The organism is Flavonifractor sp. HCP28S3_F3 (assembly GCF_052065355.1).
Classification (GTDB): Bacteria; Bacillota; Clostridia; order Oscillospirales; family Oscillospiraceae; genus Flavonifractor.
The window spans coordinates 393839-449742 of the sequence record NZ_JBQHUF010000001.1; the positions used below are offsets into that span (position 1 = coordinate 393839).

The 55904-nt window shown below is 57.4% G+C and carries 59 protein-coding genes and 1 other annotated feature (2 of these 60 running past the window's edge); of the genes, 45 read left to right on the top strand and 14 right to left on the bottom strand.

The genetic code is table 11. The annotated features are described in order from the left end of the window. The 5 genes from ACTNB1_RS01985 to ACTNB1_RS02005 form a co-directional block, all read right to left on the bottom strand. On the bottom strand, positions 1–674 hold the 5' portion of the coding sequence (locus ACTNB1_RS01985) for an ABC transporter permease (RefSeq protein ID WP_441167596.1). Its footprint begins 664 nt before the window's first position; the window shows 674 of its 1338 coding nt (coding positions 1–674); its start codon is at positions 672–674; its stop codon lies off the left edge, out of view. A gap of 3 nt (positions 675–677) precedes the next feature. Further along, positions 678–3155, bottom strand: coding sequence for a hypothetical protein (locus ACTNB1_RS01990; RefSeq protein WP_441167597.1), 2478 nt, complete (start codon positions 3153–3155; stop codon positions 678–680). Next, on the bottom strand, positions 3145–3879 hold the full coding sequence (locus ACTNB1_RS01995) for an ABC transporter ATP-binding protein (RefSeq protein ID WP_441167598.1): 735 nt from the start codon (positions 3877–3879) through the stop codon (positions 3145–3147). The genes ACTNB1_RS01990 and ACTNB1_RS01995 overlap by 11 nt, the downstream gene beginning before the upstream one ends. A 128-nt stretch (positions 3880–4007) precedes the next feature. Continuing rightward, entirely contained in the window at positions 4008–5576 is a 1569-nt protein-coding gene (locus ACTNB1_RS02000; protein ID WP_441167599.1) for a HAMP domain-containing sensor histidine kinase, read from the bottom strand. Further along, on the bottom strand, positions 5566–6240 hold the full coding sequence (locus ACTNB1_RS02005) for a response regulator transcription factor (RefSeq protein WP_441167600.1): 675 nt from the start codon (positions 6238–6240) through the stop codon (positions 5566–5568). The genes ACTNB1_RS02000 and ACTNB1_RS02005 overlap by 11 nt, the downstream gene beginning before the upstream one ends. A 349-nt stretch (positions 6241–6589) precedes the next feature. On the opposite strand from ACTNB1_RS02005, the gene glnA reads away from it, so the two are divergent. From glnA to cls, 13 genes are all read left to right on the top strand, one after another. Next, positions 6590–7921: a type I glutamate--ammonia ligase gene (gene glnA / locus ACTNB1_RS02010; RefSeq protein WP_441167601.1), complete on the top strand. Its 1332-nt coding sequence runs from the start codon at positions 6590–6592 to the stop codon at positions 7919–7921. A gap of 120 nt (positions 7922–8041) precedes the next feature. Next, positions 8042–8488 (top strand): ANTAR domain-containing response regulator, encoded by a 447-nt coding sequence (locus tag ACTNB1_RS02015; RefSeq protein WP_441167602.1) that lies wholly within the window; start codon positions 8042–8044, stop codon positions 8486–8488. 89 nt (positions 8489–8577) lie between these two features. Beyond that, positions 8578–9351, top strand: a complete 774-nt coding sequence (dapF, locus tag ACTNB1_RS02020; protein ID WP_441167603.1) for a diaminopimelate epimerase — start codon at positions 8578–8580, stop codon at positions 9349–9351. A 23-nt stretch (positions 9352–9374) separates the two neighbouring features. Continuing rightward, positions 9375–10592 carry an LL-diaminopimelate aminotransferase gene (locus ACTNB1_RS02025; protein ID WP_441167604.1) on the top strand — a complete coding sequence of 406 codons (1218 nt, stop codon included), beginning with the start codon at positions 9375–9377 and terminating at the stop codon, positions 10590–10592. A 134-nt stretch (positions 10593–10726) separates the two neighbouring features. After that, positions 10727–11476, top strand: a complete 750-nt coding sequence (locus ACTNB1_RS02030) for a glycoside hydrolase family 25 protein (RefSeq protein ID WP_441167605.1) — start codon at positions 10727–10729, stop codon at positions 11474–11476. Between the two features lie 70 nt (positions 11477–11546). Next, positions 11547–12461 carry a UDP-N-acetylmuramate dehydrogenase gene (gene murB / locus ACTNB1_RS02035; protein WP_441167606.1) on the top strand — a complete coding sequence of 305 codons (915 nt, stop codon included), beginning with the start codon at positions 11547–11549 and terminating at the stop codon, positions 12459–12461. Positions 12462–12472: 11 nt separating this feature from the next. Then, a complete protein-coding gene (gene rapZ / locus ACTNB1_RS02040; RefSeq protein ID WP_441167607.1) occupies positions 12473–13333 on the top strand; it encodes an RNase adapter RapZ in 861 nt (286 codons plus the stop codon). Between the two features lie 11 nt (positions 13334–13344). Further along, positions 13345–14361: a gluconeogenesis factor YvcK family protein gene (locus ACTNB1_RS02045; protein ID WP_441167608.1), complete on the top strand. Its 1017-nt coding sequence runs from the start codon at positions 13345–13347 to the stop codon at positions 14359–14361. A gap of 37 nt (positions 14362–14398) precedes the next feature. Beyond that, positions 14399–15292, top strand: coding sequence for a DNA-binding protein WhiA (gene whiA / locus ACTNB1_RS02050; RefSeq protein WP_441167609.1), 894 nt, complete (start codon positions 14399–14401; stop codon positions 15290–15292). Further along, positions 15292–15747, top strand: coding sequence for a hypothetical protein (locus ACTNB1_RS02055; protein WP_441167610.1), 456 nt, complete (start codon positions 15292–15294; stop codon positions 15745–15747). Before whiA ends, ACTNB1_RS02055 begins: the two co-directional genes overlap by 1 nt. A 103-nt stretch (positions 15748–15850) precedes the next feature. Further along, entirely contained in the window at positions 15851–16132 is a 282-nt protein-coding gene (locus ACTNB1_RS02060; protein ID WP_441167611.1) for a hypothetical protein, read from the top strand. Positions 16133–16177: 45 nt separating this feature from the next. Next, a complete protein-coding gene (locus tag ACTNB1_RS02065; RefSeq protein WP_441167612.1) occupies positions 16178–19657 on the top strand; it encodes a DNA polymerase III subunit alpha in 3480 nt (1159 codons plus the stop codon). Between the two features lie 10 nt (positions 19658–19667). Next, positions 19668–21212, top strand: coding sequence for a cardiolipin synthase (cls, locus tag ACTNB1_RS02070; RefSeq protein ID WP_441167613.1), 1545 nt, complete (start codon positions 19668–19670; stop codon positions 21210–21212). 47 nt (positions 21213–21259) lie between these two features. Here cls and ypeB read toward each other — a convergent pair whose 3' ends face one another. Both ypeB and gltX read right to left on the bottom strand, forming a co-directional pair. Then, a complete protein-coding gene (ypeB, locus tag ACTNB1_RS02075) occupies positions 21260–22621 on the bottom strand; it encodes a germination protein YpeB (RefSeq protein WP_441167614.1) in 1362 nt (453 codons plus the stop codon). A gap of 56 nt (positions 22622–22677) precedes the next feature. After that, entirely contained in the window at positions 22678–24162 is a 1485-nt protein-coding gene (gene gltX, locus ACTNB1_RS02080) for a glutamate--tRNA ligase (protein WP_441167615.1), read from the bottom strand. A 155-nt stretch (positions 24163–24317) separates the two neighbouring features. On the opposite strand from gltX, the gene trpS reads away from it, so the two are divergent. Genes trpS through ACTNB1_RS02100 form a run of 4 tightly spaced genes read left to right on the top strand, consistent with a single transcriptional unit; the run spans position 24318 to position 28386 of the window. Beyond that, positions 24318–25319, top strand: coding sequence for a tryptophan--tRNA ligase (gene trpS, locus ACTNB1_RS02085; RefSeq protein ID WP_441167616.1), 1002 nt, complete (start codon positions 24318–24320; stop codon positions 25317–25319). A gap of 20 nt (positions 25320–25339) precedes the next feature. Continuing rightward, on the top strand, positions 25340–26443 hold the full coding sequence (locus tag ACTNB1_RS02090) for an MraY family glycosyltransferase (RefSeq protein WP_441167617.1): 1104 nt from the start codon (positions 25340–25342) through the stop codon (positions 26441–26443). After that, positions 26440–27588, top strand: a complete 1149-nt coding sequence (wecB, locus tag ACTNB1_RS02095) for a non-hydrolyzing UDP-N-acetylglucosamine 2-epimerase (RefSeq protein ID WP_441167618.1) — start codon at positions 26440–26442, stop codon at positions 27586–27588. Before ACTNB1_RS02090 ends, wecB begins: the two co-directional genes overlap by 4 nt. Before the next feature lie 36 nt (positions 27589–27624). Next, complete coding sequence (locus tag ACTNB1_RS02100; protein ID WP_441167619.1) at positions 27625–28386, top strand: hypothetical protein; 762 nt, start codon at positions 27625–27627, stop codon at positions 28384–28386. Position 28387: 1 nt separating this feature from the next. On the opposite strand, the gene ACTNB1_RS02105 is transcribed toward ACTNB1_RS02100, so the two are convergent. The 3 genes from ACTNB1_RS02105 to ACTNB1_RS02115 are packed head-to-tail and all read right to left on the bottom strand — an operon-like array spanning position 28388 to position 29363. Then, complete coding sequence (locus ACTNB1_RS02105) at positions 28388–28657, bottom strand: hypothetical protein (RefSeq protein WP_441167620.1); 270 nt, start codon at positions 28655–28657, stop codon at positions 28388–28390. Continuing rightward, positions 28650–29039 carry a hypothetical protein gene (locus ACTNB1_RS02110; protein WP_441167621.1) on the bottom strand — a complete coding sequence of 130 codons (390 nt, stop codon included), beginning with the start codon at positions 29037–29039 and terminating at the stop codon, positions 28650–28652. Before ACTNB1_RS02110 ends, ACTNB1_RS02105 begins: the two co-directional genes overlap by 8 nt. Before the next feature lie 36 nt (positions 29040–29075). Further along, the gene (locus ACTNB1_RS02115) at positions 29076–29363 is read right to left on the bottom strand and encodes a hypothetical protein (RefSeq protein WP_441167622.1); all 288 of its coding nucleotides are present in this window, start codon (positions 29361–29363) and stop codon (positions 29076–29078) included. Between the two features lie 73 nt (positions 29364–29436). Here ACTNB1_RS02115 and ACTNB1_RS02120 point away from each other — a divergent pair, with 73 nt between their 5' ends. Both ACTNB1_RS02120 and ACTNB1_RS02125 read left to right on the top strand, forming a co-directional pair. Further along, positions 29437–29904: a metallophosphoesterase gene (locus ACTNB1_RS02120; protein WP_441167623.1), complete on the top strand. Its 468-nt coding sequence runs from the start codon at positions 29437–29439 to the stop codon at positions 29902–29904. An 18-nt stretch (positions 29905–29922) separates the two neighbouring features. Next, the gene (locus ACTNB1_RS02125; RefSeq protein WP_441167624.1) at positions 29923–30699 is read left to right on the top strand and encodes a type III pantothenate kinase; all 777 of its coding nucleotides are present in this window, start codon (positions 29923–29925) and stop codon (positions 30697–30699) included. A 40-nt stretch (positions 30700–30739) separates the two neighbouring features. On the opposite strand, the gene ACTNB1_RS02130 is transcribed toward ACTNB1_RS02125, so the two are convergent. From ACTNB1_RS02130 to tsaE, 4 genes are all read right to left on the bottom strand, one after another. Beyond that, entirely contained in the window at positions 30740–31186 is a 447-nt protein-coding gene (locus ACTNB1_RS02130; protein WP_441167625.1) for a low molecular weight protein-tyrosine-phosphatase, read from the bottom strand. A gap of 75 nt (positions 31187–31261) precedes the next feature. Next, the gene (gene upp / locus ACTNB1_RS02135) at positions 31262–31891 is read right to left on the bottom strand and encodes a uracil phosphoribosyltransferase (RefSeq protein ID WP_441167737.1); all 630 of its coding nucleotides are present in this window, start codon (positions 31889–31891) and stop codon (positions 31262–31264) included. A 10-nt stretch (positions 31892–31901) separates the two neighbouring features. Further along, positions 31902–32612 carry a tRNA (adenosine(37)-N6)-threonylcarbamoyltransferase complex dimerization subunit type 1 TsaB gene (tsaB, locus tag ACTNB1_RS02140; RefSeq protein ID WP_441167626.1) on the bottom strand — a complete coding sequence of 237 codons (711 nt, stop codon included), beginning with the start codon at positions 32610–32612 and terminating at the stop codon, positions 31902–31904. Then, a complete protein-coding gene (gene tsaE / locus ACTNB1_RS02145) occupies positions 32609–33037 on the bottom strand; it encodes a tRNA (adenosine(37)-N6)-threonylcarbamoyltransferase complex ATPase subunit type 1 TsaE (RefSeq protein ID WP_441167627.1) in 429 nt (142 codons plus the stop codon). The genes tsaB and tsaE overlap by 4 nt, the downstream gene beginning before the upstream one ends. A 107-nt stretch (positions 33038–33144) precedes the next feature. On the opposite strand from tsaE, the gene ACTNB1_RS02150 reads away from it, so the two are divergent. The 26 genes from ACTNB1_RS02150 to ACTNB1_RS02275 all read left to right on the top strand — a co-directional run. After that, positions 33145–34341 (top strand): FtsW/RodA/SpoVE family cell cycle protein, encoded by a 1197-nt coding sequence (locus ACTNB1_RS02150; protein WP_441167628.1) that lies wholly within the window; start codon positions 33145–33147, stop codon positions 34339–34341. Between the two features lie 79 nt (positions 34342–34420). Further along, the gene (yfmF, locus tag ACTNB1_RS02155) at positions 34421–35695 is read left to right on the top strand and encodes an EF-P 5-aminopentanol modification-associated protein YfmF (RefSeq protein ID WP_441167629.1); all 1275 of its coding nucleotides are present in this window, start codon (positions 34421–34423) and stop codon (positions 35693–35695) included. Between the two features lie 4 nt (positions 35696–35699). Further along, complete coding sequence (yfmH, locus tag ACTNB1_RS02160; RefSeq protein ID WP_441167630.1) at positions 35700–36977, top strand: EF-P 5-aminopentanol modification-associated protein YfmH; 1278 nt, start codon at positions 35700–35702, stop codon at positions 36975–36977. Continuing rightward, positions 36977–38041: a prolipoprotein diacylglyceryl transferase gene (lgt, locus tag ACTNB1_RS02165; protein WP_441167631.1), complete on the top strand. Its 1065-nt coding sequence runs from the start codon at positions 36977–36979 to the stop codon at positions 38039–38041. Before yfmH ends, lgt begins: the two co-directional genes overlap by 1 nt. Positions 38042–38158: 117 nt before the next feature. Next, positions 38159–39073 (top strand): stage III sporulation protein AB, encoded by a 915-nt coding sequence (locus ACTNB1_RS02170; protein ID WP_441167632.1) that lies wholly within the window; start codon positions 38159–38161, stop codon positions 39071–39073. Then, the gene (locus ACTNB1_RS02175) at positions 39067–39579 is read left to right on the top strand and encodes a stage III sporulation protein AB (RefSeq protein ID WP_441167633.1); all 513 of its coding nucleotides are present in this window, start codon (positions 39067–39069) and stop codon (positions 39577–39579) included. The genes ACTNB1_RS02170 and ACTNB1_RS02175 overlap by 7 nt, the downstream gene beginning before the upstream one ends. 13 nt (positions 39580–39592) lie before the next feature. Further along, on the top strand, positions 39593–39787 hold the full coding sequence (gene spoIIIAC, locus ACTNB1_RS02180) for a stage III sporulation protein AC (protein WP_130868194.1): 195 nt from the start codon (positions 39593–39595) through the stop codon (positions 39785–39787). 5 nt (positions 39788–39792) lie between these two features. Further along, complete coding sequence (locus tag ACTNB1_RS02185) at positions 39793–40179, top strand: SpoIIIAC/SpoIIIAD family protein (RefSeq protein ID WP_441167738.1); 387 nt, start codon at positions 39793–39795, stop codon at positions 40177–40179. Positions 40180–40214: 35 nt separating this feature from the next. Next, a complete protein-coding gene (locus tag ACTNB1_RS02190) occupies positions 40215–41321 on the top strand; it encodes a stage III sporulation protein AE (protein ID WP_441167634.1) in 1107 nt (368 codons plus the stop codon). Between the two features lie 3 nt (positions 41322–41324). Beyond that, complete coding sequence (locus tag ACTNB1_RS02195; protein ID WP_441167635.1) at positions 41325–41816, top strand: stage III sporulation protein AF; 492 nt, start codon at positions 41325–41327, stop codon at positions 41814–41816. Beyond that, the gene (locus tag ACTNB1_RS02200; protein WP_441167636.1) at positions 41813–42352 is read left to right on the top strand and encodes a stage III sporulation protein AG; all 540 of its coding nucleotides are present in this window, start codon (positions 41813–41815) and stop codon (positions 42350–42352) included. Before ACTNB1_RS02195 ends, ACTNB1_RS02200 begins: the two co-directional genes overlap by 4 nt. Before the next feature lie 10 nt (positions 42353–42362). After that, complete coding sequence (locus ACTNB1_RS02205; RefSeq protein ID WP_441167637.1) at positions 42363–42947, top strand: SpoIIIAH-like family protein; 585 nt, start codon at positions 42363–42365, stop codon at positions 42945–42947. Positions 42948–43056: 109 nt separating this feature from the next. Then, positions 43057–43440: an Asp23/Gls24 family envelope stress response protein gene (locus ACTNB1_RS02210; protein ID WP_441167638.1), complete on the top strand. Its 384-nt coding sequence runs from the start codon at positions 43057–43059 to the stop codon at positions 43438–43440. Positions 43441–43626: 186 nt separating this feature from the next. After that, positions 43627–44118 (top strand): transcription antitermination factor NusB, encoded by a 492-nt coding sequence (gene nusB, locus ACTNB1_RS02215; protein WP_441167639.1) that lies wholly within the window; start codon positions 43627–43629, stop codon positions 44116–44118. Positions 44119–44120: 2 nt separating this feature from the next. Next, positions 44121–45056, top strand: a complete 936-nt coding sequence (locus ACTNB1_RS02220) for a DNA-binding protein (protein WP_441167640.1) — start codon at positions 44121–44123, stop codon at positions 45054–45056. Further along, on the top strand, positions 45053–46255 hold the full coding sequence (gene xseA, locus ACTNB1_RS02225) for an exodeoxyribonuclease VII large subunit (protein WP_441167641.1): 1203 nt from the start codon (positions 45053–45055) through the stop codon (positions 46253–46255). The genes ACTNB1_RS02220 and xseA overlap by 4 nt, the downstream gene beginning before the upstream one ends. A 17-nt stretch (positions 46256–46272) precedes the next feature. Beyond that, entirely contained in the window at positions 46273–46512 is a 240-nt protein-coding gene (gene xseB, locus ACTNB1_RS02230; RefSeq protein WP_441167642.1) for an exodeoxyribonuclease VII small subunit, read from the top strand. Continuing rightward, positions 46509–47393, top strand: coding sequence for a polyprenyl synthetase family protein (locus ACTNB1_RS02235; RefSeq protein ID WP_441167643.1), 885 nt, complete (start codon positions 46509–46511; stop codon positions 47391–47393). The genes xseB and ACTNB1_RS02235 overlap by 4 nt, the downstream gene beginning before the upstream one ends. Positions 47394–47400: 7 nt before the next feature. Beyond that, a complete protein-coding gene (locus tag ACTNB1_RS02240; RefSeq protein ID WP_441167644.1) occupies positions 47401–47862 on the top strand; it encodes a divergent PAP2 family protein in 462 nt (153 codons plus the stop codon). A gap of 59 nt (positions 47863–47921) precedes the next feature. Then, entirely contained in the window at positions 47922–49760 is a 1839-nt protein-coding gene (gene dxs, locus ACTNB1_RS02245) for a 1-deoxy-D-xylulose-5-phosphate synthase (protein ID WP_441167739.1), read from the top strand. Beyond that, entirely contained in the window at positions 49747–50565 is an 819-nt protein-coding gene (locus ACTNB1_RS02250; RefSeq protein WP_441167645.1) for a TlyA family RNA methyltransferase, read from the top strand. The genes dxs and ACTNB1_RS02250 overlap by 14 nt, the downstream gene beginning before the upstream one ends. Beyond that, entirely contained in the window at positions 50562–51425 is an 864-nt protein-coding gene (locus ACTNB1_RS02255) for an NAD(+)/NADH kinase (protein WP_441167646.1), read from the top strand. The genes ACTNB1_RS02250 and ACTNB1_RS02255 overlap by 4 nt, the downstream gene beginning before the upstream one ends. A 4-nt stretch (positions 51426–51429) precedes the next feature. After that, the gene (locus tag ACTNB1_RS02260; protein ID WP_441167647.1) at positions 51430–51882 is read left to right on the top strand and encodes an arginine repressor; all 453 of its coding nucleotides are present in this window, start codon (positions 51430–51432) and stop codon (positions 51880–51882) included. Positions 51883–51911: 29 nt separating this feature from the next. Next, on the top strand, positions 51912–53609 hold the full coding sequence (recN, locus tag ACTNB1_RS02265; protein WP_441167648.1) for a DNA repair protein RecN: 1698 nt from the start codon (positions 51912–51914) through the stop codon (positions 53607–53609). 66 nt (positions 53610–53675) lie between these two features. Beyond that, positions 53676–53919 (top strand) — a binding site (T-box leader). 64 nt (positions 53920–53983) lie between these two features. Next, positions 53984–55210 carry a tyrosine--tRNA ligase gene (gene tyrS, locus ACTNB1_RS02270; RefSeq protein ID WP_441167649.1) on the top strand — a complete coding sequence of 409 codons (1227 nt, stop codon included), beginning with the start codon at positions 53984–53986 and terminating at the stop codon, positions 55208–55210. A 118-nt stretch (positions 55211–55328) separates the two neighbouring features. Beyond that, positions 55329–55904: the start of an AI-2E family transporter gene (locus ACTNB1_RS02275; protein WP_441167650.1), read on the top strand. It continues 594 nt past the right edge of the window; only the first 576 of its 1170 coding nucleotides appear in the window; the start codon lies at positions 55329–55331; the stop codon falls past the right edge of the window.

Here is a 55904-nt window from a genome sequence, read left to right on the forward strand (position 1 = left end):
TTAGAGTAGTCTTCCTTTACCACACCAGAGGGGGTGACCGGAATCTTGATAGTGCCGGAGGAGGATGCGATCTCCAGGGTCAAGCTGCTTTTCATGGGATCAAAGTAGGGAGGCGGAATTTCCTTGGGCTGGCCGTTGTCATCCAGTTCTCCCGCCCAGCGGTCGATGATGTTCCGGCCTTCGGGCCGCAGGGTGTCCTTGAAGCTGTATGCCAGGAATTCCCCGATGACCACATCGCCGCTGCGTTTGGCGGCGGAGCCGCTGGTGATCTGGTATCCCAGTCGCTCCATCTCCTCGGTATCCATGCCCACGACAGAGGTCCAGTCGGCCACATAGCGATTGCCGGTACCGGCCAGGACGCGGATGGAGTCCACTTCCAGCCTCTGCTTGGGGGAGACGCCAACAACGCCGTTGAGATTGCGCAGACGCTTGACCAGCGCTTCGTCCAGCTTGACCTTACCCTTGCCATTCTGGGGGGCGGAGACGGTGATGATCGTCAGATCGCCCATCTCTGCCAGCAGCTTTTCCTGGGTCTCCTTCATGCCGATACCCAGGGAGACCATAATGACGATAGAACAGCAGCCGATCAGGACCCCCAACACCGTCAGAAAGGTACGGGAGCGGCGGCGCATGAGGTTTTGCAGGCAGATACGCAGCAGGTCTTTCTTCTGCATGGATCATTCCTCCCCGCTGCCGTTGTTGCCGTCATCCCAGTCGTCCCAACTTTCGCTATCAACGGCAGGAAGCTGGGAGGCTTTCTTTTTCCGTACCACGACCACCACAACAATCACTGCCGCCGCAGCGCCCGCGGCCAAGAGAATGGGCAGCCAGGGAATGCTGATACCGTTACCATCCTCCGCGAAGTCGCCTCCGTCGTCCACCGGAGGAACATACTCCTCTGCCGTCAGCTTGATGGGAAATTCCCGGGTCTGGAGCTGCTGGTCGGCATTTTCATAGGTGATCTTCAGCACCACATTGATCTCGCCCGCCTTGTTGGGGGAGATGGCAAAGCCCACGTTGCCATTGGCTCCGGCGGTGACGTTGCCCAGATACTGGGTGCGGGCCGGGGTGTCCACATCCTCGCCCACCACAGTGGCCTCCAGGTTGGCGATATCGTCCTTGCCCTTGTTGACGTAAGCTAGGATAACTTCGATCTCCTCGCCAACGGTACCGTACTCTGGTACAGTGGGCTCGTTGATCTGGAAGCGATCAGGCTGGTAGACGGGGATGGACAGTTTGATGTCAGAGGTGGCCTGAGTCCGCTTTTCGCCGTCGTTGTACTCGTATTTAAAGGATACAGAGATGCTCTGTGCGCCGCTCTTCCCGGTGGGAACCACCCGCATAGGGACCTGCTGGGTCTGGGTACCGCCTGCGGCAAGAGACCGGTAGAAATAGGTATTGGTGCTTCCGTCCATGGCGAAGCTCTCGCCGCCGTCTATGGTCACGACAACGTTTTCCACTTTAGCCGCGCCGGTATTCTCAAAGGAAAAGTCCAGAGGAAATTTGGTGCCCGCGGCTACGGACTCTCCGCCATAAGAGAAGCTCCGGATGACCAGGTTTGGTACCGACTGGTCGGACTTGGAAGTCACATTGGCCGACAGATTGATACGGTCGGTGGCGGTGGCCTGGGTGATGGTTTCCCCGTTATCGTAGCTGTATTTCAGTTCGGTGCTCAGAGACTGGGTGGCGGAGCTCAGATCTTTGGAGGCCTTTACCTTGACCAGAATGGCGGCGTTTTCGCCGGGGCCGATATCGGGGAGCAGGAAAGTGGAGGTGTCATTCATAACCACGAGAGAGTCGGAGGGGGTGACCGAAGCCACGGGAGAGATCAGCTTGGTGGAGCCGGCGTTCTGGAAGGTCAGGGTGAGGGAAACCGTTTCACCGGGATTGATGGGCCGGTCCATGCCCGAGCGGGTAACCAGCACCACCGGCTGAGGGATGCTCTCCTTGGCCAGGGCGGGGATGACTACTTTGTCGGAAGAGGAAACCTGTGTAAGGGTACCGCCGTTATCGTAGCCATATTTCAGCTCGGTGCTCAAAGTCTGGGTGGTAGCGGTAAGGTTCTTCAGCGCCTTGACCTTGACCTGGATGGATGCGGTCTTGCCTGCTTCGATATCGGGAAGCAGGAAGGTGGCTGTGTCGTTCATCACCACCAGCGACTCAGAGGGGGTAACGCTGACTACCGGCTTTACCAGTTTGGCAGAACTGGTATTCTGGAAGTAGATGGTCACATCGGCAGTGCTGTCTGGGGCAATGGGCGCCTCCATGGGGGACCGGGTGACCAACACCACCGGCTGCGGTACGCTCTCTCTTGCCAGGGCAGGAATGGACACTTTATCTGAAATCGTCCCCTGAGTGAGAGAGACGTTGTTGTAGTAGTTGAACTTCAGATCCACACCCAGAGACTGAGCAGGGGAGGGAATGGTACTGTTGGCTTTGATCTTTACGACCACGGAGCCGGTCTTCTTGCCGCCGATGTCTTTCATGGTGAAAGAGGAGGAACCACCTGAGATGGTGAGGCCATCGGAGGGAGTGAAGGTAGCAACAGGGGATTTAAGTGTTGTATTGCTCAGATTCTGAAAGGTGATGGTGAGAGAAATTTCCTGACCAGCCTCCAGTGGCTCTTTGATGTCACTGCGGGAGACAAGGACCATGGGGGCGGGGATAGGTTCCGGGGGCAGGGAGGGAAGCTCGGGTGGCTTGGCGGAGGGATCGTAGACCACTGCCTCGGTGATGGTAAGCTCCAGCGTCTGGTAAGAAGCAGGGTCGCCGGGTATACCGACCTGAAGCCGCAGATTCTGCCCCGTACCCTTGTACTGCAGCCCTGTGAGCTTGACAGCGTAGACCAGGGGCTTATCCGGTTCCGAGGTGCGCTCCGCTACGGCGGAGCCGCCGGTAAAGCTGTCCTCCAGCTTGGTGACATCCAGAGTGCCCACGTCGGTGCTGGGAGCGCTGGTGTCCTTGATAGACACAGTGATATTGACTGTATCGCCCTTTTTGATGGAAGATATGGAGCCGCCGGAGCCATTGGTCAGGGTATAGCCGGTGACATAGAGGTTACCACTGTCGGCGCCCAGCGCGGAGGGCAGTGCCGCCGTCAGCATGGCCAGAAGGAGCAGAAGAGATAAAAGACGTTTTGAAGTGTTATGTTCCATGGTGAGGTTTCTCCTTATTGTTGACTTGATTGCTGACGATCTCTCCGTCAATGAGGGTAACGATCCGGTCGGCGTAGGATGCCATTTCCGGGTCGTGGGTAACCAGAATGATGGTTTGATGATAGTCACGGGCAAAAGAGCAGATCATATCCATGATCTCTACTGTGGTCTTGGAGTCCAGGTTTCCGGTAGGCTCATCGGCAAACACCACATCGGGCCGGGCAATAAAGGCCCGGGCAATGCCCGCTCGCTGCTGCTGGCCGCCGGACATCTGCCGGGGGAAGTGGTCCAGCCGGTGGGACAGGCCTACCCGACACAGCAGCTTCCGGGCTGCGGCCTCCCGCTGGGCCTTGGGCACACCGCGGAATAACAGTGGCATGGCCACATTTTCCGTGGCGGTCAGATTGGGGAGCAGGTTATAGGACTGGAATACAAACCCCAGATGTCGCTGTCGGAAGGAAGCCAGCTGGTTTTCATTTAGCCTGGAAATGGGGATTCCGCCGATCAGCACTTCACCGCGGGTGGGTTTCTCCATCCCAGCCAATTGACTGAGTAGGGTGCTTTTGCCGGAGCCGGAGGTTCCGAAAATGCAGCAGATCTCCCCGCGCATCACATTCAGATTGATGCGTTTGAGAGCGACCACCGTTTCGTCGCCAATGGGGTACTCCTTGCGGATGTTTTTTACTTCGATGATGGGCCGGCTGCGGGCGTCGGGTGGATTCATCGGCTCCGCCTCCTTTCTGGAGCTATCTTAGCCGGTCAATCTTCATCTGCCACATGCAAAAAGCTAAAGCTTTCTAAAGAGAAAGATTAAGGTCCCGGACCGCTGATCGGTCCGGGACCTTAAATATCTTATGGAGCAAGAGGCAGCTCCAGCAGGAATTCCGTGCTGCGACCCGGCGTGGGGTGGGGGACAAGCGTGATGGTGCCGCCGTGCTTTTCCACGATCCTGCGGGTGATGGAAAGCCCCAGCCCGCTGCCTTTTCCGGAACGTGCTTCGCTGCCCACCACAAAGGGATCGAAGATTCGCTTTGCCCGTTCCGGCGGGATTCCAGCTCCGTTGTCTCCGATGCGGAGCAGAGCGGACTGCGGGGTGCTGCTCACATCAAAAAAGAGCATGGTACCCAGTCGGTTATGCCGCAGAGCGTTGGACAGAAGGTTGTCCAGTACCCGGCGGAACTGCATGGGATCCAGAGCGCAGAACAGCGGACGCTCCGGGATGGAAATCTCCAGTGTGAAGCCGGCCAGATCAATTTCGTCATATTTGCCAGCCAGATATTCCCGGAGAAATTCGCACAGGTCGGTGCGCTCAGGATGGAGGACAAACTCGGGATGTTCCACCTTGCTGTACTCATGGAAGGCATTTACCAGTTCAGTCAGCGCTTCCGCCTTTCCCTGAATGGCACGGAGGTAGCGTTCCTGCTCCTGAGGCGGCACCTTGCCGTCACAGATGGCGTCTATGTAGCCGGCGATGACGGTAATGGGAGTCTTGAGATCATGGGAGATGTCGGCAATAAGCTTTTGACGGTCCTGATCCATCCGCTGCCGCTCCGCCTCGCTCTCCGCCAGACGGTCGGCGAAGCGATCAAAGCTCTCGCCGATTCGACGAATCTCTCGAGGTCCGCCGCAGTCGCCTACCCGTGCCGGCCGGCTCTCTGACTGGGCCACCACCGCGTCGTTGAGGCGGCGGAGGGGGCGGGCGATCTTCCGTTTGAGATGCCAGATAAACAGGGCGGTTACAATGAAATACAGGGGGAGAAACAGCAGCCAGATTTTCCAGGAGCTTTGGTAAACGGAAAGATAACTCTCGTCACTGACGAGCGGGATGCGGAACACTACCCAAGCTGACTGGCCGTCCGGCTGGCGGAAGGAGGCGCGGAACAGCTCCTTGGAGCAGAGCAGCTGATATTCCCGATGGGTGTAGGAGGTTCGGCTGTCTCCCAGACCGCCGAAAACCACCAGAAGGTCCTCGTCCAGCGCCATAATATCGGGTGAATTCACAGTGCCGTCGGTATAGGTGGTCTTGACCAGCAGGTGCAGGAGAGAACCGTCGCCCTGGACCTTGTCATAGACATCAATGACGGCGGCCTCTTCGTAGCTAGGGATACATTCCAGTTCCTTGGCGGTATAGGAAGTGTCAAAGCCCTGTGCGGAGGCATATACCTGTTTGCCGGAACTGTCATAGACTGCAAAGGCATCCTGTCCACGGCGAAGGTAGCGGTTCAGCTCCTGATAGTTGCCTGCGGCGAGGGCAGGGTCCCGGAGCATACCGTCCCAGTCCGAGGGCTGATAGGCACGGTCCAGGGACAGGTTCCACAGCCCGAATACCGCCGCCACGATGAGCAGCAGGGTCAGAGTAAACAGCAGATAGCTGCGCACCAAAAGCCGGAACAGCGTGCCTGACGAGGCTTTATTTTTCAATCTTATATCCCAACCCTCTTACTGTAATGATGTAGCGGGGATCCTTGGGATCGTCCTCGATCTTCTCTCTGAGCTTGGAGATATGTACCATCATGGTGTTATCGTCTCCTTCAAAGTAAGTGCCCACGGCGCCCTCATAGAGCTGGATTTTAGTAAAAATCCGTCCTGGTGAACGCATGAGCAGGGCCAGAATTTTATACTCCATCGGAGTGAGAGAAATGGTGCGGCCTCCTTTGGTGAGCTGGAAGGAGGAGGTATCCAGGACCAAATCCCTCACCGTCAGGGTGGAGTTGCTGTCACGGGCTGCCCGCCGGAGCTGGGCTTTCACCCGTGCTACAATCTCAATGGGGTTGAAGGGCTTAGCGATGTAGTCGTCAGCGCCCAGATTGAGGCCCAGGATCTTATCGCTGTCCTGGCTTTTGGCGGAGAGAATCAGAATGGGAATGTCACTGAATTTCCGCAGGGCACGGGTAAGCTCGTAGCCATTGAGCTCCGGCATCATCACATCCAGAATAGCCATGTCTGGCGATTCTTCCCGGGCAAGCTCCAGAGCCCTGGCACCGTTGTCCGCTTCCAGGACACGGTAGCCTTCACTTTCCAAATACAGCCGCAGCAGCCCGCGGATATCGCCATCGTCCTCCGCGATCAGAATTGACGCGCTCATGGTGGGACCTCCTTAATATCTATAATATCTATGAGGATAGACCTATTATATGGGACAGCCCTTCCCGCGTCAAACAAAAAGCGGCTGCCTGCCGAAATGTGAAAAAAGAAGGCCGGCGGGAAAATTGCATAAAAGGAAAATGGCGGTGGAAAGGCTTGCTGTTTGTTGCAACAAAGTTTCCTGAGCACAGGAAAAATCCCTTGACACCCATTGGGAAAAAACGTATACTAGCACCAACAGTTGTGAACAAAGGCGTTCCGACCCTGCGGGCGGAGCGCCTTTCTTCGTACTTGCTATCCGTATAAAATACCAGATACGAAATGTGCAGAGAGAAAGGGGATCGCCTGCCATGGCGCACAGTAAAGAGGACATCATCCGCATGGTCAAGGAGGAGGACATTGAGTTCATTCGCCTCCAGTTCACCGACATCTTCGGCCAGCTGAAAAACGTGGCCATTACCGCCTCCCAGATCGAAAAGGCGGTAAACAACCAGTGTATGTTCGACGGTTCCTCCATTGAGGGATTTGTGCGGATCGACGAGTCCGACCAGTATCTCTATCCCGACCTGAAGTCCTTCCGGGTCTTTCCCTGGCGTCCCCTCCACGGTAAGGTAGCCCGTCTGATCTGCGACGTGCACAATACCGACGGTTCTCCCTTTGCTGGCGATCCCCGCTATGTGCTCAAGCGGGCCATTCAGAAGGCCAAGGACATGGGCTTTGATGCCTTCAATGTGGGTCCCGAGGCGGAATTCTTCCTGTTCCAGACCGACGATGAGGGTAAGCCCACCACCAAGACCAACGACGAAGCCAGCTATTTTGACCTGGGCCCTCTGGACCACGGTGAGTCTACCCGTCGGGAGATCTGCATGGCGCTGGAGGATATGAAGTTTGAGATCGAAGCCTCTCACCATGAGTGCGCCCAGGGTCAGCATGAGATCGACTTCAAGTATGAGGAGGCGCTCCACGCCGCCGACAATATCATGACATTCAAACTGGCGGTTAAGACTCTGGCCCAGAAGAACGGCCTGCATGCCACCTTCATGCCCAAGCCCATCTTCGGTGTGGCCGGTTCCGGTATGCACACCAACATGTCCCTGTTCCGCAACGGCAAGAACGTGTTTGCCGATCCCAACGGGGAGCGTGGCCTGTCCAAGGAGGCCTATTCCTTTATTGCCGGCCTGCTGGCCCATGTGAGAGGGATGGCGGCCATTACCAACCCGCTGGTCAACTCCTATAAGCGGCTGGTACCTGGTTATGAGGCTCCCTGCTACCTGGCCTGGTCTGCCTCCAACCGCTCCGCCCTTATCCGCATCCCGGCCTCCCGCGGCCAGTCCACCCGTGTGGAGCTGCGCTCTCCCGACCCGGCCTGCAACCCGTATCTGGCCTTCGCGGTGTGCCTGGCCGCCGGCCTGGACGGCATCGAGAAGGGCCTGACTCCTCCCGCCGAGATTACGGAAAATATCTACGCCATGGACAACGCTGCCCGGAAGGCTCGGGGCATTGAGAGCCTGCCCGGATCCCTGGAGGAGGCCATCATCGCTCTGGAGCAGGACCAGCTCATCCTGGATACCCTGGGCGACCATGTGGCGGCTAACTACATCGAAGGCAAGAAAAAGGAATGGGAGGAGTACCGGACCCGTGTCTCTTCCTGGGAGCGGGAAAAGTACATCATGAACTATTGAGCCCTGTACTCCTGAAGCGGGGAGTGAAGCTGATTGGATCAGGTAATCGTCGCCTTTGAAAGTGAAAAGACCTGTCGGCGTATCAGGGATATTTTGGAAAGCTCCGCTGCAGCGTCCTGTTTGATCTGTCGGTCAGGGGATCAGATCAGACGATATGTCAACAAGCAGCATATCACCGTGGTAATCTGTGGCTATAAACTAGCAGATGAAACGGCAGAGGATATCCTCCATGATCTGCCGCAGGTCTGTTCCATGCTGCTGCTGGCCTCACAGGATCGTTTGGATATGGTGCGCAGCGATGGACTGTTTTCCCTGCCTACTCCCGTATCCCGCAGTGAGTTGGCCGCCTCGGTGCGGATGCTGCTCCAGCTGGGATACCGGCGGGAACGTTCCGCCAGCCCCGGACGGGATCAGGAGGAGCGGGAGCTGATCCGTATGGCCAAGCAGGTGCTGATGGAGCGCCTGAGCCTGACAGAGGAGCAGGCCCACCGGTTTTTACAGAAAAAGAGCATGGATGCCGGAATGAAGCTGTCCCAGACGGCCCGGCTGGTTTTGGAAGAGCCCTGAGCCGCATAACATGAATGACAGATACGGTCTTGCGGCGGCAGTCCGATCGGGCTGCCGCCCTTCCGCATACTTTGAGGAGGGCGCCGCATATGGAATTCATCAAAATGCAGGGGTTAGGCAACGACTATCTGTTTCTCAACTGTCTGGACGGAGAACCGGTGGATCTGCCGGGACTGGCTGTCCGCATGAGTGATCGGCATTTCGGGGCTGGCTCCGATGGACTTATTTGCCTGTGTCCCTCGGAGCTGGGAGATTTCCGCATGAAGATGTTCAATGCCGATGGTTCAGAAGGGGAGATGTGCGGCAACGGCATCCGCTGCCTGGCTCGATACATCCGGGAGCAGGGTTTGAGTGATAAGAAGGTGCTGGATATTGAAACCAGAGCCGGCCTGCGGCGGACAGAACTGTTGGAAGACGCTGTACGGGTGGATATGGGCGTACCCCGGTTGTCGCCGCCGTTGGAGCTGGAGACGCTGGGCAGACGCTGGCGTCTGACGCCGGTTTCAATGGGGAATCCCCACGGGGTGATTTTCTGTCCTGAGATCAACGGTCTGGACCTGACCTCTGTTGGACCAGCCCTGGAAAAACATCCGGCTTTCCCTGACGGAATCAACGTGGAATTTGTGGAGGTCGCAGATCGAACCACTCTGCGGATGCGGGTGTGGGAGCGGGGCAGTGGAGAGACCATGGCCTGCGGCACGGGTGCCTGTGCGGCGCTGGCGGCGGCGGCCTCTGCTGGCCTGACAGAGCGGACTGCCCGGGTGGAGCTGCCCGGAGGGACGCTGGAAGTCAGCTGGGATCAGAATACAGTTTTTCTCACCGGACCAGCGGTCACGGTGTACAAAGGAGACTATCTCCTGTAAAAAATGGAAAAGGAGCGAGTGATATGGTGACCATCAACGAAAACTACCAAAAGCTGCCCGGCAGCTATCTGTTCTCTGAGATCGCCCGGCGCGTGGCGGCCTATTCGGAGGCCAATCCGGACAAACGTCTGATCCGGCTTGGCATCGGCGACGTGACCCGGCCTCTGGCGCCGGCGGTGACCCAGGCCATGCACCAGGCAGTGGACGAGATGGCCACCGTAGAGGGCTTCCATGGCTACGGCCCTGAACAGGGCTACGCCTTCCTCCGGGAGGTCATTGCCCGGGAGGACTATCAGACCCGGGGCGCAGATATTGCTCCTGACGAGATCTTTGTATCCGATGGCGCCAAGAGCGACTGCGGCAATATCGGGGATATTTTCGGCAGAGATAACGTGGTGGCTGTGTGTGATCCGGTGTATCCGGTCTATGTAGACACCAACGCCATGGCTGGTCGGGCAGGGGATTATGACGAGGCCGCTGGCCGCTGGAACAAGCTGGTCTATATGCCCTGTGTGGCGGAGAACGGTTTCTCTCCCGAGATCCCCAGCCAGCCGGTGGACCTGATTTATCTGTGCTTCCCCAATAACCCCACCGGCGCGGTGGCCACCCGGGAGCAGCTGAAGGCCTGGGTGGATCACGCCAACCGGACCGGAGCGGTGATCCTCTATGACAGCGCCTACGAGGCTTTCATCACGGATCCAGCCGTACCCCACAGCATTTTTGAGATCGAGGGGGCCCGGACCTGCGCCATTGAATTCCGCTCCTTCTCCAAGACCGCCGGCTTTACCGGCACCCGCTGTGCCTATACCGTCATCCCCAAGGACCTGGTGCGGGGCGGTGTGGCCCTCAACAGCATGTGGAATCGCCGTCAGTGCACCAAGTTTAACGGTGCACCCTACGTGGTCCAGAAGGGTGCAGCTGCAATCTATACGCCTGAGGGCAAGGCACAGGTGAAGGAGACCATTTCCTATTACCTGAATAATGCTCGGGTGATCCGGGAAGGATTAGCAGGAGCGGGCCTGACGGTATGCGGCGGGGAAAATTCCCCCTATATCTGGGCCAGAACGCCGGACGGCATGGGCTCCTGGGAATTTTTTGACCAGCTGCTCCAGCGGGCCAATGTGGTGACCACTCCTGGCGCGGGCTTCGGGCCCAGCGGCGAGGGATATATCCGTCTCACCGCTTTCGGCGGTGCGTCGGACACGGCTGAGGCGGTGGAGCGGATCCGCGCCATTCTGTAAAATCGGGGGCGTCCGGCTTATGGGGCTGGACGCCCCTTGTTGCACTTGCCTTTTTTGTTCCCTGCGGGTATGATAGAAGAGATCCGCAGGCGGCGCTCCTCCGCGGCGGAAACCTCAGAAAATGGTGATGACCCTTGAAGCGTTTGTTCCGGGCAGCCGCCAGGCTGCTTTTGATTTTTGCGGTGCTGATCGCCGTTGCGTTTATCAGTTTGGCGCTGCTGCGATGGCGGGGCCTGATCCTGCTGTCCCACGAGTCTGATCCCGAACAATGGGAAGTTTTTGGCGTGGATGTGTCCTCGTATCAGGGGGTAGTGGACTGGCCGATGCTGGCCGAGCAGGGTGTGGATTTTGCTTTTATCAAGGCTACCGAAGGCTCCGCGCTTCAAGACAGACAATTTGCCTTCAACTGGACAAGTGCCCAGACCGCCGGGATCCGGACGGGAGCCTACCATTTCCTCAGCTATGACAGCCCGGGGGAGACCCAGGCAGATAACTTTATTTCCATGGTGCCGGTGACCCAGGGGGCGCTGCCGCCGGTGGTGGACATCGAGTTTTACGGTCCCTATCTGGAAACCCCGCCGGACAAGGAGCATGTCCGGTCCATCCTGGACCCGCTGCTGGAACGGCTGGAGGAGCACTATGGAGTCAAGCCGATTCTCTATGTGACGTACCGTTCCTACTATCGTTACCTAGCAGGCGGCGGATATGAGGAATATCCCATCTGGTGCTCCAGCCCTACCATTTTCCCGCTGGTGCCTGGCTGGGACTTTTGGCAGTACTCCCATACTGCCCGGCTGGAGGGGTACTACGGCAGTCAGGATCGCATTGACCTGAACATCTTCCGGGGTAGCCGGGAGGAGTTTGAGCAGTTCGGCCTGGGATAAGGCCCTCTTCTATTTTTAGCCTTTTTCTGGTATACTGATACAATAACGTGAGCATCATCTGGAGGTCAGCATGGATCAATTGGAGACACTTGCCCGGACGCTGCGGGAACGGTTCCCTGAGCTGGAACTGCGGGAGCATGAGCCTATGAGCCGCCACACCACCTTCCGTATTGGCGGCCCTGCCCGGCTGATGGCGCTGCCTTGGGACAGAAAAGAGGCTGCGGCTGTAGTGCGGACGGCGGCCGAGGCAGGGGTGCGTCCTTTTTTCCTGGGAAATGGCAGCAATCTGCTGGTGTCCGACCAGGGTTATGAGGGGCTTATCATCAAATCCAGCGGTCTGGATCAGACCCGGGAGGTCAACCGCCGCCTGCGGGCGGAGAGCGGTATCCCCCTGGCCCGGCTGGCCATGGCGGCTTTGGGCCGTGGCCTCACCGGTCTGGAATTTGTCCACGGGATTCCCGGCACCCTGGGAGGTGCCGTGGTGATGAACGCCGGGGCCTACGGAGGTGAAATGGCCCAGGTGCTGACGGCTGTTACCTATTTGGACGAGACGGGGAAGATAAACACGATCCCGGCGTTGGAGTGCGGCCTCAGCTACCGCCACAGCCTGTTCTCCGATCATCCGGACTGGCTCATCCTGGAGGCGGAGATGGAGCTCCAGCCTGGGGAGGCAGAGGATGTCCGAGCACGGATGGACGATTTGACAGCCAGGCGCCGGGAAAAGCAGCCGCTTGAATGGCCCAGCGCAGGCAGCACCTTCAAGCGCCCGGAGGGCCACTTTGCCGCCGCTCTGATTGACCAGTGCGGCCTGAAGGGCCTGTCAGTGGGTGGTGCTCAGGTGTCGGAGAAGCACGCCGGTTTCCTGGTGAATAAGGGAAATGCCACTGCGGCGGATATGCTCGGGCTTATTGATCTGGTGAAGGAGCGGGTGCTCCGGGAGACTGGTGTAGAGCTGGAGCCTGAAGTGAAGTTTTTGGGATTCTGAGGTGAGTGTCCATGGATTTTGTGATTATTTCCGGCCTTTCCGGCGCCGGCAAGAGTAAGGCGGCCTCCTTTATGGAGGATATGGGGTTTTATGTTGTGGATAATATGCCCGCCCCTCTGATCCCCAAGTTTGCAGCCCTGTGTATGGCCCGGCCCGGTTCCTATGAGCGGGTGGCGCTGGTCACCGATATCCGGGGCGGCCAGACCTTTGACGGGCTGTTTGACGCCTTGAATGAGCTCCACGAAATGGGCTGCGATTACAAAATCCTCTTCGTGGAGGCCAGCGTGGAGACCATCATCAAACGGTACAAGGAGACCCGGCGGAGCCATCCGCTGTCCGGCACGGCCCGCTCCCTGGACGAGGCGGTGCGTACTGAGCGCACCATGCTGGCCCCGGTGCGCCAACGGGCAGAGTATATCATTGATACCAGCGCCCTTTCCACCGCCAAGCTGCGGGGCGAGGTGCTGCGGCTCTTCGGCCGGGGTGGGGAGACGCCTGCCATGACGGTGAACGTCATTTCCTTTGGCTTCAAGTACGGTATCCCCATCGAGGCCGATCTGGTCTTTGACGTGCGTTTCCTGCCCAACCCCTATTACATAGCGGAGCTGCGTCACCAGACCGGCCTGGACGACGGGGTATATAACTTTGTCTTCGGCTACCAGCAGACCAAGGACTTCATGACCCACCTGGAAGGGCTGATCGGCTTTTTGCTGCCTCAGTACGTGGAGGAGGGCAAGACCATGCTGGTCATTGCCGTCGGCTGTACCGGCGGGCAGCACCGCTCGGTGGCCATTACCAAGGCTCTGGCGGAGTTCATCCGGCAGAAAGGCTATCAGGCAGCGGAAAACCACCGCGACATGACCCGGGCGTGAGGAGGGATACCGTGAGCGAGACCGCATTTGACCGGCGCTGGGAGCAGGGGCCCAAGGTGGTGGCCATTGGGGGCGGCACCGGCCTGTCCACCATGCTGCGTGGCTTGAAGAATCACACCAAAAACTTGACCGCCGTGGTGACGGTGGCCGATGACGGCGGCGGCTCCGGTATGCTGCGCCAGGACCTGGGCATGCCCCCTCCGGGGGATATCCGTCATTGCATGGAGGCCCTGGCCAATGCTGAGCCGGTGATGCAGCAGCTGCTGACCTATCGCTTCCCGGAGGGATCTGGCAAGCTCACGGGCCAGTCCTTTGGCAATCTGATCCTGGCAGCTCTCAACGGTATTTCTGACACCTTTGACGAAGCGGTGGCCAAAATGAGCCAGGTCCTGGCCATCACTGGTCGGGTGCTGCCGGTGACCACCGCCGACGTGACCCTGGAGGCCACCTTTGAGAACGGTACCCGGGTCCAGGGAGAGTCCAAGATCAGCGACTTCAAAAAGGCTCAGGACTGCCGCATCCAGAGTGTGCGTCTGCTCCCTGAACATCCCCAGGCTCTGCCCGAGGCCATTCGGGCTATCCAGGAGGCCGATCTGATCCTGCTGGGCCCCGGCAGCCTGTATACCAGCGTCATCCCCAATCTGCTGGTGGACGGCATCTCGGATGCGGTGCGTGCCTCCAAGGCCATCAAGATCTATATCTGCAACATCATGACTCAGGACGGAGAGACAGAGGGTATGACGGCCTCCGACCACGTGAAGGCTCTGCTGGACCACTCCGGGCCGGGTCTGGTAGATCTGTGCCTGTGCAACTCCGCCCCGGTACGTCCCGGCCTGGTGGAGCGGTATAAGGAGGAGGACGCAGTACCCATTGTCGTAGACAAAGAGGCCATTGAAGCTCTGGGGGTGGAGCTGGTCACCCGTCCTCTGGCCTCTGAAACCTTGAACTATGCCCGCCACTCCTTTGCCCGCCTGTCAGCAGCGGTCATGGACCTGTACCGGGAGCGGGCCGATACCAGGATCTTTTAATTCTGCCGGGGCGCTGCCGCCGGCCTGGAGGGAACTTATGTCCTTTTCATCCGACGTGAAAGCCGAACTGTGCCGGACGGCCTTGTCCCGGCGGTGCTGCGCCCAGGCGGAAGCCTACGGTGTGCTGCTTTACTGCGGCCAATTTGATGCCCGCCAGGTGCGTATCACCACCGAATCTGCCGATTTTGCCGCTAGACTGCCTGCCTTGTTCAAGAAGGCTTTTCAGATGCAGTTTGACCGGGTGCCAGAGGAGGGAGCGGGCAAGCTGATCTTCACCCTGACGTCAGCAGACAAGCTGTCTGTGCTGGGGGATACCTTCGGCTATCATCCGGCGGAATCTCTGGCCCACCACATCAATTTTGCGGTGCTGGAGGAGGACCACTGCCGTACTGCCTTCCTCCGGGGCGCTTTCCTGGCGGGAGGTTCCGTGACCGATCCCTCCAAGCGCTACCATCTGGAACTGGCAACTCCTCACCTCAGTGTCAGCCGGGAACTGCAGGCTCTGATGCAGGAGGCGGGCTTCAGTCCCAAGGAGAGCTGCCGCAAAGCCAACTATATCACCTACTTTAAGCAGAGCGAAGCCATTGAGGACTTCCTGACATCCATCGGCGCCCCTGTGGCAGCTATGGAGCTGATGAATGCCAAGGCGGAGAAGGACCTGCGGGGGAGCATCAACCGCCGGGTGAACTGCGACGCTGCAAATTTGGATAAGGCGGTGGAGGCGGCTCAGAGCCAGATCGAGGCCATCTACCGTCTGGAGGAGCGAGGTATGCTGGAGGAGCTGCCCGACAAGCTGAAGGAGGCGGTGGACCTGCGGATGGCCCACCCCGAGCTGACCCTCACCCAGCTGGCGGAGCTATGCGATCCGCCGGTGAGCAAATCTGCCTTCAATCATCGGCTGCGCAAACTGATGTCCCTGGCAGAGAAATGATGAAACGAGAGAAACCAATCGTCCTTCGCCCATCAGCGGAAGGGCTGATGCTCAGACTTTTGCTGCCGGGATTTTTCCTGGTTGTTGTGCTGGCCGCTGCAGTGGTGCTTGCCCGCCTCGGCCTGTGCCTTTTAACATTGTGTCTGTTGGCAATGCTGATTCTGCATTACATCCTGAGCGGCAGGCATGAGATTCGTTTTGAAAAGCAAGAGGCCATTGAGCAAACCGCATTTACGTCCTATCATTATTCCTATGAAGGCGCTGAGGTTCTGCTTCGCCGCAGCTGGACCACGGCTATGGGAAGATGTGCAGGCGGGCTGAGCCGGACGGCTATATCCCTCCGCCGCAAGGGAAAGGTCCTGCTGACTGTCCCGGTAGGCTGGGGTCCGCCTGAGGAGTTGGACCGTGCGGTGCGGTTTCTGGAATGCCTGCCAATTCCCAAACATTATCTGTAAAACACACACCCTATGTTATTTGATAAGCACTTCCATAGGCAAGGGTACGGTAGTTTAGAAAAGGCTGTTTTTATCGTGCATGTGAAAACCAGAGGTGAAGTTAATGAAGGTCAGACGCAGGTGGATTCTTATTCCCGTAATATCTACATGCCTGCTGATCATTGCGATATGGCTGCCGTACCTGACCGGTGGGGCGGCCTGGAGTATACCGCTGCTGGTGGTGCTGGCGGTGGTGGACTGTGTCTGCTTCATCGTCAGTAATCAAAAGCTGCGTTGCCCCGCCTGCGGTGAGCCGCTGCGTGGGATCCTCCATCGCTATTTGTTTCAGCAGGAGCGCGGCTACTATTGTTCTGGTTGCGGTCAGTACATTGAAATCGTTAAATAAAGATCCCGTTTTAGATTTTGTTCTTATTTACCCAAGGAGGTACCTATGTCATTTGTCCACCTGCATGTCCATACCGAGTTTTCCCTGCTGGACGGTGCCTGCCGCATCCCGCTGCTGGTGAAGCGGGTGAAAGAGCTGGGGCAGCCTGCCGTTGCCATCACCGACCACGGGGTGATGTACGGTGTGGTGGACTTTTATAAGGCCTGCAAAGCCGAGGGCATTAAACCCATCATTGGATGCGAGGTCTATGTGGCCCCACGTGGCCGCACCGACCGTGTCCATGAGCTGGACGCATCCATGTATCACCTGATCCTCCTGTGCCGCAATGAGGAGGGTTATCGTAACCTGTGCTATTTGGACTCCTGCGCCTTTACTGAAGGCTTTTATATCAAGCCCCGTATCGACAAGGAGCTGCTGCGGCAGCACGCCGGAGGCCTCATCGCTCTGTCCGCCTGCCAGTCGGGAGAGGTGCCCCGGCGCATTCTGGCAGGTGACTACGCCGGAGCTAAAGCTATTGCCCTGGAAATGCGGGAGCTGTTCGGGGAGGACGGCTATTATCTGGAGCTTCAGGACCACAACCTGCCCAACGATCCCGCCATTAACCAGGGCCTGATCCGGATCCACCAGGAGACTGGCATTCCTCTGGTGGTGACCAATGATGCCCACTATCTCCGCCGCGAGGATGCTCAGATGCAGGATACCCTCATGTGCATCCAGATGGGCAAGACGGTGGACGATCCCAACCGCCTGAAAATGGAGACCAGCGAGCTCTATGTCAAATCCACTGAGGAGATGGCCGCTCTCTTTCCAGAGTACCCAGAGGCGGTAGAGAACACCCTGAAGATTGCGGAACTGTGCAACATGGATTTTCAATTCGGTACCTACCACTTGCCGGAATTTAAGCTGCCGGAGGGGTATACCGACGGAGATGCCTATTTTCAAAAATTGTGTGAAGAGGGCTATGCCAGGCGCTATCCCGACGATCCGGAGGGCTTCCGGGACCGGTTGGCCTATGAGATGGGAGTTATCCGACAGATGGGGTTTGTGGACTACTTCCTCATTGTGTCAGACTTTATCGGCTACGCCAAGAGCCAGGGTATTCCGGTAGGTCCTGGCCGGGGCTCTGCAGCGGGCTCCATGGTGGCCTACTGCATGAACATTACCGATGTGGACCCCATGAAGTACTCCCTGTACTTTGAACGCTTCCTGAACCCGGAGCGGGTCACCATGCCCGATATCGACATTGACTTCTGCATCCGCCGCCGGCAGGAGGTCATCGAGTACGTTCAGCGGAAATACGGGGAGGACCACGTGGCCCAGATTGTCACCTTTGGTACCATGGCGGCCCGGGGCGCTATCCGGGACGTAGGCCGGGCCCTGAACATCCCCTATGCCGACGTGGATGCGGTGGCCAAGCAGGTGCCCAGCGGGCCCGGTGCTCTCCATATCACCCTGGACGAGGCCCTGAAGCTGTCCAAGCCTCTGCGGGATCTCTACGAGGGTGACGGCCGGGTAAAGGAACTCATCGACACCGCTAAGGCCATCGAGGGCATGCCCCGCCATGCCTCCACCCATGCCGCCGGTGTGGTCATCACCCGCAGGCCGGTGATGGACTATGTGCCCCTGGCGAAAAACGACGAATCGGTGGTCACCCAGTATGTAATGACCACCCTGGAAGAACTGGGCCTGCTGAAAATGGACTTTCTGGGCCTGCGTAACCTGACCATCCTGGATGACACCGTAAAGCTGGTCCAAAAGAGCAGGCCTGGCTTTACACTGGCCGACATCCCGGACAATGACCCGGAAGTATTTAAAATGCTGTCCGACGGCCATACCCCCGGTGTGTTCCAGATGGAATCCGCCGGTATGACCGGTGTGTGTGTGGGCCTCAAGCCCCACAATATTGAGGACATTACCGCTATTATCGCCCTCTACCGGCCGGGCCCCATGGAGTCCATACCCAGGTTCATTGCCTGCAAGCATAACCCGGATAAGGTCAAGTACAGACATCCGGCGCTGGAGCCCATCCTGTCGGTAACCTACGGCTGTATCGTCTATCAGGAGCAGGTCATCGAGATCTTCCGCCGCCTGGCAGGGTATACCATGGGACAGGCTGATATGGTGCGCCGTGCCATTTCCAAAAAGAAAAAGGCTCAGATCGAGAAGGAACGGCAGACCTTTGTCCACGGCGATCCGGAGCGGGGTATCGTGGGCTGTATCGCCAACGGCATTCCCCAGCAGACCGCCGAGGATATCTATGACGAGATCGAGGCTTTTGCCCAATACGCCTTCAACAAGGCCCACGCGGTGAGTTATGCCATCGTGGCCTATCACACCGCCTGGTTCAAATGTCACTACACAAAGGAGTACATGGCCGCCCTTCTGACCTCTGTGCTGGATTCCAGCGAAAAGGTGGCGGAGTATATCGCCGAGTGCAAGGACTGTGGCATCCAGCTTCTGCCTCCGGATATCAATGAGTCAGGTGCGGACTTCACTGTGGCGGGTGACCACATCCGCTTCGGCCTGGTGGCAGTGAAGGGTGTAGGCCGCGGATTTATAAATGCTGTGCTGGCAGAACGTGAAAAGGGCGGGGCCTTTACAAGCTTTCCTGACTTTTGCCAGCGCATGTTCAGTGCCGACTTGAACAAAAGGGTGCTGGAGAACCTCATTAAATGCGGTGCCTTTGACAGCATGGGGGTGTATCGCTCCCGGTTATTGGACGCCTACGAGTCTCTGGTAGATACGATTGCCCAGAATAAGCGCAAGAATCTGGAGGGGCAGTTTGATTTGTTCGGCGGGGGAGGGGACGAACCTCAGAGCGCGCCGGAGCTGCACCTGAAGAATATCCCGGAGTTCTCCCGCCGGGAGCTGATGACCATGGAGAAGGAGACCACCGGACTTTATCTGTCCGGCCACCCAATGGACGAATATCGCGATCTGGTCAAGCAGTGTAAAGCTGTTTCCATTGGTAGCATTCTTACCGATTTTGACCAGGACGGCGGTCCCACCAAATTCCGTGACGAGCAGCGGGTGAAGATTGCGGGAGTGATCGCTACGGTCCGTACCAAGACCACCCGGAACAATACCTTGATGGCCTATGTGACGGTAGAGGATGACAGCGGTTCCATGGAAATGCTGGTGTTTGCCCGAACATTAGGCGAGTGCGGATCCTACCTGAAGGAGAACATGCCCATCCTGGCCGAGGGGCGGATCTCTGTTCGTGATGAAAAGGCGCCTCAGCTCATGTGCGACAGAGTGGCGCCGCTGGAGCAGGTAAAAGATGGCGTGAAGCTGTCTGGGGCAGGCGGTGAGCGGGCAAAATGCCTGTATATCCGTATACCCGGCCTGTCCGATCCCAGATGGGAGAAAATCAAACTGATCCTGACGATGTTCCCCGGCACGGAGCAGCTGAAGATCCGCTGCGAGGACACCGGCAAGCTGCTGGGCACCCCGTGTCTGGTCCACGACGCCTTGGTACAGGAGCTGATCGAGCTTCTGGGTCAGGAAAACGTGGCTGTCCGCTAGGAGGCGTTGTATGAACATCAAGAAACTGGCATCCATTCTGTTTCAGCGACGAGTGATTGTAGGCCTGCTGATCCTGCTGCAATCTTTGGCGCTGCTGTCCACAACTCTGCTGTTTTCCTGGGCGTATTTCTATCTTTATTGGGCCTATGTGATCCTCTCTGTGCTGGCTGTATTGATTATTGTCAGCCGTCAGACTGATCCGGGCTACAAGATCGCCTGGATCATACCAATCTTGCTCTTTCCGGCTTTTGGCTGGCTGGTCTATCTGCTGTGCGGCGGAAACCGCATGTCTGCCCATCAGCGCCGGAAAATGCAGAGTGTGGACCACACGATGCGCAAGCAGCTAGAGCGCGATTTTAAAGCGGACGAGCTCTCCGGCTTTGGAACGGACGCGGTGAACCAGGCACGCTATGTGGAGCAGTATGCACGCTGTCCGGTCTATACCAATACCTATACCCGGTACTTTCCTCTGGGTGACGACGTCTTTCCTGTCATGTTGGAGGAGCTGAAAAAGGCACAGCGGTATATTTTCCTCGAATATTTCATCATCAGCCCCGGCGTTTTCTGGGACTCAGTGGTGGAGATCCTGAAGGAAAAGCATGCTGCCGGAGTGGATGTACGGGTGATCTATGATGATGTGGGTTCCCTGAATACCCTTCCCATGAACTATGCGAAAAAATTTGAGGCGGAAACCGGTATCCCATGTTGTTTTTTTAATCGGTTTAAGCCTGTGATTTCCATCCGGATGAACAACCGCGACCACCGGAAGTTCTGCATCATTGACGGCCACACCGCTTTTACCGGAGGCATCAACCTGGCCGACGAATATATCAACCAGCTTCCCCGGTTTGGTCACTGGAAGGACAGCGCGATCCTGGTGAAAGGGGAAGCGGCCTGGAGCATGACCGTAATGTTCCTTACCATGTGGGAATACGTTCGGGAGGTCAAGGTGGACTATGATGCCCTGCGTCCCACTTCCTTGCCGGCCGAAGCCGCTCTGGGGAATGGGTTCTTTGTCCAGCCCTACACGGACAACCCCTTGGATAATGAGGCGGTAGGGGAGACAGTATATCTGAACATGATCTCCAAGGCAGAGCGATATGTGTATGTCATGACGCCTTACCTTATCATCAGCGACAGTGTAAATACCGCTCTGTGCAACGCTGCAAAATCCGGGGTGGACGTGCGCATCATGACGCCCCACATCCCGGACAAGCCTCTGGTGTTTGAGTTGACCCGCTCCCACTACGAGCCTCTGCTGGAGGCAGGCGTGCAGATATTTGAATATACGCCTGGCTTTGTCCATGCCAAGAACATGGTGGTAGATGATGTATACGCGGTGGTGGGTTCCATTAACATGGATTACCGCAGCATGTTCCTCCACTTTGAGGACGCTGTGTGGCTGTGTCACGACCCTACTGTAAAGGATGTAAAGGCAGATTTCCTGTCAACTCAGATCAAGTGTCAGCCCGTTACTCTGGAGCAGTGCCTGGCCCATTCCTGGCCCAGACGCCTGTTCCGTTCCATCCTGCGGGTTATGGGCCCGCTGCTTTAAGCAAAAAGAAGACTTGCCGCTCAAAGCGGCAGGTCTTCTTTTTGAATTCATATGACCAGTGTCCCTGACTCGTCCTCCAAGAGCAGTAGGATACGTTCTTGATTTCCGGTCTGGGCATTAACATAGATCAACACGTGACTGCCGTTGCTGCTTTGACATTTGAACTCATGGCAGAGCACCTCATATTCGCCGCCGGTAGGGATGACGGCCAGCTGCGTGCTCAGAACCTCGAGGCTGTCCGGCACCTGTTCCGCGGCCTGTTCAGAGGATACTGCAGGGGCAGAGAGCTCCCGGGCACCGTGATTCATCAGATAACCATGGGCCTCAAAGCCTACTACATCCCCGGTATCCAGGGCAACCTGAACCTTCACCAGATCGGGATAGCAGTAGACGTTATCCTGCCGGGAGGCAAAATGGATAGTGAGCAGGCCGTTCTGATCAATGGCATAGCTGGGATACATATCCTGGAATCCGCGGCTGGACAAGAACTCAGCCGCACAGTCATACCCTTCCCGCCTGGAAATAGCCTGTTCGCCCACCGGCCGGGAGCTGAGCAGCTGAAGGATCTGGCCGCCTTGCTTGGTTACCTCGATATAGAGCTGGCCGCCGTCCACCATGGCAGTGAAGCCATAGGTGGGCAGGGCGCCCTCTCCGGAAGAGGTAAGGGTGAAAATATCACTGCGCAGCTCCAGAAAGGCGGCAGCTGCTTCTTTGGCGGTCTGTTCGTCTACCTGGGGCAGCCCTTCCAGCATCCTGGGGGAGCGGTTGGACAGGTGCTCAGAGAAGGGGCCGTCATAGATCAGAGAGGGCACCTCGGGAAAATCCGCCTCGGCAGTCTGAAAAGTAGAACCACTTTCCACTTGCTCTCCTTCCTGGCCTGCGGCGGTCAGTCGCTCCTGAACTTGCTCCAGACTTTCCGGCTCCAGCGTACCTGCAGTCAGGTCCTCCTGAATGCCCTGAAGGATCTCAGAGATCTGGGCAGCAGACTGAGAGAGGGACTGGAGCGTATCACGATGCTCCTGGGTACAGACCTGACCGCTCTCCACTGCTCCCGCCAAGGCCAGAGCGTAATCCCCGGTTTTGGCCAGGAAGGAGGCCGTTTGTTCCAGTTCCACATTGCCGTAGGGAAGCTCTCCCAGCGCGGATTGGGCTGCCATAGCCTTAGCATAAGTCTGGGCGCACAGCACGGAAAACAGGGCAGGAGAGGTGGCATAGGCTGCTTTCTGGAGTGACACGTCCAGCTCGCCCGCGGCCGTGGCCAGCTCCGCAAAAGCGTGCCTGTAGCTGTTATCCAGCAGCCGGCGGTATCGGGCGGCCTGGACATGTCCCTGCACTGCAAAGCCGATTGTAATGGCAAAAGCCGCTGCCAGAAATATAATGCTTAAGCGCTTGATCTGCTTTTTCTCCATGAAAAACGCCCCCTTTTACCGCTAGGTTGCGTAAAAGGGGGCGTTGTATGCCACACTTATTTTGCCAGCTGAGCAATGCCCAGATGGATGCGGCGGAGGGTTTCCTCCTTGCCCAGAATGTGGGCCAGTTCCACTGCGCCGCCGGGGGTGACCGCCTTGCCGGACAGGGCGGTGCGCACCGGCCACATGATGCGGCCGTTTTTCAGCTCCAGCTTTTCCGCCAGGCCGATGAGCGCGTCGTGAATGGCGTCATAGGTCCAGTCATTCAGGCTCTCCAGCACCGGCAACACCTGCTCCAGAGCCTCCTTGGAATTCTCTTCGTTGGTCTTCATCTTCTTGTGGCAGTACAGCTCGTTGGAGTACTCCGGAAGAGCGTCAAAGAAGTCTACCTGAGGTGCAATATCCAGCCAGGTGTCACAACGGGGCTGCACCAAGGGAGCGATCAGCTTCAGGTCGATGCCGGGGGTCTTAATGGCCTCCTTCAGGTAGGGCTCCGCGCCTTCATAGAAGGCCTCAGGGGAGAGCGCCCGGAGGTAATTGGCATTAAAGTATTTCAGCTTTTCAATATCAAAGATAGCAGGGGATTTGGAGATGCCGCCGATATCGAAAATCTCCGCCAGCTCGTTCAGGGTGAAGAACTCACGCTCGGCGTACTCGCCCCGCGGAGACCAACCCAGCAGGGTGACATAGTTTACAACAGCCTCGGACAGGTAGCCCATGGCGATCAGGTCCTCATAGGAGGGGTCACCCTTACGCTTGCTCATCTTGTTGTGCTGATCCCGCATGACGGGGGAGCAGTGGATATAGGTGGGCACGTCCCAGCCGAAGCCCTGGTACAGCAGGTTGTACTTAGGCGCGGAGGACAGGTACTCGCTGCCCCGCACCACGTGGGTGATGCCCATCAGATGGTCGTCGATGACGTTGGCAAAGTTGTAGGTGGGCAGACCGTCCCGCTTGATGAGTACCTGGTCATCCAGGGTCTTGTTCTCTACGGTGATGTCGCCGAATACAGCGTCGGAGAAGGTGGTGGAGCCCTCAGCGGGGATCTTCTGCCGGATTACATAAGGGTCGCCTGCGGCAACTCTGGCCTTGGCCTCTTCCAAACTCATGTCCCGGCAGGGGTCGGCAGCCCGATCAAAGTCGCCGGAATCCTCCTCGGACTCAGTCTTTTCGCAGAAGCAGTAGTAGGCATGTCCCTTTTCCACCAGCAGCTGGGCGTACTTGCCATAAAGGTCCCGCCGCTGGGTCTGAATATAGGGGCCCACCGGTCCGCCCAGGTCAGGACCTTCATCCCAGGTCAGACCGCACTTGCGCAGGGTATTGTAGATGACCTCGGTAGCGCCCTCCACCAGGCGGCCCTGATCGGTATCCTCAATGCGCAGGATGAATTTACCGCCATTGTGGCGGGCAATGAGCCAGGTGTACAGAGCGGTGCGCAGGTTACCCACATGCATGTAGCCTGTGGGAGAGGGGGCAAAACGGGTGCGGACGCCATCCTTGGGGATGCGGGCCTCCATCTCCTCAAACCAGTTCAGTTCCATTGGAAAAACTCCTTTTCGCAGTATTTGCGATGTTTGTCACCTTATTCTATTTTTTCTTCTTAGGATTGTCAAGGCCTCTTGGATATGATATGATAACTCAATATGGGGCATTATGCCTGAACAGCAAAAATCACGCGTAAGAGGTGTGTTTTACTATGGAAAATGAGAAGAAGGTCCTTCTCTCCGGAATCCAGCCCAGCGGAGACCTCCATTTGGGCAACTATCTGGGTGCCATCAAGAACTGGGCGGAGCTGTCCGATCAGTTTGACTGCTACTGGTTTATGGCGGATCTGCATACCATCACCGTCCGGCAAGACCCTGCAGAGCTGCGCCGCCGTACCCTGACCCAAATCGCAACCTACATCGCCTGCGGTCTGGATCCGGAGAAGAACACGATTTTTGTTCAGTCCCATGTGCATCAGCACGCCGAACTGGGCTGGGTACTGGACTGCTACACCATGTTCGGTGAGCTCTCCCGTATGACTCAGTTCAAGGACAAGTCCGCTAAGCACGCCGACAACATCAACGCCGGCCTGTTTACCTACCCCTGCCTGATGGCGGCGGACATCCTACTTTATCAGCCTGATTTCGTGCCGGTGGGTGAGGATCAGAAGCAGCATGTGGAGATCTGCCGGGACATTGCCAACCGCTTCAACCATGCCTATGGCGAGGTGTTCAAGGTGCCTCAGCCCTACATCCCCAAGGCGGGAGCCCGGGTAATGAGCCTGAATCAGCCGGATACGAAAATGAGCAAATCCATCCCCGAGGGCTGTGTGTTCCTCATGGAGAAGCCCGAGGATATCATGCGCAAGTTCAAGCGGGCCATTACCGACAGTGATACGGAGCGGTGTGTCCGGTTCGACCGGGAGCAGAAGCCCGGCGTGTCCAACTTGATGAACATTTACTCCGCCATCACCGGCAAGAGCTATGAAGAGATCGAGCAGGAGTTCGAGGGCAAAGGATACGGTGCCTTCAAGCCTGTGGTGGGCGAGGCTGTGGTGGAGTTGCTCCGGCCCATCCGGGAAGAGACCCAGCGCCTGCTGGCCGACAAGGCCTACCTGGAGAGCGTATATCGCGCTGGCGCAGAGCGGGCCTCCTACGTGGCTGAGAAGACCCTCCGAAAGGTATACAAAAAGGTGGGCTTCCTGGCCCGTTGACATAAAGGAGCATCTTTCCTATGGCGATGAATTTGAATCTACCCCTCATCGGCATCGTAGCTGCCGCCTTGGTAGTGGCTTTTGTGGTAGCCCTTATTACCACGCCGGTGGTCAGGAATCTGGCATTCAGAATGGGAGCAGTGGACGTACCGAAGGATAACCGGCGTATGCATGACCATCCCATTCCCCGAATGGGCGGCCTGGCCATTTTCCTGGGGTTTCTGCTCAGCGTACTGGTTTTTATGGATCTGACCGATCAGATGCGCGGCATGCTGCTGGGTGCGGTTATTATCGTGATCCTGGGTATTTTTGACGATATCTACAGCCTGGGAGCCAAGCTGAAGTTTCTGATTCAGATCGGAGCCGCCCTGGTAGCCGTGCTGTCGGGCAACGTAATTGATACCTTGTCCAATCCTAACGTATTTTCTCAGGACCTGTACTGGGACCTGGGTGTTCTGTCGATTCCCTTTACCGTGCTGTGGATCGTGGCTATCACCAATGCGGTAAACCTGATTGACGGACTGGATGGCCTGGCCTGCGGTGTGTCCGCCATCAGCTCCATGACCCTGCTGGTCATTTCTCTGGCTATCAGTGACGGTCCGGTTGCCATTCTGATGGCAGCCCTTACTGGCGGCTGCCTTGGCTTTCTGCCCTACAATATGAATCCAGCCAAGATTTTTATGGGGGATACCGGCTCCACCTTCCTGGGTTTTATCCTGGCGGTGGTATCCATCCAGGGCTTGTTCAAGCTGTATACCATCATTTCCTTCGCGGTGCCCTTCCTTATGCTGGGCCTGCCCATTTTTGACACCTGCTTTGCCTTTATCCGCCGCATCGCCCATGGTCAGAGCCCCATGCATGCCGATCGGAGCCACGTGCACCACCGGCTCATCGACATGGGCCTGAACCAGAAGCAGGCGGTGGCGGTGCTGTATCTGATCAGCGCTATTCTGGGCCTGTCCGCCGTGGTGCTTACCACCAGCGGCCCGGTGAAGGCCATGCTGCTGATGATGGCCCTGTGCTTCGCCGGTGCCATCGCCGGACATATCTTCCTGAGCAACAACCGGAAGGAGCGAGAGAAAGAGGCTCAGTCCGGTGAGCAGGGAGAGGAGGAAGAAAAATGAAGCCTGTTCGTGTTATGACGATTTTCGGTACCCGTCCGGAGGCCATTAAGATGGCGCCTCTGGTCAAGGAGCTGCAGAGTCGGCCGGGGATTCAGTCTATCTGCTGCGTTACCGCCCAGCACCGTCAGATGCTGGATTCCGTGCTGGACATCTTTCATCTGAAGCCGGACTATGACCTGAACATTATGGAGCCCCGCCAGACCCTGTCTACCATCACCACAAAATGCCTGCTGGGGATGGAAGGGGTACTGGAACAGGCAAAGCCCGACCTGGTGCTGGTCCACGGCGATACCTCCACTACCTTTGCCGGTGCTCTGGCTTCTTTCTACCATCAGATCATGGTGGGTCATGTGGAGGCCGGCCTGCGTACCTGGGACAAGTATTCTCCCTTCCCGGAGGAGATGAACCGGAAGCTGGTAGGCGACATCGCTGACCTGCATTTCTGCCCCACTGCGGCCAATCGGGAGAACCTGGCCCGGGAGGACATCCGTGAGGGTGTGTTTATTACCGGAAACACCGTGATCGACGCTTTGAAGACAACGGTTGTAAAGGACTATCGCTTTGCAAATGAACTCCTGAATGGATTGGACTATCAGGGGAAAAAGATCATTCTGGTGACCTGCCACCGGCGGGAAAACTATGGACAGCCCATGACCAATATCATGACCGCCCTGCGTCGGGTGGCAGATGCCTTTTCGGATGTGGAGCTGGTTTATCCCGTCCACCTGTCTCCCGTGGTGCGGGAGGCAGCAGGGAAGTACCTTTCCGGCCACGACCGCATCCATCTCATTGACCCGCTGGATGTGGAGGAGATGCATAACCTGATGGCACGGTCCTACCTGGTGATGACCGACTCCGGTGGTCTTCAGGAGGAGGCGCCGGCCCTGGGACGTCCGGTGCTTGTCCTGCGGCGCGAGACCGAGCGGCCGGAAGCGGTGGCGGCAGGAACCGTCAAGATCGCCGGTACGGAGGAGGAGACCATCTACCGTATGGCCGCTGAACTGCTGACCAACGAGACTGCCTATCACGCCATGGCCCATGCGGTCAATCCCTATGGCGACGGTCATGCCTGTGCCAGAATCGTGGATGCCATCGAGTGGAAGTTTGGCCTGCGGGACCAGGCTCCGGCGGCATTTGGCGTATAAACCGGGCAAGACTCTGGGAGAGAGGAGGGGCGCGAGATGGAACGACGCAAACGGAATATTATCGTGACCCTCATCGCTGTCATCATTGCTGTGGCAATTCTCTCTAGTTTTGGCCTGGGCATTTTTGCTCCGGATACGGCCAGGATCGAACTGCCTACGGCCGAGCCCTCCGCCTCTCCCGGCGGCGAAGAAGATGGGGATCTGGTCCGGGTAGAAGTGACTCCCCAGACTGTTCAGAACGTCATAGCTACGCTGAAGCGGCCGGAGAGCTACGGCCGAACAGTTACGATCCAGGATATTTGGGGCGAAGGGGATGCCAATCAGGGTGTTACCCAGGCCCAGGTTTGGGTAGACGCGGGATGGACCCGGACCGACGCTGTCTGGCCCGGCGGGACAGTCCGCCATTCCATTGTTGGGGATGATCAATTCTGGATCTGGTATGGTAACGATCAGGAGATCCTGAATGGGCCGGCTGACGGTTCTTCAGCGGACCTGGAAGGACAGCGCATCCCAACTTATGAGACGGTTTTGGAGTTGGATCCTGACTCTATCGCTGCTGCAGAGTATCAGGAACTGGATGGTTTGGGCTGCATCTATGTAGAAACTGTGGCTGATGATCAGGGACATGTGGCGCGCTATTGGGTAGATGATGACAGCGGGCTGCTGGCAAAGGCGGAGCAGCTAAAGGACGGTCAGGTGGTTTACCGCATGACTGCCACCGCGCTGGAACGGCCCGCGCCCTCTGACAGTTCTTTCACACTGCCTGATGGGACAGTACTGCATACAGTAACCAGATAAATCAATCCTCACCCAGCCCCAGCAGTAGGATGAGCCCCAGCGCAATGACTAATTCCATGTCATCACCATCCAGGAAGAGCAGCAGCAGGATGAGCAGCAGCAGTGCGTCTCCGGTATCAAGGGATTCCAGCTTGAGAGATTTGAGAAGACCGGAGAGCAGCCCAGACCTCCGGTCCTCTTTTTTGTCCCGCCGGGGAGGGGGAGGAGGCGTCGGCTCTGGCTCAGTAATACGGGTATAGGCAGTGCCGTTGGGAATGTAACGGTTATACATCTTCCGCCTCCTCTCTCTGCTCCCTGAAGAACTGGAAGGCAGTGCGGATCACTTTGGTCAGTCTGGCGATCCTGACGGCCTGATCCACCTTAGCTTGCCGCTCAGGGCGCAGAAAGGGCTTGAGTGCTTCCAGCAAAGCGGTTTTTCGGTCGTCACCCATGGAATAATCCGACAGCAGCCGCATGCCAAGCTGCACCAGCTTTGGATCCAATTGTCCCAAAGCAGAAAGCGGATCAGAACTGCTATCGGCAGGGGCGTCCGTCTCAATGGAAGCTCCATTCTCCTCGTCCTGACCAGAAAGTGCCTTTGCCACAGTGAGGATCTGCCCCATTGCCTGAGGATCGTTCAATATGGCGTTCAGTTTTTCTTCCAGCTCTGCCATACGATCCCCCCCTGACGGTGAAAGCGGCAGCTTATGTTATGATTTACTTTGTTCGAGTTTTTGATTGAGCTGATGAATCAGCTTGGCACCTTCCTGGCTTCCCATAACCTGTCGGACAAGGCCGGTCAGGGCCTGCGTGTCGCCTTTGGCAGCGGAGCTGGCAGCCTGTTTCAAATCTCCGCCTGCCTTCTGGTCCAGCAGTTGAATCAGACGCTGGGTGTCGGGTGCGTTTAGAATCGTTTGCAGAAGAGCTTTGTTTTTCAGCAGACCGGCAGCTTTGGGATTTTTCATCAGTTCGTCCAGATTAGACTGTGGGATACTCATACCATCAGCTCCATCTCAGTTATTTATAGTGGGTCTCAAGTCATTATATGTGCCTCAGGCGAAAGGTGATCGAATGAAACTGCTGATTTTTTCCGACTCTCACGGAAATGTGGCCAATATGGAAGATGCGGTGCGGCTTGAGCGGCCGGATCGCATTCTGCATCTGGGTGATTTGGTGCGAGATGCTCAGTCTCTGCAGGAAAAGTTTCCGGAGATTCCGGTGACTTTTGTGCCGGGCAACTGCGACGGATACCGGCCAGACCTTCCAGACCAGCGGATCTTCACCCTGGAAGGCTGTAAACTGCTGATGACCCACGGTCATATCTACCAGGTAAAAATGGGGGCTTGGGCTGCCATACGTGCGGCACGAGAGGCTGGCGCGGGGCTGTTGTTTTTCGGCCATACCCATGAGGCCTTTTGTGAGTTCCAAAATGGGTTATGGGTGGTGAACCCGGGCAGTATCGGCAGTCTGGCCCGTCCCACCTATGCTGTGGCTATTCTGGTAGAGGACGGTGCAGTATGCTATTTGAGCGACGCATAAGAAAAAGGGGGAAGCGTAATGCTGCTTGCTATCGATGTGGGTAATACCAATATGGTCCTGGGTATCTATGAGGGGAAGGAGCTGAAGGGCAGCTTCCGACTGATGACAGATGCCAATCGTACTTCTGATGAAGTGGGGCTGCTGATGTATCAGTATTTCCAGCGGTTCGGCGTGGAGCTGGATCAGCTGGAGGATGTTGTGATCGGCTCTGTGGTACCCCAGGTGATGCACACCCTGTCCAACGCGGTAAAGAAATATCTGGGCAAGGTACCTCTGGTCATTGACGAGGACTTGGATCCCAGGCTGCCCTATATTCCCTGTGACAGTGACGAGCGGTTAGGTCCCGACCGGGCGGTGGCTGATATCGCCGCCATTGAGAAATACGGTGCACCTCTGATTGTGCTGGACTTTGGTACGGCTACTACGCTTGATGCAGTGAGCGCCGAAGGTGTGTATCTGGGTGGCTGCATTACCGCCGGTGTGCGGGTGTCCATCGACGGCCTGTTCCAGAAGACCGCCTTGCTGCCTCGGGTGGAGCTGGTAAAACCGGATACGGTACTGAGCACTACTGCCGTGGGTCAGATCCAGGCCGGGGCAGTGATGGGCTACATCGGTGCTATGGAGTACCTGATCCGTCAGGCCAAGGAAGAGATGGGCGGGGGAGATATTAAGGTAATCGCTACCGGTGGCCTGGCCCGGATGGTGGCGGACAATACAGACCTGATCGATGTGGTGGATCCGCAGCTGGTCTTGGACGGCCTGCGTATCATCTACGAACGGGAGAAGAACAGATAAAAGAAAGACCGTTCCTCTGATGGGAACGGTCTTTTTGATGTTACAACTGGCGGAGCAGTCCCTGACAGCCTTCCAGCACGTCCGTCCAGGTAGCTTCAAAATCGCCGGTATACCACGGGTCGGCCACTTCACCAGGACGATCGGTATAGTCCAGCAGTAGGTGAAGTTTCCGGCCGGGATCATCAGGAAAGAGGCGGCGCATGTTTCGCAGATTTGCCTGGTCCATGCCAATCAGCAGATCCCAGTATTCATAATCATGCTTCGTTAACTGACGGGCGGTTTTGCCAGAACAAGCGATACCGTGCTGGGCCAGTTTTCGCCGGGCGGGAGGGTAAACGGGATTGCCGATCTCCTCGCTGCTGGTAGCGGCAGAGGCGATCTCAAATTCTGACTCGCGTCCCGCTTTGCGCACCAGATCCTTCATCACAAACTCAGCCATGGGGCTTCGGCAGATATTGCCGTGGCACACGAAAAGTATTTTTATCATCTTGCCTGTCCCTTTCTTCAGAAGATAGATAAAAAGCGGACCTCCCGACTGGGAGGTCCGCCGTTGCATCAGTCCTTACTTAGTGCCGAAAATGCGGTCGCCAGCATCGCCCAGGCCGGGGACGATATAGCCGTGGTCGTTGAGCTTTTCATCCAGAGCGGCACAGTAGATGTCCACGTCGGGATGATCGTGCTGCACGCGCTGGATGCCTTCGGGCGCGGCGATGATGTTCATCAGCTTGATGTGCTTGACCTCGTAGTTTTTGATGAATTGAATGGCAGCGGAGGCAGAGCCGCCAGTGGCCAGCATGGGATCCAGAATGATGACATCACGGTCAGCGATATCGGTGGGCATCTTGCAGTAGTACTCTACCGGCTCCAGAGTGTCAGGATCCCGATACAGACCGATATGGCCCACCTTAGCGGAGGGAATCAGAGTCAGGATGCCGTCCACCATACCGAGACCAGCCCGCAGGACGGGGACGATGGCCAGCTTCTTGCCAGCGATGGTCTTGAATTTGGCGGTAGTGATGGGGGTCTTGATCTCCACTTCCTCCATGGGCAGATCCCGGGTAGCCTCATAGCACATGAGGGTGGCAATCTCAGAGACCACCTGACGGAAGTCCTTGACTCCGGTAGTCTCATCCCGGAGGATGGTCAGCTTGTGCTGCAGCAGCGGATGATCCAGAATGTGTACTTTTTCCATATCCATGACGCTATTCCCCTTTGTTTTGTTCTTTTGCCAGCCGCTCCCGTTCAGCCTGGGAGAGCCGGTGATAGTTGGGCGCCAGGCCCGAGGCATCGGTCAGTTCCCCACGCCGGGCCAACTCCAGAGCACACCGAGCCACGCCCCACGCACTCTGGAATTGCAGGTGGGGGGGCGCCAGCCGGACGTCCAGCCCCAGTTCCTTGAGGGTAGTATAGCATAAAACCGCGCCGTCTCCAACCAGAATTTGCGGATTTCCGCTGTTTTTTAATTCGGCGGCCAAATCCTCCAGAGCAATGGCACGGTCGGGGCACAGCCGGACCAGCCGCGTACCATCACTGGCGAAGCGGGCATTATAGACCTGATGCCGCCTGGCATCCATGACAGCGCAGATCTCCAGACCGGTATGAGCCAGTGTCCAGGCCATGGACTCCAGGGTGGAGCAGGCCGCGCAGGGTTTTTGACCCGGCCAGGCCAGACCCTTGGCTGCGGCGACACCAATGCGCAGGCCGGTAAAAGATCCCGGCCCGGCGGCCACAGCGATCACATCCACATCTTCCAAAGTCATGCCGCAGTTGGAGAGCAGGGAGGTGGTCATGGGCATCAGTGTAACGGAATGAGTGAGGGCGTTATTCTGAAAAGACTGAGCGATCAGCTTTTCATCCTCACACAACGCCGCAGAGCAGGCAACGGCAGAGGATTCCAGAGCCAGGATTTTCATGCGTCAGGACCTCCTGTAATGGTAATGAGCCGCTGGTTGTCATCTGCGCCCCGGCGGATATCCACCCGGATTACATGCCCCTCCAGCGCGTCGTCTATGATTTCACTCCACTCCACAGCGCACACGCCGCCTCGGGCCAGATAGTCCTCCCAGCCGATGTCAAACAGTTCATCGGAGGAGCCCAGGCGGTACATGTCGAAGTGGAAGAGAGGCAGGCGTCCGCCCTCATATTCATTGACGATGGTAAATGTGGGACTGGTGACCCGCTCCTGAACACCCAACCCCCTGGCCAATCCACGAGTGAAGGCGGTTTTGCCCGCCCCCAGATCACCGGTAAATGCTATGATATCGCCGGGAGAAAGTTGGGCCGCAAGGTCTGCGCCCAACTGTTCGGTCTCCGTCGGAGAATTGGAGATAACTTCCATACAGCACCTCAAATGTAAAGAATCGCTTAATTATTATAACACAGCCGTTTACCAAACGCAAAAAAGATGGTAAACTAAGTTGATTTCCAAAGAAGGGGGGCGGGGCCTTGTCCTGGTTTATTGACTCCATACGGGCTTTTTTGGACCGGGGCGACCGGCTGTTGCTGGCTTTTTGCCTGGCTGCCAGTGGGTTTGGCCTGGTTCTGATTTACAGCGCCACCCGCTGGATGGAGCCTTCCGCCGGCCTGCGCTGCATGCTGGTACAGTCGGTGGCCATCATATTGGGTGTGCTGGTTTATATTCTTATGTCTTCGGTGGACATTGAGCTGTTTACCGAAAAATCCTGGAAGCTGCTGTTCCTTTTTTCCCTGGGTATCAATCTGCTGCTGTTTACCCCTCTGGGCACCGGCGCGGAGGAGACGGGCAACAACAGCTGGCTGGATATTCCCGGCTTTCCGGTAAATCTCCAGCCTGCGGAGCTGGCGAAGCTTACCTTTGTGCTGCTGTTGGCCTGGCAGATGAACCGGCTGAAGGAAAAGGGGATCAGCCGCCCTGATTCCGTTTTCCAGATCGCGGGCCATACCCTGTTTATGTTCGCACTGATTGCAGTGACCTCAGGAGATTTCGGTATGGGCCTGACCTATCTGCTGATCTTTGCGGTGATGGCCTGGGCCGGCGGCGTGAAGAAGCGCTGGTTTCTGATTGGTATCGTACTTTGTGCGGCAGCAGTAATTCTGATATGGCCCCATATCAGTGACAAATATTTTGCCAAGCGTTTTACTGTGGTCATTGATCATATCACGGGCAATCCTAATACTGTGTACGAGCAGACTCAGGAAGCTGGCTGGCAGCAGACACGCAGTATTTTGGCTATCGGCAGCGGTGGGCTCACCGGTATGGGGTATCTGCAGGGAATCCAAACCCAAAGCAAGTCGGAATCCAGCCTCCCCGCTCGCCACACCGACGAGATCTTCGCCGTCTGTGGAGAGGAGTTTGGACTGGTGGGCTGCTGCCTGCTGCTGTTTTTGCTGGCGCTCATTATCCTGCGGTGCATCTGGGTGGCCCGCCGGGCCTGCTCGTCCCAGAGCGCTTTCATCGCTATGGGATACGCCGGCATGCTTATGGCCCAGGTAGGGGTCAATGTCGGTATGTGCCTGTATATCTTCCCAGTGGTAGGACTTACCTTGCCTTTTATCAGCTATGGCGGTTCTTCTATCGTTACGATGTTTGCCGCCATGGGCATTGTATCAAGTATCAAAATGCGCTCTCTGCCCAGTTGGCTGCGGGACCGAAGTCAACTGTAAAGGATATTGCAATCATGTGCATAGCTGTGTCCAAATGTGACAGGCTATGTTGGCAGGAAGAAAGGATGGATCTGAATTCATGAAGGTCACACAGATCACGCTGCGCCCCGGCGTCCAGCTGACGGCGGTGCAGACGAAGAAGTTTAAATCCAGCACGCTGGCCGTGCGCTTTTTGACCCCGCTGTCGGAAGAGGATGCCTCACGCAATGCGCTGGTGCCCATGGTGCTCCGGCGCGGCACGGTAGAGCATCCAGATATGGAATCCCTCTCCGCGGCTTTAGACGAGCTGTACGGTGGTTCTCTGGAGCCTCTGGTCCGCAAAAAAGGCGAGACCCAGTGTGTGGGCTTTGCCGGCAGCTTCCTGGATGACGCCTACGCCCTGGAAGGGGAGAAGGTATTGGAGCCTGCGGCAGAGCTGATGGCAGAGGTACTCCTGAAGCCCTACACCCAGGATGGTGCTTTCTGCCCGGACTATACCCGCCAGGAAAAGGACAACCTGATCGACCGCATCCGGGCCCAGGTCAACGATAAGCGCCAGTACGCCCAGATCCGGGTGGTGGCTGAGATGTGCGGGGATGAGCCCTTCGGTGTGGACCGGCTGGGCAGCGAGGCCAACGCTCAGGCTATCGATGCCAAGGCACTCTGGGAGCAGTACCAGAAGCTGCTGCGCACCGCACGGGTGGAGCTCTACTACTGTGGTTCTGCTGACCCTGAGCGGGTGCAGGCTGCCTTTGCACCTATCGTGAACGGCCTGCCCGAGGGTGGGGAGCGGATGGCCGTGGTGCGTCCGGCCAAAAAGAAGGCTCCCAAGCATCCTCGCCGGGTAGAGGAGTCTCTGGATGTGACCCAGGGCAAGCTGGCTATGGGCTTCCGCACCAACGCCGATGCTTGGGACGAGCAGTACCCTGCCCTGACTCTGGTAAACGCCATCTACGGTGGGACCACTACCTCCAAGCTGTTCATGAATGTACGGGAGAAACTGTCCCTGTGCTACTATGCCAGTTCTGGCCTGATGAAGTACAAGGACGTGATGTTGGTTTCCTCCGGGGTGGAGTTTGACAAGGTGGGTCAGGCAGAGGGCGAGATCCTGTCCCAGCTCTACAAATGTCAGACTGGCGACTTCAGTGATGACGAGATGGAATGGGCCCGCCGCTCGGTGGTAAGCACTCTGCTGACCACCCTGGACGCCCAGAGCCGTCTGGAGGACTATTGGCTGGGTCAGGCTGCGGCCGGGCTGTCGGAGGGCCCTGACCAGCTGGCCGCCCGGGTAGAACAGGTGACCCGGGAAGAAGCGGTGGCGGCCGCCCAGGATCTGATCCTGGATACCGTCTATTTCCTGAAAGGCAGGGATTGAGCCTATGGTAAGCAAGCAGTACCCCCGTCTGGGGGAGACCGTGTTCCATGAAATCCTGGAAAACGGGCTCCATGTCTATGTGGATCGCCGCCGGGACTTTCAGAAGAGCTACGCCTTTTTTGCCACCAATTACGGCGGCATGGATATGCGTTTCCGGCTGGATGGAGAGTGGAAGAACACACCTGCCGGTGTGGCCCACTTCCTGGAGCATAAAATGTTCGACACCGAGGACGGCAACGCCCTCCAGGACCTGGCGGCTAACGGCGCATCACCCAACGCCTTCACCAGCTCGGCCATCACTGGCTATTTCTTTGAGAGCACGGAGAAGTTCTTTGATAATCTGAAGATCCTGCTTTCTTTTGTCTCCATCCCTTACTTCACCCAGGAGAGCGTGGACAAGGAGCAGGGCATCATCGGTCAGGAGATCCGCATGGTGGAGGACGACCCGGACAACCAGGTGTTTTATGCCCTCATGGAGTGCCTCTATGACCACCACCCCATCCGTGTGCCCATTGCCGGTACCCAGGCGTCTATCGCCAAGATCACCGCCGGAACTCTTTATTCCTGCCACAAGGCCTTCTACACCCCGGCCAACATGGTGCTCACCGTGGCGGGAGATGTGGACCCGGCCCAGGTGTGTGCCATTGCCCGGGAGATCCTGCCCAAGGAGCCCGGCCTGCCCATTGACCGGGATTACGGCGGGGAGGAGGACCTCCAGGCTGCCTGCGGGGAAAAGGAACTGACCATGGAGGTGTCCACTCCCATCTTCCAGCTGGGCTTTAAGGCCGACCCTGCCAAGCGCGGGGAGGAGTGGCTGCGCCGCACCCTGACCGGTGAACTGGCCTGCGAGGTGCTGCTGGGCAACTCCAGCCCCCTGTATGCCAAGCTGTACAATGAAGGTCTCATCAATAAGAATTTCGGCTACGGCTTTGAGCTCTATCCCGGCTGCGCCCTGATGGCGGCTGGCGGTGAGAGCAAGGATCCCCGGAAAGTGCGGGACGCCGTGCTGGCGGAAGGGGAGCGACTGGCCCGGGAGGGCGTAGATCCCGCTCTGTTCAGCCGTGTGAAAAAGGGTGTCTATGGTGCCAAGGTGCGTTCCCTCAACTCCTTTGAAAATGTGTGCATCGAACTGGCCCAGTCCCACTTTGCCGGCGTGGAGTATTTCCGCTTCCCGGAGCTGTTTGACGCCATCTCCCTGTCCGATGTAGAGGCATGCATCCGCACTTGGGTGACGCCTCAGCGGTGCGGTCTGGCCGTGGTCCGGCCGGGGGAGGCAAAATGATGGGAACCGTTTCCTTTCCCGGCCTGGGGCTGGAATTTCAGCTGAACCGGGTTGCCTTCCATGTGGGAAGCTGGCCCGTCTACTGGTATGGCATTATCATCGCCGCCGGCTTTTTGCTGGCGGTGATGTACTGCTCCCGCCAGGCTCCCAGGTTCGGCATCCGACAGGATGATATCATCGACATGCTCTTTTTTGCCGTGCCTCTGTCCATCATCGGGGCGCGGGTATATTACATCGTATTCTATCCTGAGCTCTACCGCTGTGCTGACGGTTCTTGGGACTTTGGGGCCATGGTACGGATCTGGGACGGCGGCCTTGCCATTTATGGCGGGGTTATTATGGCCATCATCACCCTGCTGGTGTTCTGCAAGGTGCGGAAGATCAAATTCCTTGCCTTTGCGGACCTGGGCTCCTACGGTATGCTCATTGGTCAGATGGTGGGCCGCTGGGGCAACTTTGTCAATATCGAGGCCCACGGCGGTCCTACTGACCTGCCCTGGCGCATGGGGATCTATCAGTATGTGGACGGTACCCGGCAGTATATGGAGGTCCATCCCACCTTTCTGTACGAGTCCCTCTGGAACCTGGTGGGCCTGCTCCTGCTGATCCGGGTAGGGAAAAAACACAGGAAATTTGACGGGCAGATCTTTTTAGGCTACCTGGCCTGGTACGGCGTGGGCCGGGGCTTTATCGAGGGCCTGCGTACCGACAGCCTGTATTTCCTGAATACCCCCATCCGGGTATCTCAGGCACTGGGATTTGCCACCGCTGCGGTGGCCATTGTCCTGCTGGTCATTCTGCTGACCCGGAAACACGATCCGGCTAAGCTGTGGGTGAATCAGATGAAGGCCCATCCCCGGCTGGTAGCTCTTGTCTATCAGGAGGGCGAGGGCGGCAAGTGGTTGGATCAGCAGAAGAAGCGGCTGGAGCGGGATTTTGCCCGCACCGAGGAATACGCCCTTCCCAAAGGCGGGGACCCGGCGGATGCGTCGGAACTGATTGACTCTTTGAAGGCTCGGAAAGACCTGGCAGAAGTGCTGGTCAAACAGGAAAAGAAGAAATGATATCTGGCCGCAGAGCGGACCCATGGAAATGGGTCCGCTCTTTTTTTCTGCTCAGGCATAAAGAGGGACGGGCTCTCATAGGATGGGTCAGACACGAAAGAAGGATGTGACGCGACCATGACAGGATATGATCCAGCCGCCCGCTGGCTGGAGGTGACAGCGCTGCTGCCGCCTCTCCTGCGGGAGAGTGCCCGGCGATTGGACGAGCCCCGGCAGGCCAGAGCGGAAGAACTGCGCCTGCGGGCGGGCAGGCCCATGGCGGCGGTATTCCCTCACGGAGAGGAGTACATACCAGGTGCGCCAGCGGTGACGCCGTCAGACCTGGAGCTGGTATTGGAGATTGCCACTAGGGCCTCCATCCACACCGCCCAGGCTCAGATCAGCAGCGGCTTTTTTACCGTCCGGGGCGGGCACCGCATCGGCATTTGCGGCAGCGGAGTGATAGAAAATGGACAGATACGGAATTTGAGAAGCATTTCCTCCCTGGCTATCCGTGTGGCCCGTGAGGTACCGGGGGCGGCTCGGCCGGTGCTGGACAAGCTGTGGCAGGAGAGACGATTCCAGAGCACCCTGGTAGTCTCGCCTCCCGGCGTTGGCAAGACTACCTTGCTGCGGGATCTCATCCGCCGCATCTCCGACGGTGACGGCTGCCCTGCCCTCCGGGTTGGGGTGGCGGACGAGCGGGGAGAGTTGGCGGCCATGCGGGAGGGAGAGGCTCAGTTCGATGTGGGGAGCCGCACCGATGTGATGGATGCCTGTCCCAAGGAGAAGGGGCTGCTGATGCTGCTGAGGGGGATGAACCCTCAGGTGCTGGCGGCGGATGAGATTACGGCTCCGGAGGACTGTCGGGCACTGGAGGTAGCCGCCAACTGCGGTGTGGCCCTGCTCTGCTCGGCACACGGGGTGGATTTGGAGGACCTGAAGACCAGACCGCTGTACCGTGACCTGCTGGACCGGCGGATTTTCCGCCGCCTGGTGGTTATCCGGAGGACAGAACGGGGCCGGGACTATCAGGTGACAGAGCTGTGCTGAGGTTAGCCGGGGCGGTCCTGCTGGCGGCGGGACCTACCGTGATCGGCTTTCACGCCGCCAGTCGTTTGGCCCGCAGACCCAGGCTGCTGCGGGAACTGGCTGCCGCTCTGGAGCAGATGGAGCGGGAGGTATCCTTCCGACTGACCCCTCTTCCGGAGCTTTTCGTCCGCCTGTCCCAGGAATACAGTGGACCGGTAGGCGCGCTCTTCGCCTGCTGTGCCCGCGACATGGACGATTTGGGTCAGCGTTCCCTGTCCCAGATCTGGCGGCAGGCTTTAACAGAGGCAACTTTGGATCTGGATAGCCGGGGACAGCGTGTCCTGGAAGAGCTGGGCGAGGTGCTTGGCCGGTACGACGGAGATGGCCTGCGGGGAGCCCTGAGGCAGACCTGCGGGGAACTGACCGCCGCGGCAGAGGAGGCAGAGCGGGAACAGGAACGAAAAGGGCGGATGGATCAGGTGCTGGGCCTGACTACAGGGGCCCTTCTGGTCATTCTTCTGATGTAGGGAGTAGGGAAGTATGAATGTAGATTTAATCTTTAAAATCGCAGCCATCGGCATCCTGATCTCAGTACTCAATCAGGTGCTTACCCGCTCGGGACGGGACGAGCAGGCCACCATGACTACCCTGGCAGGACTGGTAGTGGTGCTGATGATGGTGGTGCAGCAGATCAGTGAGCTGTTCGAGCTGGTGAAAGATCTGTTTGGATTGTGACCGCCATGGAAGTGGTGGGAAAAATGGCGGCCCTGGCTGTAGCAGCGGCTTTGTGCGCCCTGGTGGTCCGGCAGAACGCTAAAGAGGTTGGCTTGGTGCTCTCCCTGGCGGCGGGTGCCCTGATCCTGGCACAGGCTATGGGTGCCCTGGAGGCTATCCGGGCACTGATGGAGGACCTGGGTGACCGGGCGGGTCTTTCGCCGGCGGTGTTGGACCCGGTGCTGAAAACCGTAGGTATCGCGGTGCTTACCCGGATCTCGGCAGAGGTATGCCGGGACGCCAAGGAGAGCGGGATTGCGGCCTTTGTGGAGACAGCGGGGGCAGTGATGGCCCTCTATGTGGCTCTGCCGCTGATGCGGGCGGTACTGGAGACCATCGCGGAGCTGCTGTGAGCCGGGCTCGGATGTGTAAGGGAGCGGATGGAAACATGGGAAAACGGCTGCTGATGCTGCTGTGTATGCTGGCAGTGCTGTCTGGCACGGCCTGCGCCGCAGAACGAGACATTCCGGCGGCCCAGTCGGAAGCTCTGGACCTGGACGGGATCCAGGCTGCAGGGGAGGAGTGGGTGCCTGGGGTCGATCTGGAGGAGGGAATGGATCTGGAGGACGGAATCCAGGCCATTCTGGATACAGGCAGCGGGCAGGTGTCCGGCATACTGCGGAAGGCCCTGCGCAGCGGGGTCCTGCTGTTGGCCGTAGTGCTTTTGTGCGGCCTGGCGGAGGGACTGTACAGCGGCGTGGGCGGCGGAGATGGACCGGATTTAGTCTCCATGGTGGGGGCTATGGCTGTGGCCGCTGTAGCTGTGGCCGACGCCAATTCTCTAATTGGGATGGGGCGGGAGGCACTGGAGAACATGGAGTCCTTCTCCAAGCTGCTGCTGCCGGCGGTCACCGCAGCTGCTGCCGCGGCAGGAACGCCCAGCAGCGCGGCTGCCCGTCAGCTGGCCACCATGCTCTTTTCTGATGTGCTGATGACGGTTATCACCAGCCTGCTGCTCCCATTGCTCTATCTCTATATCGCAGCCTGCGTGGCTTATACCGCTGTGGGAAACGAGGGGCTGAAGCGGGTGGCCGGTACCATCAAATGGGTAGTGACGGTGGTACTCAGCGCCATTTTGATTATGTTTGTCAGCTACTTGACTATCAGCGGTGCCATCGCCGGTACAGCGGATGCTGCTACCGTCAAGGCGGCCAAATTCACCATGTCCAGCATGGTACCTGTGGTGGGAGGCATTCTGTCTGATGCGGCGGAGACCGTACTGGCCAGCGCCGGCATCCTGAAAAACGCGGTAGGCGTGTTCGGTATGCTGGTAGTGCTGGGAATGTGTGTGGCTCCATTCCTTCAGCTTGGGATCCACTACCTGGTCTACAAGCTGACCGCGGCTTTGAGTGCTACGGTGTCCAGCGGCCGGGTAGCCGGCCTTATCGACCAGATCGGCGGGGCGTTTGGACTGGTGCTCGGGATGACAGGTGCTTGCGCTTTACTGCTATTGATATCCATGGTTTCTGCGGTGACGGCCGCCACAGGAGGATAAGACATGCTGGATGTGATACGACAGTGGCTGCTGGGGATCTCATGTGCGGCACTGGTAATCGCCATGGCGGAGAGCCTTACCCCATCGGGGACAATCCGAAAGATCGGGCGTCTGACCGGCGGCCTGGTCCTGTTGATTGCCATGCTGGGACCGCTGCTCTCGCTGGATGAGGGTGCGCTGACCCAGGCACTGACAGAATACAAGCTTTCTCTGGACGATTACAGCCAGGAGCTGCAGCAGGAGGATCGGGAGTTGATGAAAGGCATCATAGAGGAACGCTCCGGCGCATATATACAGGACAAGGCGGAAAGCATGGGCATTGACTGCCAGGTAGCCGTAGAGGCGGGAGAGGAGGGCGACTGGCCAGTGCCGGAGTATGTTACAGTCTTCGGTACGCTGACGGCGGAGGAGCAGGCCAAGCTGGCCCGGGAGATCGAGGCCGATTTTGCCATTCCGTCGGAGCGGCAGTATTACGAAAGCGGTGGCGAGGAATGAAAAAAACAGATCTTTTACAGTGGAAAAAGCGCCTGGACGTTTTGTTTCAGCGATACAAATACGTGCTGCTGGTGATCCTGGTAGGGGCTGTTCTGCTGCTTCTTCCTCCTCTGTGGGAAAAAGATGAGACGAAGGAGAGCACGGCAGAGAGCCAGACCGGACAGGCGGGGGAGACAGCAGACTCTGTGGCCGACCTGGAACAGCGGTTGGAAGAGGCTCTGTCACAGATCCAGGGGGTGGGAGAGGCAGATGTGATCTTGACGTTAAAAAGCGGTCCCCAGAAGGTCCTGGCGCAGGATTCTGATACCTCCATCAGCGAGCAGGGTACGGAATCCACCCTGTCTTCCGTGATCGTCTCTCAGGGGTCGGGAGTGGAAGATGCCATCGTGATACAACAGCTTTCGCCCCAATATCAGGGGGCCCTTGTGGTATGCTCAGGAGGAGCCAACCCGGAGGTTCGGCTGCGGCTGGTGGAGGCGGTGTCCGCTCTGACGGGTTTGGGCGCGGATAAGATCTCAGTATGTAAAGGAAAGTGAGGAAACCAAGATGAAAGTATGGAAACGCAATGCCGTAGTGGCAGCTATTGTGCTCTTTGTTTGCGCAGCGGTTTATCTCAACTGGACCTATCAGGGCAACGAAACGGCAGACGCCGGAAAGACCCTGGGTCAGGCAGCCCTGGTGTCCGGCCAGACCTCCGATCCGCTGCTCAGCAGTACTGCCTCTCCGGCGGTCACCGAGACGAACCAGCCCACCGCTGGGGATACCTCCTCCAGCAGCGGATATTTTGCCTCTGCCCGGCTCAACCGGCAGGAGGCCAGAGACAGCGCCCTGACTATTTTGCAGGACGCTGCGGCGGACGAAAATGCTGACGCCGCCATGAAGGAAGAGACTGCTATGGCCATCCAGTCTTTGGCAGACTATACCGTGGCGGAAGCTCAGATCGAGAACCTGGTGACTGCCAAGGGTTACGCCGACTGCATCGCCTTTATCAGCGATAACAGTGTCAGCGTGGTAGTATCCACCGGCGGCTCTGAGCTGACTGACGCGGACGTGGCCAAGATCATGGAAATCGTCACCGACGAGACAGGCTGCGAAGCCAGCCAGGTAAAGATTATTCCGGCGGAAGACTGACCCGTATCGGTGCCGGGCCTGACACCGAAAGACGGCGGCAAAAATCAGTTGTAATTTCTCTGTTTTGTGGTACAATGTTTTCATAGTACACAAAAGGAGGGTGTCTGGCATGGCAGATGGGAAAGAGTACATTTCTCGGCCCGACGAGCTGGGGAACATCCATATATCCGAAGACGTTTTGGCGGTGATCGCCGCCGCCGCCGCCATGGAGGTGGAGGGTGTTGGGAGCCTCTCCGCTAATCTGGGCAACGATATCGCCGAGCTGCTGGGCGGCAAGAAGAACCTGTCCAAGGGGATCCACATTGCGGTGGAGGATGAGAGTATCCGGGTGGATCTGTCTGTCCTCATTAAGTATGGCTACACGATTATCGATGTGGCAAAAGAGGTGCAGAACGCGGTTTACCACGCCATTGAGAATACCAGCGGGCTGACGGTGGAGTGCGTCAACGTCCATGTGGCAGGCGTTTCCTTTGAGCGTGAAGCCAGCAAGTGATTTCCCCGAACGGCTGCAGGAGCAGCTGAATGGAGCATAATGAAAAAGGACGCCCATCCGGGCGTCCTTTTTTGCCGGATATTGCTTTTCATGGGGAATTTGCTCCTTTCTTTTTATACAGTCTTGTTGTATAATGGGACTGTCTATGAATATCATATGGGGACATGCCCGTTTGGAGGAACTGCAATGACCAGAACAGCAGCCCGCGAGATCGCGGTCCACTTTGTGTTTGAGTTGGGATTTACCGACCAGACGGCGGAGGAGCTTCTCTCCGAAGCACTCAGCCGTAAGACCTTTGCCGATATCGGAGAGGAGGAGCCACTCTATTCCGAGTATCCGAATGAGGCTCAGCGGGAATATATCTCCAAACTGGTCAAGGGCGTCTATGACCATACGCCGGAGCTGGATGAGTATATTTCCAAATATGCGATTGGCTGGAAATTTTCCCGCATGAATCGTGTAGCCATTGCCATTATGCGGGTGGCCATGTATGAGGTCCTGTATATGCAGGATATCCCCAATGCGGCAGCCATCAATGAAGCAGTGGAACTGGTAAAGCACTACGAGGAGCCGGAGGTTGTCTCCTTTGTGAACGGCATCTTGGGTTCCTTTGTTCGGGGAGAGAATCCGCCTGATCCTGTGGGACTGAGCACCGGAAACGCATCGGAGGAAGAGTAAGCATGCGCGCACTGGGCATCGACACCAGTAACTACACCACTTCCGCCGCTGTATTTGACGGTTCAGAAGGCTATAATGCTGGCCGTTTGCTGACTGTCCGCCCCGGAGAGTTGGGACTGCGGCAGAGTGACGCCCTGTTTCAGCATGTAAAGGCCCTGCCGCAGAGGTTTCAGGAGCTGAAAGAGGAAGGATGGCTGGAGGGGCTCTCTGTTGTGGGCGTTTCAAGCCGGCCGCGAGAGGTAGAAGGCTCCTATATGCCCTGTTTTCTGGCAGGTGACAGCTTGGGACATGCTTTGGCACTCACGCTGAATGTGCCCTGCTATCAGGTCTCTCACCAGCAGGGACATGTGGCAGCTGCGGCCTGGTCGGCCGGGCATCTGGAGCTGATGGATCGGCCCATGCTGGCTTGGCACCTGTCCGGCGGTACTACGGAGCTTTTGTACGTGGAGCCGGAAGGCGTCAATGTTCGTGCCCGTCGGATTGGCGGTACCAGCGATATTTCTGCCGGGCAGCTGATTGACCGCACCGGTGTACTGCTGGGGTTGGATTTCCCTGCAGGCAAGGCGGTGGATGCTCTGGCAGAGGGCCAAACGGATCAGAAATTTTCTGTAAAGTTAAATGACCTTACGTTTTCTTTGTCCGGCATGGAGAACAAAATGCGGGCTATGGCGGAGCGGGGTGAAGAACCCAGCCGAATCTGTGGGTTCGTACTGGAGACCGTGGCAGATGTAGTTCGACGGACCACGTTGGCCGCATTGGGCCAGTATCCTGGCCTGCCGGTACTGTGTTCCGGCGGTGTGGCATCCAACCGTCGCCTGCGGACGGTCCTGACGGAGAGCTGTGGGGCGGTGTTTGCCCAGCCCCGTTATGCAACGGATAACGCTATGGGCGTGGCAATCCTGGCCCATCGGCTGCGGGAAAGGGAGCTGGAGGCATGAATCAGGCACCTGTTTACTCTGTTTCACAGGTCAATCAGCATATCAAGGAACTGCTGGAGCGCGACCGGCCTCTGGCGGCTCTCTATGTGCGGGGCGAGCTCTCTAATTACAAGGCGCATTCTTCTGGCCACCACTATTTTTCCCTTAAGGATCCCGGAGGGGTCATTCGATGTGTGATGTACCGTAGGGAGGCCATGAGTCTGCGATTCCGCCCCCAGAACGGCATGAAGGTCGTCGCTTTCGGGCGCGTGTCGCTCTTCCCGCGGGATGGTCAATATCAGCTCTACTGCTCGTCCGTGATTCCGGAGGGCGTAGGTGATCTCCATCTGGCCTTTGAGCAGTTGAAGGAAAAACTGTATCGGGAGGGCTTGTTTGATCCCGCCCATAAGCGGCCTCTTCCCAGGTATCCCAGCCGAATCGCCCTGATCACGTCCCCTGAGGGAGATGCGGTGCGGGACATGATCCGCATCCTAGGGGCACGCTGGCCGCTGGCGGAGGTGCTGGTGCTGCCGGTCAGGGTCCAAGGGGCTGAGGCTGCGGGAGAGATTTGTGCCGCGCTTGCCTGGGCCAACCGCCACCAGGCTGCGGACCTGATCATTACCGGCCGAGGCGGCGGCTCTATGGAGGATCTGTGGGCGTTCAATGAAGAACCGGTGGCCCGCGCCATCTACGCTTCGGCGATTCCTGTGATCTCAGCGGTAGGACATGAGCCTGATGTGACCATAGCCGATTTTGTGGCAGATGTACGGGCATCTACACCCTCTAATGCTGCGGAGCGGGCTGTGCCCGACCAGAATGAAATCCTGGCCCGGTTATCTTATATGGAAAGCCGATTGGAACAGGCCATGAGCCGGAAGCTGGAGCGAGCCGGGAAGCAGCTGGAGCAGATAAGCCGGTGCCGGATGCTCCAGGATCCCATGAGCTACGTGGAAGATCGCCAGCAGCAGCTGGATTACTACTGTCAGCGGTTGGCTCAGGGGCTGTCCGCTGCCGCGGGTAGGGAACGGGAGCGGTTTGCTCGACTGGCTGCCAGTCTGGACGCCCTCAGTCCGCTGAAGGTGTTGGGCCGTGGTTACGCCATCGCCCGGCAGGTGGACGGGGGAATCGTACGCTCTGTAAAGGACGTCGGCCCAGGCGATGAGCTCTCCTTACGGGTAACAGACGGTGAGATATCCTGCCGGGTCCAAACCCAGGGATAAGAGAGGACGTATCTGAAATGGCTGAGAAGAAAATGAATTTTGAACAGGCGATGGACCGTCTGGATGAGATCGTCCGGCAGCTGGAACGTGGTGAGGCCCCGTTGGAGGAGGCGCTCTCTCTGTTTGAAGAGGGGACCAAGCTGGTCAAGAAATGCTCTGCACAGCTGGAGCGGGCGGAGCAGAAGGTAAGCAAGCTGCTGGCAGGTCCGGACGATACTGTACAGGAAAAACCCTTTTCAGGGGAGGCGCAGGAATGAGTATGGAGAATCAGCATCTGGAAGCCCACCGTCTTCGAGTAGAGGAGTGGCTGCGTAACTGTTTCCAGGATCGGGAACCCAGGGGCGACCTGTATGACGCCATGCGTTATAGCTTGCTGGCTGGTGGGAAACGAATCCGGCCGGTTTTCCTGCTGGAGACCTGCCGGATCTGCGGCGGTGACCCGGAAGCGGCCCTGCCTTTTGCGGGCGCCATTGAGATGATTCACACCTATTCTCTGATTCATGACGACCTGCCCTGTATGGATGATGATGATCTGCGCCGTGGACGTCCTACCAACCATAAGGTGTACGGCGAAGCTACAGCGGTGCTGGCCGGAGATGCTCTGCTGACCGCAGCTTTTGAGTTTATGCTGGACCCGGCGGTGAGCTTGCCGCCGGAGCGGGTACTTGATGCTGCCGGCGTTTTGGCTCGGGCTGCCGGCGGACAGGGTATGGTGGGCGGTCAGATCCTTGACATGGCAGGGGAGGGTCACTCCTTGGGCCTTCATGAGGTTGAAGAGCTCCAGAAACTCAAGACCGGAGCTTTGATTGCTGCCGCAACTGAAATAGGCTGTGCTCTGGCCGGAGGTACGGCAGAGCAGCGACAGGCGGTGCGCCGGTATGCGGAGCGCCTGGGCCTGGCTTTCCAGATCCAGGACGATATCCTGGACGTGGTGGGGGACGAGGCCACTTTGGGAAAGCCTGTGGGTTCTGACGCAAAAAGTGAAAAAAATACCTTCGTGACCCTAAAAGGGTTAGAGGAATGCAGGGAACTGGTAGTTAAACTGACTCAAGATGCGGTGGGGGCACTGTCATGTTTTGGTGCAGAAGGGGACGGACTGTGCCAGCTGGCAGAGTCTTTGGTCAATCGCGAGAAATGAGGGCAGTATGCGCAATGTAGTGGATGTGTTCACTGGAAATCTGATTTTAAATCTGTCGATTCTGGCGTGGGCGCTGGCCCAGGCGATCAAATTTATCATTACTTTGATCACTAAGCGGAAGTTGGACTGGCGTCATATCCTGTCCAGCGGCGGGATGCCAAGCTCCCACTCCGCGTTTGTCTGTGCTTGCGCGGCGTCGATGGGCTATATGTATGGCTGGACCTCGCCGGTCTTTACTATTTCGGCGGTAGTAGCCATTGTTGTGATGTATGATGCAGCAAATGTGCGTAAGGCGGCTGGCGAACAAGCTAAGATCTTGAACTATATTATGGATCACTGGACAGAAATGAAGCCTGCACTGTTTGGTAAGGAGCTGAAAGAGCTTCTGGGCCATACGCCGTTCCAGGTACTGATGGGTGGCCTGCTGGGCATTGCGATAGGGCTGGCAGGCGCCTGGCTTTACGCATAGAAGAGAAACATCCGGCTTGAAATAGGCCGGGAGGTGATATCATTCTGAATTTAGACCATATTTCCGATGACCTGAGCGGCCTGAGCGATAGTGAGGCGTCTGCGCTGTGTGAATTGCTGCGGGCCAGGCTCATTGATACGGTATCCCGTACCGGCGGCCATCTGGCTTCCAGTTTGGGTGCGGTAGAACTGATTGTAGCCATTCACCGGGTCTTCCATACAGATAAGGACCGCTTGGTATTTGATGTGGGCCATCAGTGCTATGCGCACAAAATCCTGACCGGGCGCAACGAGGCTATGGAAACCCTACGAACTTTGGGCGGTATTGCGGGGTTTCCTAAACCCTCAGAGAGCGTCTGCGACGCCTTCGTCGCCGGGCACGCCTCAAACTCCGTTTCTGTGGCGATTGGCATGGCAAGAGCAAGGACTTTACAGGGCGCGGATTATCATGTGTTGGCACTGATCGGTGACGGCGCGTTGTCTGGTGGTCTGGCCTATGAAGGCCTGTCCGATGCAGGCGACAGTGGGGAACCGCTGATCGTCATCCTGAACGACAACGGTATGTCCATCACAAAGAGTGTAGGTGGTGTGGCGGACCATTTGGCCCGTCAGCGGCTGAAGCCCCAGTATCTGCACTTTAAGAAGGGATATCGCAAGGTAATGAATGTCCTGCCGTTGGGCGGGCACATTTACAATGTGACCCATAAAGTAAAGACCGCAATCAAAGAGACTTTGCTTCCCTGTAGTCTGTTTGAAGACATGGGCTTTACTTACCTGGGGCCAGTTGATGGACATGATGTGAAGCGCCTGACCCGGTTGCTGAGCTATGCTAAGGATCTGAAGGGCCCTGTATTGCTCCACGTCAGAACTGTAAAGGGAAAAGGCTATGCACCTGCGGAGCGAAATCCGGACAAATTTCATGGCGTAGGCCGATTCTGCGTGGAAACTGGAGAGCTGGTCCATGCCTCTGGTCCTAATTTTTCTGCGGTATTCGGACAGACCATGTGTGAGCTGGCAGCAGAGGATCCCACTGTGTGTGCTATCACAGCCGCCATGCAGAGTGGTACGGGCCTGGACCAGTTTGCGCAGCGCTTTCCGGAGCGCTTTTTTGATGTTGGCATCGCCGAGGGACATGCGGCGGCCATGGCGGCAGGAATGGCCAAACAGGGAATGAAGCCTGTATTTGCTGTCTATTCCTCTTTCCTGCAGCGGGCTTATGACATGCTGATCCACGATATAGCCCTTCAGCAGCTCCACGTGGTACTGGCTGTAGACCGGGCGGGCTTGGTGGGCGAAGATGGAGAGACCCATCACGGAGTATTTGATACAGCTTTTTTGGATACAGTGCCTGGTATGACCGTTTTATGCCCTTCCAATTTCCGGGAGCTGCGCTCTATGCTGCGCCATGCAGTACGGGAGATCAGCGGACCGGTAGCCATTCGTTACAGCAAAGGAAATGAGGGACGCTTTGTTGAGGATACCGGCTCGGCAAAAACCTGCGTGATCCGAGAAGGCGGCGACATCACCCTGATTGGCTACGGACTGATGATTAACCAGCTCCTGGACTGCGCGGACCGACTGGCTGAGCGTGGTATCCAAGCTGATATTGTAAAGCTGAACACCATAACACCGATTGATATGCAGCCTGTTTTGGCATCCCTGAACAAAACGGGCCGCATGCTCTGCGCTGAAGAGAGCGCCCGTCCGGGCTGTGTGGGGCAGCGGCTGGCATCTGCTCTGCTGGAGCAGGGTGCACATGTGAAGCAGATGGCGCTGGTCAATCTGGGCCGAGGCTTCGTCACCCATGGTACAGTAACTCAGCTGCGTGCACTCTGTGGACTGGACGGAGAACATCTATACCATAAAGCATTGGAGGTCTGCGGCTATGGCGGGCAATAAGAAACGGCTGGACGTTCTGCTGGTGGAACGTGGCCTGGTGGAGAGCCGCCAGCGGGCCCAGGCCATAATTATGAGCGGTCAGGTATACGTAGGCGAGCAGAAGGTTGACAAGGCCGGTACTCAGCTGCCTGAGGATGCGGAGATCCAGGTCCGGGGCCAGGGGTTGGCTTATGTGAGCCGTGGAGGCCTGAAGCTGGAAAAGGCCATGAAGACTTTTTCCGGGATTTGCCTGAAAGGGGCTATCTGCGGAGATATCGGCGCTTCCACCGGCGGTTTTACCGACTGCATGCTGCAAAATGGAGCGGAAAAAGTGTATGCCGTGGATGTGGGCTATGGCCAACTGGCATGGAGTCTCCGCAGTGATCCTCGTGTAGTCTGTCTGGAGCGTACGAACGCCCGCTATCTGACCCATGAGCAGGTTCCGGACCAGTTGGATTTTGCCAGCGTTGACGTGTCCTTTATTTCTCTGAAGCTGATTCTTCCCGCTTTGCGTGGCATTCTCAAGCCGGACGGTCAGGTGGTGTGTCTGGTGAAGCCGCAGTTTGAGGCCGGCAGAGAAAAGGTAGGAAAGAAGGGGGTCGTTCGGGACCCCGCAGTTCACCTGGAGGTGCTGGAACATTTTCTGGAGCACGCCCGCGAATCTGGATTTGGTGTAAGGGATATTACCTTTTCTCCGATTCGCGGACCAGAAGGGAACATTGAATATCTGGGATATCTGCAGGCCGGAGCTGAGACGACCTGGTCTGGGGACTTGGCTGCTCTGGTGGAGCAGTCCCATCAGACGCTGGAGGGGACTGCCCAATGAAAGTTGTATTGAGCCCCAATCCCTATCGGGATCGAGGACTGAAGGCTGCCCAGGCGGCAGAAAAAATCCTGCGAAGCGTAGGGGTAGAGACTGTCATGTGTCTGCCTTTTCAAGTAGAAGGCAGCGGTTTAGAGCTGCCCAAGCACATCCGCTTCAAAAGCACTCAGGAAGAACTGAAAAGTGCGGATATGCTGATTTGTTTCGGCGGTGACGGTACAATCCTTCACGCAGCAAAGGATGCTAACGCCTGTCATGTGCCTGTGCTGGGTGTGAACCTGGGCAGTGTGGGGTTCATGGCGGAGCTGGAGCAGAGCGAGCTGTCCATGCTTTCCAGGCTGGCCGCCGGGAAATACACCATAGAGGCCAGAATGATGCTGGATGTTGCGGTGCGCCGTGAAGGGAAAATCATTTACAACGATTTAGCTCTCAATGATGCAGCCGTAACCAAGGGGGCTGTCGCTCGGGTGGTGGATCTGGAGGTATACGGTGACAAGGTGCTTATCTCCAGCTTCTCGGCAGATGGTGTGCTGATCAGCACACCTACGGGTTCTACAGCCTACTCCATGTCTGCCGGCGGTCCCATTGTGGAACCCACAGCAGAAAACATCATTGTGACTCCCATCTGCCCTCATGCACTCTCCGCTCGCTCTTTTGTTCTGAGCCGGGGACGGACGGTGTCTGTCAAGCTGGGGCGCATGGTCCGTAAGACGACCTATTTGTCGGTAGACGGGGGTAAAGCCTTCCGACTGAACAGTGGGGACATCGTGGAAATTCGAGAATCGAAGTCTAAAACGCAGCTGGTCCGGGTGACCGGCCGCACTTTTTACGAGATTTTGAATCATAAGTTGGGTGGTGTTTAACGTCATGAAAGCAAAGCGGCAGCAAGAGATTCTGCGGATTATCGAGGAACAGGACATCGACACTCAGGATCAGCTCCTCACGGAGCTGAAGGCCAGGGGGGTACAGTCCACTCAGGCCACAATTTCCCGGGATATTAAGGAACTGCATCTCATTAAGGAGCTGACCAGCTATGGGACGTACCGCTATGCGGTCTCAGAGCGGAAGGCATCCCTCAATTTTGCCGGGCGGCTGCGTACCATCTTTAAAGAAGGCGTAACTTCTTTTGATGTGGCGCAGAATATCGTGGTATTGAAGACTATGCCGGGGTTGGCTTCGGCGGCTTGTGCCGCCATTGATGGCATGGACATTTCCAATCTGGTAGGCAGCCTGGCAGGGGATGATACTGCGATCCTCATTATGCGCACCAATGAAGATGCAGCGGAGTTCTGCAACGAGATACACTCCATGCTGAAATAAGCGGAAGATAAGCTCCGGCAGGTGGTCATATGCTTTCTTTACTGCACATTGAAAATATTGCGGTGATCCAGACGGCAGACATTCAGTTTGACCGCGGATTCAACGCCCTGACCGGCGAAACCGGTGCTGGTAAATCCATTGTGGTGGATGCTATCGGCGCCATCATTGGGGAACGTACCAGCCGGGACTTGATTCGTACCGGCGCCAAGTCTGCACTAGTCAACGCGGTGTTCACTGCTCTGCCCGATCTGGACTGGTTCCGCGAAAACGGCTGCGGACCGGATGAAGACGGAAATCTGCTCATCCAGCGAGAAATCCAGCCGGATGGGAAAAACATCTGCCGCATCAATGGCCGGCTTATTACCGTTTCCCAGCTGCGGCAGTTGGGGCGGCAATTGCTCAATATCCACGGTCAGCATGATGGCCAGCAGCTGCTGGACGAGCGCTGCCATCTGGACTACCTGGACGGTTTCGGTGCCACAGGGGAGGAACAGCGCGCCTTCCACTCTGCTTATGAGAAGCTGACCGTGCTGATCCGGGAGATTTCTGCCCTGCAGATGGATGAGGCGGAGAAGGCCCGGCGAATCGATAATCTGCAATATCAGATCGGCGAACTGGAGCGGGCCCAGCTCCAACCAGGTGAGGATGAGGAGCTGACCAGTCGCCGGGATCTGCTGCGCAATGCCGGCAAGCTCATTGAATCAGTGGAAGGGGCTCACCTGGCCCTGTCCGGCGATGACGAACGGGACGGCGCTGCCGCTCTGGCCGCAGAGGCGGAGGATTCTCTCCGGGCCGCCGCCAGGATCAGTACCCAGGCCGCGGAATTGATGGACAAGCTCACCGAGCTGCGCTGCGCTGCAGACGATCTGGCCGAGCAGGTGCGGGACCTGCGGGACAGTTTTGATTTTGAGCCTGGGGAGCTGGACGAAATCGAAAGCCGCCTGGATGTGCTCCACCGTCTGAAGAAGAAGTACGGCGGCTCCGTAGAAGAGATGCTGAACTACCTGGCCCGCAGCAAAAAGGAGCTGGATGAGATCCAATTCTCCTCTGACCGTGTAGCTCGTCTGGAAAAAGAGCGTGACAAAGCATTGGAGCAGGCCAGAAAAGAAGGAGAGCGGCTGAGCCATGCCAGAAAGGTTTGCGCTAAAGCTCTGGAGGCACGGATCCAGCGTGAATTGGCCCAGCTGGATATGCCGAAAGTGCGTTTCCAGGTTCAGTTTCAGCCCAAGTCCGGCACCTACGGTATGGACGAGACTGGCATGGATGAGGTGCAATTCCTCATGTCCGCCAATGTGGGAGAAGATCTAAAGCCTATTCAGAAGATCGCCTCCGGCGGTGAGTTGGCCCGTATTATGCTTGCGCTGAAAAATGTGCTGGCAGAAAACGATCAAGTGGGCACCATGGTGTTTGACGAGGTAGATACCGGCGTATCCGGCCGGGCGGCTCAGAAGGTTGCGGAAAAGCTGGCCGATGTGGCCCGGAGCAAACAGGTTCTGTGTGTTACCCATCTGCCGCAGCTGGCTGCTATGGCGGACGTTCACTTCTCGGTAGAGAAGGGGGAGCGGGACGGTCGGACCTATACACAGGTAGAACGGCTGAGCCGGGAACGCAGAAAAGAGGAGTTGGCTCGGCTTACCTCAGGAGAGCATATTACAGAGGCGACGCTGGACGCCGCTGGCGAGCTGTTAGACGGCGCCGAGGCATACAAGAAACTCCACAAAAACTAGGTTTTGTTGAGTACAAGCTTTCCTCTTGACAAACGGAAGCAGAGCGCTTATAATCCACATCAATACGAAACTGCGATGACAGGGAGAAGTACCGCCCCACGTCCCGCCCAGAGAGCCCCCGGTTTGGTGAGAGGGGGAGGGGACAGGATGGGAAATACACCCTGGAGCAGCCGCCTGAACGGGAAGTAACTTAGTAGGGCTGTGTCGGGTGCGCCCGTTATTGCGCCGTCGTGTGTTGGCACGGCATGAGGCCGCTTTTGTGAGAAAGCGGCGAACCAGAGGTGGTACCGCGTGAATCAACGCCCTCTGTCCGAAAGGACAGGGGGCGTTTTTCCTGCGAAAAACGGACAGACTGAGAGTAAAGGAGAAGTAAAATGACTTGTTATGAAGAACTGAGAGCCCGGGGCCTGATTGCCCAGGTAACCAACGAGGAAGAGATTTCCAAGATGATCAATGAGGGCAAGGCGGTGTTTTATATTGGCTTTGACCCCACCGCTGACTCTCTCCATGTGGGACACTTCATGGCCCTGTGCCTGATGAAGCGCCTTCAGATGGCGGGTAACCGGCCTATCGCCCTGATTGGCGGCGGCACCGGCTATATCGGCGACCCTTCCGGCCGCACCGATATGCGGAATATGATGACCCCTGAAACCATTCAGCACAACTGTGACTGCTTCAAAAAGCAGATGGAGCGGTTCATTGAGTTTGGCGAGGGCAAGGCGCAGATGGTGAACAACGCCGACTGGCTGCTCAAGCTCAATTATATTGAACTGCTGCGGGAAGTAGGCGCTTGTTTCTCCGTAAACAATATGCTGCGGGCGGAGTGCTATAAGCAGCGTATGGAGAAGGGCTTGTCTTTCCTGGAGTTCAACTATATGATCATGCAGTCCTATGATTTCTATCACCTGTTCCAGCACTATGGCTGCAACATGCAGTTTGGCGGCGATGACCAGTGGTCCAACATGCTGGGCGGCACTGAGCTGATCCGCCGCAAGCTGGGCAAGGACGCCCATGCCATGACCATCACCCTGCTGCTCAACTCCGAAGGCAAGAAGATGGGCAAGACCCAGTCCGGCGCTGTATGGCTGGACCCCAACAAGACCTCTCCCTACGAGTTCTATCAGTACTGGCGCAACGTGGGTGACCAGGACGTGCTCAAGTGCCTGCGGATGCTCACCTTCCTGCCCCTGGAGCAGATCGATGAGATGGATAAGTGGGAGGGCGCCCAGCTCAACACCGCCAAGGAGATCCTGGCCTTTGAGCTGACCCAGCTGGTCCACGGCACTGAGGAGGCACAGAAGGCTCAGGACGCTGCCAAGGCCCTGTTCTCCAACGGTGGTGACCGGAGCAACATGCCCTCTACTGCTCTGACGGCAGAGGATCTGACTGATGGTTCCATCGGTATCCTGGATCTGATGCTCAAGTGCGGTCTGGTTCCCTCTAAAAAAGAGGCTCGTCGGCTTATCGAGCAGGGCGGCGTGGAGCTGGACGGCGTGAAGGTCACGGATGTCAATGCTTCTGTTTCTGCGGAGCAGCTGGCTGGAGAAGGTGTTACCATTAAGAAGGGCAAAAAGGTGTTCCACCGGGCCATGGTGTGTTGATTGCGTAAGAGGCCGCCGTATCGATTGCGGCGGCCCCTTTTTTACATAAGTCTGGTTGCACCCGGTTTTCCGGCGTGATAGAATAAGACTCAGACATGGTGCAAAGGAGGAGCGCGTCGTGCCGGAACAAGAGGATCGAGGAAAGAAAAAGTGGTACATCCTGGAGGGACATTTTATCTCCCTTCTGGTAGTCTTACTGCTGGCCATTTTATTTTATGTAGGGCTGACTCATTTTGATGTGATTGCTGTACGCATCAAAATGTTTATGAAGGTCTTGTCTCCCTTCATCGCTGGCTTTGCCATTGCGTATCTGCTCAATACGCCTATGTGCTTCTTTGAGCGCAAACTTTATAAGAATAACAAATACCGCCGGGTGCTGGCAATCACCACAGTCTATCTGCTGGCACTGGCCGTGGTTGTGATTCTGCTGAATCTCATTATCCCCCAGGTGGTGCAGAGTATCACTGACCTTGCCGCCAACATGCAGACCTACCTTACCAGCCTGGATACTCTGGTCAAGGACCTGACAGAGCAGTACCAGCTGGAGGGTGACGGGATCAGCGAGATGCTGGGTTCCTATCAGGATCTGATGAGCAATCTGAGCGAGAATGTGTCCAAGGCGCTGCCCCAGATCCTGGATGTGGGTGTTGCCGTGGGCAATGGCGTGATCTCCGGCATCACTGCGGTCATCTCC

Bases quoted from the DNA above. Each gene is read 5' to 3' on its own strand.
- ACTNB1_RS01990 (WP_441167597.1), bottom strand. From the start codon at position 3,155: ATGGAACATAACACTTCAAAACGTCTTTTATCTCTTCTGCTCCTTCTG.
- ACTNB1_RS01995 (WP_441167598.1), bottom strand. From the start codon at position 3,879: ATGAATCCACCCGACGCCCGCAGCCGGCCCATCATCGAAGTAAAAAAC.
- ACTNB1_RS02005 (WP_441167600.1), bottom strand. From the start codon at position 6,240: ATGAGCGCGTCAATTCTGATCGCGGAGGACGATGGCGATATCCGCGGG.
- glnA (WP_441167601.1), top strand. From the start codon at position 6,590: ATGGCGCACAGTAAAGAGGACATCATCCGCATGGTCAAGGAGGAGGAC.
- dapF (WP_441167603.1), top strand. From the start codon at position 8,578: ATGGAATTCATCAAAATGCAGGGGTTAGGCAACGACTATCTGTTTCTC.
- ACTNB1_RS02025 (WP_441167604.1), top strand. From the start codon at position 9,375: ATGGTGACCATCAACGAAAACTACCAAAAGCTGCCCGGCAGCTATCTG.
- murB (WP_441167606.1), top strand. From the start codon at position 11,547: ATGGATCAATTGGAGACACTTGCCCGGACGCTGCGGGAACGGTTCCCT.
- rapZ (WP_441167607.1), top strand. From the start codon at position 12,473: ATGGATTTTGTGATTATTTCCGGCCTTTCCGGCGCCGGCAAGAGTAAG.
- whiA (WP_441167609.1), top strand. From the start codon at position 14,399: ATGTCCTTTTCATCCGACGTGAAAGCCGAACTGTGCCGGACGGCCTTG.
- ACTNB1_RS02055 (WP_441167610.1), top strand. From the start codon at position 15,292: ATGAAACGAGAGAAACCAATCGTCCTTCGCCCATCAGCGGAAGGGCTG.
- ACTNB1_RS02060 (WP_441167611.1), top strand. From the start codon at position 15,851: ATGAAGGTCAGACGCAGGTGGATTCTTATTCCCGTAATATCTACATGC.
- ACTNB1_RS02065 (WP_441167612.1), top strand. From the start codon at position 16,178: ATGTCATTTGTCCACCTGCATGTCCATACCGAGTTTTCCCTGCTGGAC.
- cls (WP_441167613.1), top strand. From the start codon at position 19,668: ATGAACATCAAGAAACTGGCATCCATTCTGTTTCAGCGACGAGTGATT.
- ypeB (WP_441167614.1), bottom strand. From the start codon at position 22,621: ATGGAGAAAAAGCAGATCAAGCGCTTAAGCATTATATTTCTGGCAGCG.
- gltX (WP_441167615.1), bottom strand. From the start codon at position 24,162: ATGGAACTGAACTGGTTTGAGGAGATGGAGGCCCGCATCCCCAAGGAT.
- trpS (WP_441167616.1), top strand. From the start codon at position 24,318: ATGGAAAATGAGAAGAAGGTCCTTCTCTCCGGAATCCAGCCCAGCGGA.
- ACTNB1_RS02090 (WP_441167617.1), top strand. From the start codon at position 25,340: ATGGCGATGAATTTGAATCTACCCCTCATCGGCATCGTAGCTGCCGCC.
- wecB (WP_441167618.1), top strand. From the start codon at position 26,440: ATGAAGCCTGTTCGTGTTATGACGATTTTCGGTACCCGTCCGGAGGCC.
- ACTNB1_RS02100 (WP_441167619.1), top strand. From the start codon at position 27,625: ATGGAACGACGCAAACGGAATATTATCGTGACCCTCATCGCTGTCATC.
- ACTNB1_RS02105 (WP_441167620.1), bottom strand. From the start codon at position 28,657: ATGTATAACCGTTACATTCCCAACGGCACTGCCTATACCCGTATTACT.
- ACTNB1_RS02110 (WP_441167621.1), bottom strand. From the start codon at position 29,039: ATGGCAGAGCTGGAAGAAAAACTGAACGCCATATTGAACGATCCTCAG.
- ACTNB1_RS02115 (WP_441167622.1), bottom strand. From the start codon at position 29,363: ATGAGTATCCCACAGTCTAATCTGGACGAACTGATGAAAAATCCCAAA.
- ACTNB1_RS02120 (WP_441167623.1), top strand. From the start codon at position 29,437: ATGAAACTGCTGATTTTTTCCGACTCTCACGGAAATGTGGCCAATATG.
- ACTNB1_RS02125 (WP_441167624.1), top strand. From the start codon at position 29,923: ATGCTGCTTGCTATCGATGTGGGTAATACCAATATGGTCCTGGGTATC.
- ACTNB1_RS02130 (WP_441167625.1), bottom strand. From the start codon at position 31,186: ATGATAAAAATACTTTTCGTGTGCCACGGCAATATCTGCCGAAGCCCC.
- upp (WP_441167737.1), bottom strand. From the start codon at position 31,891: ATGGAAAAAGTACACATTCTGGATCATCCGCTGCTGCAGCACAAGCTG.
- tsaB (WP_441167626.1), bottom strand. From the start codon at position 32,612: ATGAAAATCCTGGCTCTGGAATCCTCTGCCGTTGCCTGCTCTGCGGCG.
- tsaE (WP_441167627.1), bottom strand. From the start codon at position 33,037: ATGGAAGTTATCTCCAATTCTCCGACGGAGACCGAACAGTTGGGCGCA.
- yfmF (WP_441167629.1), top strand. From the start codon at position 34,421: ATGAAGGTCACACAGATCACGCTGCGCCCCGGCGTCCAGCTGACGGCG.
- yfmH (WP_441167630.1), top strand. From the start codon at position 35,700: ATGGTAAGCAAGCAGTACCCCCGTCTGGGGGAGACCGTGTTCCATGAA.
- lgt (WP_441167631.1), top strand. From the start codon at position 36,977: ATGGGAACCGTTTCCTTTCCCGGCCTGGGGCTGGAATTTCAGCTGAAC.
- ACTNB1_RS02170 (WP_441167632.1), top strand. From the start codon at position 38,159: ATGACAGGATATGATCCAGCCGCCCGCTGGCTGGAGGTGACAGCGCTG.
- spoIIIAC (WP_130868194.1), top strand. From the start codon at position 39,593: ATGAATGTAGATTTAATCTTTAAAATCGCAGCCATCGGCATCCTGATC.
- ACTNB1_RS02185 (WP_441167738.1), top strand. From the start codon at position 39,793: ATGGAAGTGGTGGGAAAAATGGCGGCCCTGGCTGTAGCAGCGGCTTTG.
- ACTNB1_RS02190 (WP_441167634.1), top strand. From the start codon at position 40,215: ATGGGAAAACGGCTGCTGATGCTGCTGTGTATGCTGGCAGTGCTGTCT.
- ACTNB1_RS02195 (WP_441167635.1), top strand. From the start codon at position 41,325: ATGCTGGATGTGATACGACAGTGGCTGCTGGGGATCTCATGTGCGGCA.
- ACTNB1_RS02200 (WP_441167636.1), top strand. From the start codon at position 41,813: ATGAAAAAAACAGATCTTTTACAGTGGAAAAAGCGCCTGGACGTTTTG.
- ACTNB1_RS02205 (WP_441167637.1), top strand. From the start codon at position 42,363: ATGAAAGTATGGAAACGCAATGCCGTAGTGGCAGCTATTGTGCTCTTT.
- ACTNB1_RS02210 (WP_441167638.1), top strand. From the start codon at position 43,057: ATGGCAGATGGGAAAGAGTACATTTCTCGGCCCGACGAGCTGGGGAAC.
- nusB (WP_441167639.1), top strand. From the start codon at position 43,627: ATGACCAGAACAGCAGCCCGCGAGATCGCGGTCCACTTTGTGTTTGAG.
- ACTNB1_RS02220 (WP_441167640.1), top strand. From the start codon at position 44,121: ATGCGCGCACTGGGCATCGACACCAGTAACTACACCACTTCCGCCGCT.
- xseA (WP_441167641.1), top strand. From the start codon at position 45,053: ATGAATCAGGCACCTGTTTACTCTGTTTCACAGGTCAATCAGCATATC.
- xseB (WP_441167642.1), top strand. From the start codon at position 46,273: ATGGCTGAGAAGAAAATGAATTTTGAACAGGCGATGGACCGTCTGGAT.
- ACTNB1_RS02235 (WP_441167643.1), top strand. From the start codon at position 46,509: ATGAGTATGGAGAATCAGCATCTGGAAGCCCACCGTCTTCGAGTAGAG.
- ACTNB1_RS02240 (WP_441167644.1), top strand. From the start codon at position 47,401: ATGCGCAATGTAGTGGATGTGTTCACTGGAAATCTGATTTTAAATCTG.
- ACTNB1_RS02250 (WP_441167645.1), top strand. From the start codon at position 49,747: ATGGCGGGCAATAAGAAACGGCTGGACGTTCTGCTGGTGGAACGTGGC.
- ACTNB1_RS02255 (WP_441167646.1), top strand. From the start codon at position 50,562: ATGAAAGTTGTATTGAGCCCCAATCCCTATCGGGATCGAGGACTGAAG.
- ACTNB1_RS02260 (WP_441167647.1), top strand. From the start codon at position 51,430: ATGAAAGCAAAGCGGCAGCAAGAGATTCTGCGGATTATCGAGGAACAG.
- recN (WP_441167648.1), top strand. From the start codon at position 51,912: ATGCTTTCTTTACTGCACATTGAAAATATTGCGGTGATCCAGACGGCA.
- tyrS (WP_441167649.1), top strand. From the start codon at position 53,984: ATGACTTGTTATGAAGAACTGAGAGCCCGGGGCCTGATTGCCCAGGTA.